51 protein-coding genes, 1 tRNA gene and 1 other RNA gene (1 of these 53 cut by a window edge) are annotated in these 57130 nt (G+C 69.6%); 32 read left to right on the forward strand and 21 right to left on the reverse strand.

Translation table 11 applies throughout. From position 1 onward, the window contains the following. The coding region (locus K338_RS19995; protein WP_022916568.1) for a transposase at nt 1-346 on the forward strand (346 nt) is incomplete at its 5' end. A gap of 128 nt (nt 347-474) precedes the next feature. Here the strand turns inward: K338_RS19995 and K338_RS0102295 are convergent. Then, a complete protein-coding gene (locus K338_RS0102295; protein WP_022916569.1) occupies nt 475-2292 on the reverse strand; it encodes an ABC-F family ATP-binding cassette domain-containing protein in 1818 nt (605 codons plus the stop codon). A gap of 195 nt (nt 2293-2487) precedes the next feature. Here K338_RS0102295 and K338_RS0102300 point away from each other — a divergent pair, with 195 nt between their 5' ends. Next, a complete protein-coding gene (locus K338_RS0102300; protein ID WP_022916570.1) occupies nt 2488-2943 on the forward strand; it encodes a hypothetical protein in 456 nt (151 codons plus the stop codon). A gap of 13 nt (nt 2944-2956) precedes the next feature. Here K338_RS0102300 and K338_RS0102305 read toward each other — a convergent pair whose 3' ends face one another. Continuing rightward, nucleotides 2957-3451 (reverse strand): MarR family winged helix-turn-helix transcriptional regulator, encoded by a 495-nt coding sequence (locus tag K338_RS0102305; RefSeq protein ID WP_022916571.1) that lies wholly within the window; start codon nt 3449-3451, stop codon nt 2957-2959. 95 nt (nt 3452-3546) lie between these two features. Continuing rightward, complete coding sequence (locus tag K338_RS0102310; RefSeq protein WP_027286345.1) at nt 3547-4164, reverse strand: TetR/AcrR family transcriptional regulator; 618 nt, start codon at nt 4162-4164, stop codon at nt 3547-3549. A gap of 209 nt (nt 4165-4373) precedes the next feature. Here K338_RS0102310 and K338_RS0102315 point away from each other — a divergent pair. The 7 genes from K338_RS0102315 (at nt 4374) to mfd (ending at nt 14273) form a co-directional block, all read left to right on the forward strand. After that, nucleotides 4374-4445, forward strand: a tRNA-Gln gene (locus K338_RS0102315). Between the two features lie 59 nt (nt 4446-4504). Continuing rightward, nucleotides 4505-6061: a bifunctional UDP-N-acetylglucosamine diphosphorylase/glucosamine-1-phosphate N-acetyltransferase GlmU gene (gene glmU, locus K338_RS20000; protein WP_051154645.1), complete on the forward strand. Its 1557-nt coding sequence runs from the start codon at nt 4505-4507 to the stop codon at nt 6059-6061. A 55-nt stretch (nt 6062-6116) separates the two neighbouring features. Further along, nucleotides 6117-7097 (forward strand): ribose-phosphate diphosphokinase, encoded by a 981-nt coding sequence (locus K338_RS0102325; RefSeq protein WP_022916575.1) that lies wholly within the window; start codon nt 6117-6119, stop codon nt 7095-7097. Between the two features lie 256 nt (nt 7098-7353). Next, complete coding sequence (locus K338_RS0102330; protein WP_027286346.1) at nt 7354-7986, forward strand: 50S ribosomal protein L25/general stress protein Ctc; 633 nt, start codon at nt 7354-7356, stop codon at nt 7984-7986. 14 nt (nt 7987-8000) lie between these two features. Continuing rightward, nucleotides 8001-8603, forward strand: a complete 603-nt coding sequence (gene pth / locus K338_RS0102335; protein ID WP_022916576.1) for an aminoacyl-tRNA hydrolase — start codon at nt 8001-8003, stop codon at nt 8601-8603. A 96-nt stretch (nt 8604-8699) separates the two neighbouring features. Next, entirely contained in the window at nt 8700-10481 is a 1782-nt protein-coding gene (locus tag K338_RS0102340) for a hypothetical protein (protein WP_157612174.1), read from the forward strand. A gap of 141 nt (nt 10482-10622) precedes the next feature. Further along, nucleotides 10623-14273, forward strand: a complete 3651-nt coding sequence (gene mfd / locus K338_RS0102345; protein WP_022916578.1) for a transcription-repair coupling factor — start codon at nt 10623-10625, stop codon at nt 14271-14273. Nucleotides 14274-14378: 105 nt separating this feature from the next. Here mfd and K338_RS0102350 read toward each other — a convergent pair whose 3' ends face one another. The 9 genes from K338_RS0102350 to K338_RS20020 all read right to left on the reverse strand — a co-directional run bounded on the left by K338_RS0102350 (nt 14379) and on the right by K338_RS20020 (nt 25238). After that, on the reverse strand, nt 14379-16031 hold the full coding sequence (locus K338_RS0102350; RefSeq protein WP_022916579.1) for an ABC transporter permease: 1653 nt from the start codon (nt 16029-16031) through the stop codon (nt 14379-14381). Then, on the reverse strand, nt 16028-17041 hold the full coding sequence (locus K338_RS20005) for an ABC transporter ATP-binding protein (RefSeq protein WP_022916580.1): 1014 nt from the start codon (nt 17039-17041) through the stop codon (nt 16028-16030). Before K338_RS20005 ends, K338_RS0102350 begins: the two co-directional genes overlap by 4 nt. After that, nucleotides 17038-17814, reverse strand: a complete 777-nt coding sequence (locus tag K338_RS20010) for a TetR family transcriptional regulator (RefSeq protein WP_022916581.1) — start codon at nt 17812-17814, stop codon at nt 17038-17040. The genes K338_RS20005 and K338_RS20010 overlap by 4 nt, the downstream gene beginning before the upstream one ends. Nucleotides 17815-17970: 156 nt before the next feature. Then, nucleotides 17971-19464, reverse strand: a complete 1494-nt coding sequence (locus K338_RS20015; RefSeq protein WP_022916582.1) for an MFS transporter — start codon at nt 19462-19464, stop codon at nt 17971-17973. A gap of 46 nt (nt 19465-19510) precedes the next feature. After that, entirely contained in the window at nt 19511-20728 is a 1218-nt protein-coding gene (locus K338_RS0102370; RefSeq protein ID WP_022916583.1) for a cysteine desulfurase family protein, read from the reverse strand. A 1-nt stretch (nt 20729) separates the two neighbouring features. Beyond that, a complete protein-coding gene (gene nadC, locus K338_RS0102375) occupies nt 20730-21581 on the reverse strand; it encodes a carboxylating nicotinate-nucleotide diphosphorylase (protein ID WP_022916584.1) in 852 nt (283 codons plus the stop codon). Next, on the reverse strand, nt 21581-23194 hold the full coding sequence (gene nadB, locus K338_RS0102380) for an L-aspartate oxidase (protein WP_022916585.1): 1614 nt from the start codon (nt 23192-23194) through the stop codon (nt 21581-21583). The genes nadC and nadB overlap by 1 nt, the downstream gene beginning before the upstream one ends. Then, complete coding sequence (nadA, locus tag K338_RS0102385) at nt 23191-24483, reverse strand: quinolinate synthase NadA (RefSeq protein WP_022916586.1); 1293 nt, start codon at nt 24481-24483, stop codon at nt 23191-23193. Before nadA ends, nadB begins: the two co-directional genes overlap by 4 nt. Beyond that, on the reverse strand, nt 24480-25238 hold the full coding sequence (locus tag K338_RS20020) for an NUDIX hydrolase (RefSeq protein WP_022916587.1): 759 nt from the start codon (nt 25236-25238) through the stop codon (nt 24480-24482). The genes nadA and K338_RS20020 overlap by 4 nt, the downstream gene beginning before the upstream one ends. Before the next feature lie 251 nt (nt 25239-25489). Here K338_RS20020 and K338_RS0102395 point away from each other — a divergent pair, with 251 nt between their 5' ends. Both K338_RS0102395 and K338_RS0102400 read left to right on the forward strand, forming a co-directional pair. After that, nucleotides 25490-26611 (forward strand): S-(hydroxymethyl)mycothiol dehydrogenase, encoded by a 1122-nt coding sequence (locus K338_RS0102395; RefSeq protein WP_022916588.1) that lies wholly within the window; start codon nt 25490-25492, stop codon nt 26609-26611. Beyond that, entirely contained in the window at nt 26608-27273 is a 666-nt protein-coding gene (locus K338_RS0102400) for an MBL fold metallo-hydrolase (RefSeq protein WP_022916589.1), read from the forward strand. The genes K338_RS0102395 and K338_RS0102400 overlap by 4 nt, the downstream gene beginning before the upstream one ends. A gap of 65 nt (nt 27274-27338) precedes the next feature. On the opposite strand, the gene K338_RS20025 is transcribed toward K338_RS0102400, so the two are convergent. Continuing rightward, a complete protein-coding gene (locus K338_RS20025; protein ID WP_022916590.1) occupies nt 27339-28427 on the reverse strand; it encodes a serine hydrolase domain-containing protein in 1089 nt (362 codons plus the stop codon). An 82-nt stretch (nt 28428-28509) separates the two neighbouring features. Here K338_RS20025 and K338_RS0102410 point away from each other — a divergent pair, with 82 nt between their 5' ends. From K338_RS0102410 to K338_RS0102445, 8 genes are all read left to right on the forward strand, one after another. Continuing rightward, complete coding sequence (locus tag K338_RS0102410) at nt 28510-29031, forward strand: PadR family transcriptional regulator (RefSeq protein ID WP_022916591.1); 522 nt, start codon at nt 28510-28512, stop codon at nt 29029-29031. Between the two features lie 90 nt (nt 29032-29121). Continuing rightward, the gene (locus tag K338_RS20030) at nt 29122-29832 is read left to right on the forward strand and encodes an HAD family hydrolase (protein ID WP_157612176.1); all 711 of its coding nucleotides are present in this window, start codon (nt 29122-29124) and stop codon (nt 29830-29832) included. 1 nt (nt 29833) lies between these two features. Further along, complete coding sequence (gene phnD / locus K338_RS0102420; protein ID WP_022916593.1) at nt 29834-30835, forward strand: phosphate/phosphite/phosphonate ABC transporter substrate-binding protein; 1002 nt, start codon at nt 29834-29836, stop codon at nt 30833-30835. A 15-nt stretch (nt 30836-30850) separates the two neighbouring features. Then, a complete protein-coding gene (gene phnC, locus K338_RS0102425) occupies nt 30851-31672 on the forward strand; it encodes a phosphonate ABC transporter ATP-binding protein (RefSeq protein ID WP_022916594.1) in 822 nt (273 codons plus the stop codon). Then, nucleotides 31669-32478 (forward strand): phosphonate ABC transporter, permease protein PhnE, encoded by an 810-nt coding sequence (phnE, locus tag K338_RS0102430; protein WP_022916595.1) that lies wholly within the window; start codon nt 31669-31671, stop codon nt 32476-32478. The genes phnC and phnE (K338_RS0102430) overlap by 4 nt, the downstream gene beginning before the upstream one ends. Next, nucleotides 32475-33302, forward strand: a complete 828-nt coding sequence (gene phnE, locus K338_RS0102435; protein WP_022916596.1) for a phosphonate ABC transporter, permease protein PhnE — start codon at nt 32475-32477, stop codon at nt 33300-33302. The genes phnE (K338_RS0102430) and phnE (K338_RS0102435) overlap by 4 nt, the downstream gene beginning before the upstream one ends. Beyond that, a complete protein-coding gene (locus tag K338_RS0102440) occupies nt 33286-34143 on the forward strand; it encodes a MurR/RpiR family transcriptional regulator (protein WP_022916597.1) in 858 nt (285 codons plus the stop codon). The genes phnE (K338_RS0102435) and K338_RS0102440 overlap by 17 nt, the downstream gene beginning before the upstream one ends. 587 nt (nt 34144-34730) lie before the next feature. Then, on the forward strand, nt 34731-36788 hold the full coding sequence (locus K338_RS0102445) for a heavy metal translocating P-type ATPase (protein ID WP_022916598.1): 2058 nt from the start codon (nt 34731-34733) through the stop codon (nt 36786-36788). A 125-nt stretch (nt 36789-36913) separates the two neighbouring features. On the opposite strand, the gene ehuA is transcribed toward K338_RS0102445, so the two are convergent. The 4 genes from ehuA to K338_RS0102465 all read right to left on the reverse strand — a co-directional run bounded on the left by ehuA (nt 36914) and on the right by K338_RS0102465 (nt 40041). Next, nucleotides 36914-37651 carry an ectoine/hydroxyectoine ABC transporter ATP-binding protein EhuA gene (ehuA, locus tag K338_RS0102450; RefSeq protein ID WP_084480578.1) on the reverse strand — a complete coding sequence of 246 codons (738 nt, stop codon included), beginning with the start codon at nt 37649-37651 and terminating at the stop codon, nt 36914-36916. Nucleotides 37652-37715: 64 nt separating this feature from the next. After that, on the reverse strand, nt 37716-38378 hold the full coding sequence (locus K338_RS0102455) for an amino acid ABC transporter permease (protein ID WP_022916600.1): 663 nt from the start codon (nt 38376-38378) through the stop codon (nt 37716-37718). Nucleotide 38379: 1 nt separating this feature from the next. Beyond that, nucleotides 38380-39093 carry an amino acid ABC transporter permease gene (locus K338_RS0102460; RefSeq protein WP_022916601.1) on the reverse strand — a complete coding sequence of 238 codons (714 nt, stop codon included), beginning with the start codon at nt 39091-39093 and terminating at the stop codon, nt 38380-38382. A 15-nt stretch (nt 39094-39108) separates the two neighbouring features. Next, nucleotides 39109-40041: a transporter substrate-binding domain-containing protein gene (locus tag K338_RS0102465; protein WP_084480580.1), complete on the reverse strand. Its 933-nt coding sequence runs from the start codon at nt 40039-40041 to the stop codon at nt 39109-39111. Nucleotides 40042-40464: 423 nt separating this feature from the next. On the opposite strand from K338_RS0102465, the gene K338_RS0102470 reads away from it, so the two are divergent. The 3 genes from K338_RS0102470 to K338_RS20035 all read left to right on the forward strand — a co-directional run bounded on the left by K338_RS0102470 (nt 40465) and on the right by K338_RS20035 (nt 44242). Further along, entirely contained in the window at nt 40465-41049 is a 585-nt protein-coding gene (locus K338_RS0102470) for an HhH-GPD-type base excision DNA repair protein (protein ID WP_022916603.1), read from the forward strand. Nucleotides 41050-41376: 327 nt separating this feature from the next. Continuing rightward, nucleotides 41377-42705, forward strand: a complete 1329-nt coding sequence (locus tag K338_RS0102475) for a multidrug effflux MFS transporter (protein ID WP_022916604.1) — start codon at nt 41377-41379, stop codon at nt 42703-42705. Between the two features lie 46 nt (nt 42706-42751). Next, on the forward strand, nt 42752-44242 hold the full coding sequence (locus tag K338_RS20035) for an aldehyde dehydrogenase family protein (RefSeq protein WP_022916605.1): 1491 nt from the start codon (nt 42752-42754) through the stop codon (nt 44240-44242). 75 nt (nt 44243-44317) lie between these two features. Here K338_RS20035 and K338_RS0102485 read toward each other — a convergent pair whose 3' ends face one another. The 4 genes from K338_RS0102485 to K338_RS0102500 are packed head-to-tail and all read right to left on the reverse strand — an operon-like array spanning nt 44318 to nt 48108. Beyond that, nucleotides 44318-44953 carry a class II aldolase/adducin family protein gene (locus K338_RS0102485; protein ID WP_022916606.1) on the reverse strand — a complete coding sequence of 212 codons (636 nt, stop codon included), beginning with the start codon at nt 44951-44953 and terminating at the stop codon, nt 44318-44320. Further along, nucleotides 44953-45771, reverse strand: a complete 819-nt coding sequence (locus tag K338_RS0102490) for a purine-nucleoside phosphorylase (RefSeq protein WP_022916607.1) — start codon at nt 45769-45771, stop codon at nt 44953-44955. The genes K338_RS0102485 and K338_RS0102490 overlap by 1 nt, the downstream gene beginning before the upstream one ends. 49 nt (nt 45772-45820) lie before the next feature. Next, nucleotides 45821-47047: a NupC/NupG family nucleoside CNT transporter gene (locus tag K338_RS0102495; RefSeq protein ID WP_022916608.1), complete on the reverse strand. Its 1227-nt coding sequence runs from the start codon at nt 47045-47047 to the stop codon at nt 45821-45823. After that, nucleotides 47038-48108: a s-methyl-5-thioribose-1-phosphate isomerase gene (locus tag K338_RS0102500; RefSeq protein ID WP_022916609.1), complete on the reverse strand. Its 1071-nt coding sequence runs from the start codon at nt 48106-48108 to the stop codon at nt 47038-47040. Before K338_RS0102500 ends, K338_RS0102495 begins: the two co-directional genes overlap by 10 nt. A 125-nt stretch (nt 48109-48233) precedes the next feature. Here K338_RS0102500 and K338_RS24905 point away from each other — a divergent pair, with 125 nt between their 5' ends. The 10 genes from K338_RS24905 to K338_RS0102545 all read left to right on the forward strand — a co-directional run. Next, on the forward strand, nt 48234-48968 hold the full coding sequence (locus K338_RS24905; RefSeq protein WP_169579513.1) for a GntR family transcriptional regulator: 735 nt from the start codon (nt 48234-48236) through the stop codon (nt 48966-48968). A 57-nt stretch (nt 48969-49025) separates the two neighbouring features. Then, nucleotides 49026-50138 carry a peptide chain release factor 2 gene (gene prfB / locus K338_RS0102510; RefSeq protein WP_022916611.1) on the forward strand — a complete coding sequence of 371 codons (1113 nt, stop codon included), beginning with the start codon at nt 49026-49028 and terminating at the stop codon, nt 50136-50138. Between the two features lie 208 nt (nt 50139-50346). Next, nucleotides 50347-51036, forward strand: coding sequence for a cell division ATP-binding protein FtsE (gene ftsE / locus K338_RS0102515; protein ID WP_022916612.1), 690 nt, complete (start codon nt 50347-50349; stop codon nt 51034-51036). Nucleotides 51037-51044: 8 nt separating this feature from the next. Continuing rightward, the gene (ftsX, locus tag K338_RS0102520) at nt 51045-51959 is read left to right on the forward strand and encodes a permease-like cell division protein FtsX (RefSeq protein ID WP_022916613.1); all 915 of its coding nucleotides are present in this window, start codon (nt 51045-51047) and stop codon (nt 51957-51959) included. A 5-nt stretch (nt 51960-51964) separates the two neighbouring features. Then, entirely contained in the window at nt 51965-53395 is a 1431-nt protein-coding gene (locus tag K338_RS0102525) for a murein hydrolase activator EnvC family protein (RefSeq protein ID WP_022916614.1), read from the forward strand. A gap of 200 nt (nt 53396-53595) precedes the next feature. Beyond that, complete coding sequence (gene smpB / locus K338_RS0102530) at nt 53596-54117, forward strand: SsrA-binding protein SmpB (protein WP_022916615.1); 522 nt, start codon at nt 53596-53598, stop codon at nt 54115-54117. 95 nt (nt 54118-54212) lie between these two features. Next, nucleotides 54213-56057 (forward strand): DUF2207 domain-containing protein, encoded by a 1845-nt coding sequence (locus K338_RS20040; protein ID WP_022916616.1) that lies wholly within the window; start codon nt 54213-54215, stop codon nt 56055-56057. A gap of 85 nt (nt 56058-56142) precedes the next feature. After that, nucleotides 56143-56553, forward strand: a complete 411-nt coding sequence (locus K338_RS0102540; RefSeq protein WP_022916617.1) for a DoxX family protein — start codon at nt 56143-56145, stop codon at nt 56551-56553. 114 nt (nt 56554-56667) lie between these two features. Next, nucleotides 56668-57037, forward strand: a transfer-messenger RNA (tmRNA) gene (gene ssrA, locus K338_RS24910). An 85-nt stretch (nt 57038-57122) separates the two neighbouring features. Then, nucleotides 57123-57130 carry the 5' end (the start) of an ankyrin repeat domain-containing protein gene (locus K338_RS0102545; RefSeq protein ID WP_022916618.1) on the forward strand. 370 nt of this gene lie beyond the right edge of the window, so only the first 8 of its 378 coding nucleotides appear in the window; its start codon is at nt 57123-57125; its stop codon lies beyond the right edge, outside the window.

A 57130-nucleotide genomic window follows, 5' to 3' on the forward strand; every position in this document is an offset into this window, starting at 1 on the left:
GGCCACCTGGAGTGTGTATCAGAAGGTCGTCGCCGCCTACCGGTGCGGCTCCAAGCCCGCCGGCAAGCAGATGCTGACAGAGGTGATCGACTCGCTGCGGCGCGGGGTCCCGGCCAAGCTGGTCGAGCTGAAGAAGCTGGGCCGGACGCTGAATCGCCGGGCGGTCGACATCCTGGCCTACTTCGACCGCCCCGGCACCTCCAATGGGCCCACTGAGGCGATCAACGGCCGGCTCGAGCATCTGCGCGGCACCGCTCTGGGGTTCCGGAACCTGACCAACTACATCACCCGCGCCCTGCTGGACACTGGAGGATTCAGGCCCTTGCTACACCCTCATCTGCGATGAGCCCGTTTACCGTTGGCCCACCGGCGCACGGTAGTCGAGAACAACCCCTGCTGGGAGCACAGTCGCCAGATGCGCCGGTCATCGTCGGTGGCAGGCGCGACACCATGTCCGGGTCGAGGTCTCGCCCATCAGCTGATCGACTCAGACGCTTCCAGCCACTGCTCCTCCAGGTCGGCCACCTCGGCTTCCAGTGCGCGCAGCGTCTCGGTGTGTGCCTGCAGCCCGGTGTAGTCGCTCTGGTCGTGCGCGGCGAGCAGCTCGTGCTGGGCGGCGATCTGCCCGGCGAGCTTGTCGAGCCGGCGCTCGATCGAGGCGAGCTGTTTCTGCGCCGCGCGCAGCTCGGCTCCGGTGAGCCCGCCCGCGCCCGCCGACCCAGCGCCTGAGGCGGGCTGGGCAGGCGGCCCCTGACCAGGGTGGGAGTCGGCACCGCCCGGGGCTGCGCCGTCGTCGGCCCGGAGCCGGAGGTACTCCGCCACCCCGCCGGGCACGTGCCGCAGCTCGCCGTCGAGGATGGCGTATTGCTGGTCGGTGACCCGCTCGAGCAGGTAGCGGTCGTGGGAGACGACGACCAGCGTGCCCGGCCAGGAGTCCAGCAGGTCCTCCATCGCGGTGAGCATGTCGGTGTCCACATCGTTGGTGGGCTCGTCCAGGATGAGCACGTTCGGCTCAGAGAGCAGCACCAGCAGCAGCTGCAGCCGGCGCCGCTGCCCACCGGAGAGGTCGGCCACCCGGGCGGACAGGTGCGCGCGGGAGAAGCCGAGCCGCTCCAGCAGCTGGGCGGGGGTGAGGTCCTTGCCGTCGACGGCGAAGGTCGCCTTGGTCCGAGCCAGCACCTCCCGCACCCGGTCGGCGGCGATCTCCGCCAGCTCGCGGAACTGCTGGTCCAGGATCGCCACCCGCACGGTCTTGCCGTGCTTCACCCGGCCGCTGCTGGGCGCCAGCGTGCCGGCGACCAGGCCGAGCAGCGTGGACTTGCCGACCCCGTTCGCCCCGAGGATGCCGGTGCGCTCACCGGGGCCGATCCGCCAGGTGACCTCTCGCAGCACCTCCTGCGCCCCGTAGCAGACCCAGACGTCCTCCAGGTCCACCACGTCCTTGCCGAGCCGGGCGGTGGCCAGCCGGGTCAGCTCCAGCCGGTTGCGCACCTCGGGCACATCGGCGATCAGCGCGTTCGCCGCGTCGATGCGGAACTTCGGCTTGGACGTGCGGGCCGGGGCGCCGCGGCGCAGCCAGGCCAGCTCCTTGCGCATCAGGTTCTGCCGTTTGGCCTCGATGGTGGCGGCCTGCCGGTCCCGCTCTACCCGCTGCAGCACGTAGGCGGCGTACCCGCCGTCGAAAGGCTCCACGACCCGGTCGTGCACCTCCCACATCGTGGTGCACACCTCGTCCAGGAACCACCGGTCGTGGGTGATCACCAGCAGCGCACCGGTGCCTCGGGGCCAACGCCTCTTCAGGTGCTCGGCGAGCCAGGCGATGCCCTCCACGTCCAGGTGGTTGGTCGGCTCGTCCAGGGCGATCACGTCCCAGTCGGCCACCAGCAGCGCGGCCAGCGCCACCCGGCGCCGCTGTCCGCCGCTGAGGTCGGCGATGCGGGCGTGCCACGGGATGTCCGTGACCAGGCCGGCGATCACGTCCCGGATGCGGGGGTCCCCAGCCCACTCGTGCTCGGCAGCATCCCCGACGATCGCGTGGCCGACCGTGGCCTGCTCGTCGAGGTCGTCGCTCTGGCTGAGCAGCCCGGTCCGCAACCCGCCGCGATGGGTGACCCGACCGCCGTCCGGCTCGAGCCGGCCGGCGAGCAGGTTCAGCAGCGTGGACTTTCCGTCCCCGTTGCGGCCGACGATGCCGATCCGCATCCCGTCCTCCACCCCGAGGGTGACCGAGTCCAGCACCACACGGGTAGGGAACTCGAGGTGCAGGTTTTCAGCGCCGAGGAGATGAGCCACGCTCCTAGCCTAGGTTCGCTGCAGCGGTGGCCCGGTACAACGCCATTGACCGCGGCAGCTGCGCGCGGCACACTGATCGGTGCTCATCGAAGGGGAAGACGGCCGGCTCAGGGGTGCGGGCCGCAGGGGACCCCCGGGGCCGGGGGCCAGGGTAGGCGCGCTGCGGAGCCGGTCGCACGATCGAAGGACTTAGCCATGACCGAAGCACCTCTGTACCAGCACGTCTCCGCGCCGCCGTCGGGGTACCGTCAGCTCTACGGAGCGGTCGCCGTGGTGGGTTTCGTGCTGAGCTTCACCCAGTTCTACGCGCGCGAGGTGGTGGACGGCTATCCGGAGCGGCTGACGCTGTGGACCCTGCTGGCGGACCCCAACTGGGAGGGTGTCGCCATGGCCGCGCTGCTGCTGGTGTTCAGCCTGGTGGCGGTCGCGATCTGCGGGGCGGTGCGGTCGGTGCGCACCGTCGCGGTGCCCGTGGCGGTGGTGGTGCTGTCCCTGGTCGGGGCGGTGATGCTGATGGCCAAGATCGGCTACTCGGATCCGGCGCCGCCGTTCGACGATGGCGGCGCCATGATGGTTGCGTTGGCGTGGGGCGCAGTGCTGCTCGGTGTGGTGCACACTATCCATCTGATCGTCTGGCGCCGGCGCGGCTGAGCGGCCGCAGCGGTCAGTGTTCGAACTGCGTGAGCAGCTGGCGCAGGATGGCCGAGAGCTCCTCGCTCTGCTCGTCATCGATGGCCGCGAGCAGCTTGGACTCCCGGCGCAGCAGGTCCTCCAGGGCTGCATCGACCGCAGCCAGCCCCTCCTCGGTGAGCCGTACCAGCACCACCCGGCGATCCTCGGGTGCGGGGGCACGGACCACCAGGCCATGGGCCACGAGCCGGTCGATCCGGTTGGTCATCGTGCCGGAGGAGACCAGCGTCTGGGTGAGCAGCCGACCCGGGGTGAGCTCGTACGGTTCACCGGCGCGGCGCAGCGCGGAGAGCACGTCGAACTCCCACACCTCCAGCCCGCGAGAGGTGAATGCCGCCCGGCGGGCCAGGTCGAGGTGCCGGGCGAGCCGGCCGATCCGGGAGAACACACCCAGCGGGGTTACGTCCAGGTCGGCACGCTCGCGCTGCCACGCCTCGACGATCCGGTCGACCTCGTCCTCAACGGTCATGACAACGAGATTACTCGACATCGAGAGACCTGCGGGTGAGGAGCCGTCGCCTGCTGGTGCGTGCGGACCGTGGCAGCCTGCGGTGAGCGCACCCATCAGCGGTGGCGTGCCCGGGTGGCGGCGGGTGTCAGCCGGGGCTCGGTCTGCAGCGCCGCGAGCCCGTTCCAGGACAGGTTGACCAGGTGTGCGGCCACCTCGTCCTTCGGTGGGGTGCGGGTCTCCAGCCACCACTGCCCGGTCAGGGCGATCATCCCGACCAGCATCTGCGCGTACATCGGGGCGGTGCCCGGGTCGAAGCCCTGCCGCTCGAACGCGCCGGCGAGCACCTGCTCCACCTGGGTGGCCACGTCGCCGATCAGGGAGGAGAACGTGCCGGTGGCCTGTGCCACCGGGGAGTCCCGCACCAGGATGCGGAAACCGTCCGTGTTCGTCTCGATGTAGTCCAGCAGCGCCAGTGCGGTGCGCTCCACGGTCACCCGCGGGTGACCGCCCTGACGCAGCGACCCGGTCAGTGCCGCCAGCAGCGTGGCCACCTCGCGGTCCACGATCACCGCGTAGATGCCTTCCTTGCCGCCGAAGTGCTCGTAGACCACCGGCTTGGAGACCTGCGCGCGGGCAGCGATCTCCTCCACGCTGGTGCCCTCGAACCCCTTCTCCGCGAACAGCGAGCGGGCCACCTGCAACAGCTGCTCGCGTCGCTGGTGCCCGGTCATCCGCGGGCGCGGGGTGCGTTTGGCTGGCTCGGTCACGCCCTCCATCATGCCCTGTCCGCCAGGCACCACCGGGCAACGTCACCCAAAGTCGGTCGCCCGGTGCCCGATCTCTAGCGACATCGTTGCTCGTCGCCTGCCCTGGCGGACCGCCGGTATGCTCGATGGCGCGCCTGCGCGCGTCGCCCGGCTCCGCTGGGCCGCGTCGGCGGTCCGCCCTGGTGTAATGGCAGCACGCCGGCCTTTGGTGCCGTGCAGTCCGGGTTCGAATCCTGGGGGCGGAGCACCACCGTGAGCCAGACCACGTCCGGCACCGCTGGTCGTGGCGGCTACAGTGGACGGCGTGAGCCTGACGCCTCCAGCAGCAGTGATCGTTCTTGCCGCCGGCCAGGGGACGCGGATGAGGTCCGCGACCCCGAAGGTGCTGCACCGTATCGGGGGCCGCAGCCTCCTCGGGCACGTCCTGGCCACGGCGAGAGACCTGGACCCCGGACGCATCGCCGTCGTGGTCCGGCACGAACGAGACCAGGTGGCTGCGCACGCCCAGGCGCTGGAACCCGCAGCGCTGATCGCCGACCAGGACGAGGTACCCGGCACCGGTCGGGCGGTGGAGTGCGGTCTGTCCGTGCTGGATGCTGCCGCGCAGTCCGACCAGGCGGCGGCTGGCAGCGAGGCGGGCACGCTCACCGGGGTGGACGGACCGGTGGTGATCCTGGCCGGTGACGTGCCGCTGCTGGATGCCGGCACCCTGACCGCGCTGCTGGATGCCCACCACACCGACGGCAACGCCGTCACGGTGCTCACCACGAACCTCCAGGACCCGACCGGGTACGGCCGCGTGGTGCGCGACACCGATGGTCAGGTCGCCAAGATCGTGGAGCAGAAGGACGCCACCGCGGAGGAGCTCGCCCTCACCGAGATCAACTCCTCGGTGTACGTGATGGACGCCGGCGTGCTGCGCGGAGCACTGGGCCGGCTGGACCGCGACAACGCCCAGGGCGAGGTGTACCTCACCGACGTGGTCGCCCTGGCCCGTGCCGACGGCGGTGCGGTGCGGGCGCTGGCCACCGACGAGCCGGTGCTGGTCGAAGGGGTCAACGACCGGGTGCAGCTCTCGGCGCTCGGGGCCGAGCTGAACCGCCGCCTGGTCACCGCATGGATGGAAGCCGGCGTGACCGTGGTGGACCCGGCGACCACCTGGATCGACGTAGACGTGCAGCTCGAGCAGGACGTCACCCTGCTGCCCGGCACCCAGCTGCAGGGGTGCACCCGGGTGGCCACCGGCGCGGTGGTGGGCCCGGACAGCACCCTGACCGACGTGGTGATCGGCCCGGGCGCCACCGTCACCCGCACGCACGGGTCCGGGGCGCACATCGACGGCGGAGCCACCGTGGGCCCGTTCACGTTCCTGCGCCCGGGTACGCACCTGGGCCAGCAGGGCAAGCTGGGCGCGTTCGTGGAGGTGAAGAACTCCGAGATCGGGTCGGGGTCGAAGGTGCCGCACCTGTCCTACATCGGGGACGCCACCATCGGCGAGGAGACCAACATCGGTGCCGCCTCCGTGACCGTGAACTACGACGGGGTGCACAAGCACCGCACCGTGATCGGATCCTACGCCCGCACCGGTGCGGACAACATGTTCGTCGCTCCGGTGCAGGTCGGGGACGGCGCCTACACCGGGGCCGGCACCGTGGTCCGCCGGGACGTGCCGGCCGGGGCCCTGGGGGTCAGTGGGGGACCACAGCGCAACATCGACGGGTGGACCGTCAGCCGCCGTCCGGGCACGCCCGCCGCCGAGGCCGCACAGCAGGCCAGCGGCGAACAGCTCTCCGCGCAGGCCCGCGGGGAGTCCTCGCGGCGGGACGCCACCGACTCCGACGCCCAGCAGGGCAAGGCCTGACTGGCCGGCCGTGACCATGCCCCACCGTCCCCGACCCGCGTAGGAGAAGTTTGTGATGACCGGCATCACCAGCCACGGCGAGAAGCGCCTCGTTCTCGTCACCGGCCGGGCGCACCCTGAGCTGGCCCAGACAGTGGCCGACGAGCTGAACATCGAGGTGGTGCCCACCACCTTGTACGACTTCGCCTCCGGTGAGATCTACGTGCGGTTCGCGGAGAGCGTGCGCGGCACCGACGCGTTCGTGCTGCAGTCGCACACGGCGCCGATCAACAAGTGGATCATGGAGCAGCTGCTCATGGTCGACGCACTGAAGCGGGCCTCGGTGAAGTCGATCACCGCGGTGATGCCGTTCTACGGCTACGCCCGGCAGGACAAGAAGCACCGTGGCCGTGAGCCGATCTCCGCCCGGCTGATGGCGGACATGTTCTTCACCGCTGGTGCGGACCGGCTGATGAGCGTGGACCTGCACGCGGCCCAGACGCAGGGCTTCTTCAACGGCCCGGTGGACCACCTGTGGGCGATGCCGATCCTCACCGACTACGTGCGCACCCGGGTGGACCTGGGTAACGCCGCCGTAGTGTCCCCGGACGCCGGCCGGATCCGGGTGGCCGAGCAGTGGGCAGCTCGCCTGGGCGGGGTGCCGTTGGCGTTCGTGCACAAGACCCGGGACATCACCCGACCGAACCAGGCCGTGGCCAACCGGGTGGTCGGTGAGGTCGCCGGCCGGGACTGCATCCTGGTGGACGACCTGATCGACACCGGCGGCACCATCACCGAGGCAGTCAAGGTGGTGATGGCCGAAGGTGCGCGCAGCGTGATCGTGGCTGCCACCCACGGGGTGCTCTCCGACCCGGCCACGCAGCGGCTGGCCGACTGCGGCGCCACCGAGGTGGTGATCACCGACACGCTGCCGATCCCGGAGGAGAAGCGGGTCGAGCCGCTCACGGTGCTGTCCATCGCACCACTGATCGCCCGCGCCATCCGGGAAGTGTTCGACGACGGCTCGGTCACCAGCCTCTTCGACGGCAACGCCTGACCCTCCAGACCCGGTCCGACGGTCGCGAACGCTCCCCTCCGCGGCACCTGAACCGATCCAAGCCGCGGAGGGGAGCGTTCGCGGGGGTGGGTCGGTTTCCGGCTACACTGGGGTGTTGCCTCGGCGAGGGAAGTCCGGCTGAGCCCGGCTCCGTGATCGACGCGGTGGAGAGTGCCTGTGCTGTGCGATCCTCTGCGTGATCGCCCGCCCTCCGCCGCAGGACCGCCCATCGCCTCGACAGTGGAGAGAGAACACCATGGCTGACACCGACACCGTCCTCGCGGCCGCCCGCCGCACCGAGTTCGGCAAGGGCGCCGCCCGCCGCACCCGCCGTGACGGAAAGATCCCTGCCGTGCTCTACGGGCACGGGAACCAGCCGGTGCACCTGAGCCTGCCCGGGCACGACACCTTCCTCGCGCTGAAGGACAACCCGAACGCGCTGCTGACCATCCAGTTCGACGGTCAGAACGAGCTCGCACTGGCCAAGGACGTGCAGCGCGACCCGGTCCGTCGCACCATCGACCACATCGACTTCATCCTGGTCCGCCGCGGTGAGAAGGTCGTGGTCGACGTCGCGGTGATCGTCGAGGGTGAGTCCGCCCCGGACACCATCCACATGCTCGAGCTGCAGAGCCTGAGCGTCCTGAGCGACGTCACGAAGATCCCCGAGTCTCTCGAGGTCTCCATCGAGGGCCTGGAGGAGGGTGCGGTCGTCCGCGCCGGCGAGGTTCCGCTGCCTGAGGGCGTGGAGCTGGAGACCGACCCGGAGTACGAGGTCGTGATCATCTCTGTGCCGCGCGCTGAAGCCGAGGAAGAGGACGAGGAAGAAGAGGCCGAGGAGACCGCGGCCGAGACCGAGGCTGAGGCTGCACCGGCGGACGAGGACTGAGAGCGCTCCACCCGATGAGCACTGCGCCATGGCTGGTGGTGGGGCTGGGCAACCCCGGCCCCACCTACGCCGGCAACCGGCACAACGTCGGCCAGATGGTGCTCGACGTGCTCGCCCGCGAGGTGCCCGGGGCATTCACTGCGCACAAGGCGCGGGCGGCCGTGCTGGAGGGACGGCTCGGTGTCGGCCCCGGCGGCGCGCCCGGGCCGCGGGTGGTGCTCGCCAAGCCGGCCAGCTACATGAACGTCTCCGGTCCTCCGGTGGGCGCGCTGGTGAGGTTCTACCAGGTGCCCCTGGAACGGCTGCTCGTGGTGCACGACGAGCTGGACCTGCCTGCCGAGACGTTGCGGCTCAAGCGCGGCGGCGGCGAGGGTGGGCACAACGGGCTGAAGTCCATCTCGCAGACGCTGGGCAGCCGTGACTACCTGCGACTTCGGGTCGGCATCGGACGGCCGCCGGGGCGGATGGATGCCGCTGACTACGTGCTCCGGGACTTCTCCGCCAGCGAGCGACCGGGGCTGGCGGTCACCCTGGAGGAGGCGGCCGAGGCGATCGAAGACCTGATCGCCGACGGGTTGGAGAAGACGCAGACCCGGTTGCACGCCGCGCGCAGCTGACCCGACCGGAGCGCTGCCCGCCGACCGCAGCCACCGACGGACGCTTCGCGGGCCAGGCTTGCCTGACCGCCCCTGTTGGCTGCTACGTTCCCTGCCATGGGTGAGTCGCACGTGTCGCCTCCGGGTGGCGCCGCACCCGTGCGGGGCAGCACGGTCAGCACCGGCGGTGCGCGTGCCGTGGGGCTCCTCTTCCTGCTGCCGGCTGTGCTGGTCTGGATCGGCTACCAGGTCATCCCGGTCGTGCGGACCGTGGTGCACCTGCTGTGGCAGACCGGCGACGAGGGCGGCGAGCTCGTCGGCCAGACGAACTTCCAGCAGATCCCCGGCGAGTGGTTCTCCTCCCTGCTGCTCGCCCTGCTGCTCGGCCTGCTGCTCGCAGCGATCGGTGTGGGTGCGGGGATCGGCATCGGCGCACTGGTGCGGCGCGCCCAGCGCGGGCCGGCGCGGATCGCCTTGGCGCTGCTGGGCGTGGGGTTGGTCACCTATGCGCCGACCAGCCTCACCATCGCCCTGATGTGGCAACCGACGGAGGAACCGCCTGGTGTCTGGCGGCTGCTGTTCGTGCTCCTCCCGCTGACTGTGCTGATCGGCGCCGCCGCCGGAGCCCTGACGCGGTCGGCGCGGGTGCTGCTGGTGATCGGCTCGGTCGTGGCTCTCGGTGGCGCGGGCTGGGCAGCGCAGGGGGAAGCGCGGACGTTCACCACCGACCTTGGTGCCCAGTTCATCTATCGCGCGGCCTTCGCGATGTTTGAGCCCGGTCCGGCCGCTGCGGCGAGCATCGTGCTTGGCGTGCTGGTGGCTGTGCTCGGCCTCGGTGCCGGTCTGATGCTGTTGGCGATCCGACCGCGGTTCGACCTCACCAGGGGCCCGGACGAGCAGGTGGATCTGGGCCAGCCTGGTCACTACGGCGCCGGAGCCCGGGCAGGGTATCCAACGCAGGTGCCAGGGAGTGGCTACGCCCTACGGGGTGCGCCGGGTGCCGGTTCCGCTCGCAGCATCGTCGCCGTCGGTGCCGCCGGGATCGCTCTCCTGGTGCTGGTGCTGCTGGCTGTGCCCTGGCTCCAGCACCTGGGCGACGGGGTAGCCGAAGCGGACCCGCAGGAGGTCGCCCGAGTCACCTGGTCCACAGTGGCCCGGCGGGTCGTAGAGGTGGGCGTGACCGGGACGATCACCGCTGCGGCCGGCTTCGGGCTCGGCTATCTCCGCCCGTTCGGCCGCCACAGCCTGCGTGCTCTGCTGATCTTCAGCCCGTGGCTGTTCGTCGGTCTGGTCCCCCTGATGACGGGGCTGTTCTTCACCCTGGACGGGCCACGGGCGGACGCGCCGTTCCTCGGCCTCACCGGCCAGCCGTTGTCCGTACCGCTGATGTTCGTGCTTGCCTACCTCGCCGACGGGCTGCGCACCGCCAGGGACGGTGGGCAGCGGACGAGCCCAGGACCGGTCCTCGGGGTGGTGCTGCTAGGCGTCGGTGCGCTGGCGATCTCCCGGACGCAGGGCGTGGTCTGGGACGTCGTCTTCCGCTACCAAGACACGACCAGCGCAATGATGTACCTGAACCAGATCATCAGCGCACAGTTCGGGGCGACGATCCCGCTACAGCTGCTCACCCCGGTGCCGCTGCTGGTGCTGGGTGCTGCGGTGCTCGGCCTCGCTGCGGCCCTCCTGCCAGGAGCGCGGCTCCTGCCGGCGGCTGAGCTCGCCCGGAGGTTGCCGGTCTATGGTGTGCCGGCCCGTGCACCCGGTGCGCCCCCGCATGCCCAGTACCCGCAGCAGCCCGGCCAGGGGCAGTACCCGCCGCCCACACCTCAGGCGCAGTGGCCCGGCCAGCATCCCCACCCGGACCCGACCCAGCAGCACTGGCACGGCCCGCAGGGCTGACCCAGGCGGGCTCGGAACCCAGCTGGGACGTGCAGGAACGGCTGGGTCCGCCGTCAGGCGTAGACTAGACCGCCTCATCCCACCTCCCCTCCGGCGGCGGAGGTGGGCCATTCGTGCTGCCCTGAAGGGACCCACCCGCCGATGAACCTCACTGGTGTGCTGCCCGCGCTCCGCGCCGACCAGGGTCTGACCGAGCTCGTCGAGCGCGTCCCGGCGCGTGGCGCGCTCACCATCACCGCGTCGGTCGGCGTGCGTGCCCCGATGCTCGCCGACCTGGCCACCCGCGCCGACCGCCCGCTGGTGGTCGTGGTCGCCACCGGCCGAGAGGCCGACGAGCTCGCCGAGGCACTCGCTGCCTACCTGCCCGCCGAAGGGATCGCCGTCTTCCCCTCCTGGGAGACCCTCCCGCACGAGCGGCTCTCGCCTCGTAGCGACACGGTGGCTCGCAGGATCGCCGTGCTGCGCCGGCTCACCCACCCGGACGCCGCCGACGCCGGCCCGGCGGGATCCAGCGCACCTGTCCGGGTACTCATCCTGCCCGTGCGCGCCCTGCTGCAACCGGTGGTCGCCGGACTCGGGGACCTGGAACCGGTAGCGCTGCGCGCCGGCGACACGATCCCGATGGAGGACGTGGTCGCCCACCTGGTCGATGCCGCCTACACCCGGGTGGACATGGTCGAGCGGCGCGGGGAGTTCGCGGTCCGCGGCGGCCTGCTGGACGTGTTCGCTCCCACGGAGAAGCACCCGCAGCGGATCGAGTTCTGGGGCGACGAGGTGGAGGAGATCCGCTGGTTCTCCGCCGCCGACCAGCGGTCCCTGGAGATCAGCGAGGACGGTATGTGGGCGCCGCCCACCCGGGAGATCCTGCTCACCGAACCGGTGCGGGAGCGGGCCCGGGAGCTGATGGCCACGCTGCCCGGCGCCACCGAGATGCTGGAGAAGCTCAGCGAGGGTATCGCCGTCGACGGGATGGAGTCCCTCGCGCCGGCGCTGGTCGATGACATGGTGCCCGTCCTGGACCTGGTGCCCGGCGATGCGCTGCTGCTGGTCGACGATCCGGAGCGGATCCGGCGTCGTGCGCACGACCTGGTCGCCACCACCGAGGAGTTCCTCGCCGCCGCCTGGACCTCCGCCGCAGCCGGGGCGAACACCCCGATCGACCTGTCCCGGGCCTCCTTTGCCACGCTGGAGGACACCCGGGACATCGCCCGCCGCCGCGGCCTGGGCTGGTGGGAGGTCTCCGCGTTCGCGGCCGATGCTGAGCTGGCCGAGCTCTCGTTGGCCGATGACGGCGCCGCTCACCACGTGCAGGTGGCCTCTCGGGACGTGGAGGGGTACCGGGGCGAGACCGAGCGTGCGGTCACCGATCTGCGCGACCTCACCCGGCAGGGGTGGCGGCTGGTGCTGGTGACCGAGGGGCCTGGCCCGGCCCGTCGGATGGTGGAGCAGCTGCTGGACGCGGACGTGCCGGCCCGGCTGGTGGCGGGCGTGGAGCCGGCCGGGGCGGAGGCGCGCGAGGGGGAGGACCCCGACCTGCCGGTGGCGGGCATGGTGCTGGTCACCACGGCCAGCGTGGGTCGCGGGTTCGTCTGCGAACCGTTGCGGCTGGCGGTGTTCACCGAGGAGGACCTGACCGGACGAGCGGGCCCTTCCACCAAGGACATGCGGACGCTGCCGGCGCGGCGGCGCAACGTGGTGGACCCGTTGGCGCTGCGTCCGGGGGACTACGTGGTGCACGAGCAGCACGGGGTGGGTCAGTTCGTGGAGCTGTTGCAGCGCACTGTGGGCGCCGGGAAGACCGCCGCCACCCGCGAGTACCTGGTGATCGAGTACGCCGCGTCCAAGCGGGGGCAGCCCGGTGACCGGTTGTACGTGCCCACCGACTCCCTGGACCAGGTGACCAAGTACACCGGCGGTGAGGCACCGAGCGTGAACAAGCTCGGCGGGGCGGACTGGGCGAAGACCAAGAGCCGCGCCCGCAAGGCGATCAAGGAGATCGCCAACGAGCTCATCCGGTTGTACGCCGCCCGGGCCGCCACCAAGGGGCACCAGTTCGCACCCGACACCCCGTGGCAGCGGGAGCTGGAGGACGCCTTCGCCTACGTGGAGACTCCGGACCAGCTGTCCTCGATCGAGGAGGTGAAGGCGGACATGGAGAAGTCGATGCCGATGGACCGCCTCATCTCCGGCGACGTGGGTTACGGCAAGACCGAGATCGCCGTGCGGGCCGCGTTCAAGGCGGTGCAGGACGGTAAGCAGGTCGCGGTGCTGGTGCCCACCACGCTGCTCGTGCAGCAGCACCTGGACACGTTCACCGAGCGCTACTCCGGCTTCCCGATCGTGGTCAAGGCGCTGTCCCGGTTCCAGACCGCCGCCGAAGCGCAGGAGGTGCGTGAGGGGGTGCGCAGCGGTGCGGTGGACGTGGTGATCGGCACGCACCGGCTGATCACCGGCGATGTGCGGTTCAAGGACCTCGGCCTGGTGATCATCGACGAGGAGCAACGCTTCGGCGTGGAGCACAAGGAGACCCTCAAGCAGCTACGCACCAACGTGGACGTGCTGGCGATGTCCGCCACCCCGATCCCGCGCACCCTGGAGATGGCGGTCACCGGGATCCGGGAGATGTCCACCCTGGCCACCCCGCCGGAGGAGCGCCACCCGGTGCTCACCTTCGTCGGCCCGTACCAGCAGAAGCAGATCGCCGCGGCGATCCGCCGTGAGCTGCTCCGCGAGGGGCAGGTGTTCTACGTGCACAACCGGGTGGAGTCGATCGACCGCACCGCCGCCAGGCTCGCCGAGCTGGTGCCCGATGCCCGGATCGGGGTGGCGCACGGGAAGATGAACGAGCACCAGCTGGAGCGGGTGATCGTGGACTTCTGGGAGAAGAGGTTCGACGTGCTGGTCTGCACCACGATCGTGGAGACCGGGCTGGACATCTCGAATGCGAACACCCTGATCGTGGAACGCGCCGACACCTTCGGCCTGGCCCAGCTGCACCAGCTGCGCGGCCGGGTGGGTCGTGGTCGGGAGCGGGCCTACGCCTACTTCCTCTACCCGCCGGAGAAGCCGCTCACCGAGACCGCGCACGAACGGCTGCAGACGATTGCCGCCCACACCGACCTGGGTGCCGGGATGCAGGTGGCGATGAAGGACCTGGAGATCCGCGGGGCGGGGAACCTGCTCGGTGGGGAGCAGTCCGGGCACATCGCCGGTGTGGGCTTCGACCTGTACGTGCGGATGGTCTCCGAGGCGGTCGCCAAGGCCCGTGGCGAGGAGCCGGAGGAGCTGGCCGAGCTCAAGCTGGAGCTGCCGATCGACGCGCACATCACCCGCGACTACATCTCTCACGAGCGGCTCCGCCTGGAGGCCTACACCAAGCTGTCGCACGTGGCCTCCGAGGAGTCGCTGGAGCAGGTGCGCGAGGAGCTGGTGGACCGGTACGGTCCGGTGCCGGAGCAGGTGGAGCGGCTGTTCGCAGTGGCCGGGCTGCGGATCAAGGCTCGGGCCGCCGGTCTGGTGGACATCACCGCACAGGGCAAGTACATCCGGTTCGCCCCGGTGGAGCTGGCCGAGTCCGCCCAGCTGCGGCTGAAGCGGCTCTACCCGGGCACCGTGCTCAAACCGGCGATCCGCACCGTGCTGGTGCCCGGCCCGACCACGGCCCGGGTCGGCGGCTCACCGCTGCGGGACGAGGCGCTGATCGACTGGGTCACCCAGCTCATCGATGCCGTGCTCGCCCGGGAGACCTCGGTCGCGGCAGCGGCGAGCGTGGCGGCCGGGACGAGCAGCTGAACCCGCCGCGTCCGACCCCCCCCTGAACCGAAATTGCTCGTCGATCTGGCTACGCTCCGTAGCCAGATCGACGAGCAAAGTCGGGGGCAGGGTGGGGTGCGTGGGTCAGGCCGAGCGCAGGTCCCGCCGGCCGAACGCCCAGATGCCTAGTGCCGCGAGCACGAGGGCCACCAGGCCCTGCACCAGCAGCGGAGCGGCGGTCACCGACTCCAGCGGGTAGCTGGCGGTGTGCTGCCAGGGGGAGATCGCCAGCGCCCAGTCCGGCAGCTGCAGCATCTCGCCGAAGACCGCCGCGAACCCGCCGAACGCCAGCAGCACCGAGGCGAGCGTCAGCAGCCGTGGGTGCAGACCGTACCCGGCGGCGGCCACGCCGAGGATCACCAGCAACGCAGGGGAGTAGGCCAGCGAGGCGATGAGAGACTGGCTCAGCATCGACCAGTCGCCGGTGCCCACGGCCGCGGCCAGCCCGATACCGGCACCGGACAGCAGGAGGAGCACCACGGCTGCGACGGCGATGGTCAGCACGTGCCCGGCCAGCCAGGCAGGCCGGCTCACCGCCGTGGCCAGCACCGGCGCGGCACGCCCGTCGCTCTCCTCGGCGCGGACCTTGCCAGCGGCCAGCACCACGAACACCCCGGTGGTGATCACCATGAGCACCACCATCATGTTCAGGTACCCGGCGATGATGTCCTCGGCTCCACCGGCCCACAGCTCGACCACGGCGTTGTCCTCCCCGGAGAAAGAGTCGGCCACCGGTTGGGTGGTGGCCCCGTAGACGAGCCCGCCGGCGACCAGTCCGATCGCCCAGCCGCGCACCGAGCCGCGGTGCAGCCGCCAGGCCAGCGCCAGCGGGGAGGACAGCCAGGCCGGCGCACCGCTGCGGCCCCGGCGGGTGGCGCGCAGGCCGGCCCCCACGTCCCGCCGGGTGGACAGCACGAACCCGGTGACGATCAGCACCACCGAGACCAGCACGGAGATGCCCAGCGGCCACCAGCGCTCGTCGACGAACGCCCGCGTCTGCTGCGACCAGGCGAACGGGGTGATCCAGGACAGCGCACTGCCGTGCTCGCCGATCATGTCCCCTGCGGCGCGGAGCACGAAGGCGCCGCCGAGGATGCCGCCGGCGATCGCGCTCGAGGTCCGGGAGTACTCGCTGATCTGCACTGCGGCGATGCTCACCCCGGCGAACACCAGGCCGAACGCGCCGGTGCCGGCCGCCACCGCCACCGCTCCGGCCATCGGGGCGTCGTAGGCGCGCAGCCCAGCGAGGACGAGCACGGCCAGCACCAGGTTCGCAGCCACGGCAACGATCGTGGTGGCGGCCAGCGGTGCGTGCGCGCCGACCACGTTCGCCCGCACCAGCTCGGCTCGGCCGGTCTGCTCCTCCACCCGGGTGTGCCGGGAGACGAGCAGGATGTTCATCAGCGCCGCGGCGAGCAGGATGTACAGCAGGTACAGCCCGGTGAAGAAGGTGAAGAAGTTCAGTTGCTCCGGGTCCAGCCCGTACCCCGGCCCGCCGAGCAGGCCGAGCATCGGTCCGGTGGTGAAGCTCGCCATCTGCGCCAGGTCGGCCTGGGTGGGGAAGAGCTGTTCGAAGGCGCTGAAGAAGTAGGGCACGAAGATGCTGATCGCGATCAGCCACACCGGCAGCCGGATCCGGTCCCGGCGGAGCATGAAGCGCAGCAAGGTTCCGGTACCGGTGAGCGCCCCGCCGGAGCGGGCCCGGGTCGGTGCCGCGGTAGCGGTCATGGCGGTCATCGCTGCTCCTCCGCGGTGTGCGTGCCGGTCCCGGCAGGCTCCTTGCCCCGCCGGTGGCGCGTGCTCCCGGCGTGGGTGCTAGCGGCACGTTCGGCCGACTTCTCCGCCGCGACCGCCTGCTCAGGGCCCTCGGTGCCGTAGTGGCGCAGCAGCAGCTGCTCCAGCGTGGGCGGGTGGGCCACCAGCGAGGTGACGTGCAGGTCGGCGAGCGCGGAGACCACCTGGGGCAGGTGCTCCCCATCCACCTCCAACCGTGCCTGGCCGTCCTCCCGGGTGAAGCCGTGCACTCCGGGCAGCTGGGCGAGCTCGGTGGTCTCGCCGTGCACCGTAGCTGTGACCGAGGTGCGGGTCAGGTGCCGCAGCTCGGCCAGCGTGCCGGACTCGATCACCTGCCCGGCGCGCACGATCGACACCCGGTCGGCCAGTGCTTCCACCTGGGCGAGGATGTGGCTGGAGAGCAGCACCGAGGTGCCTTGGGCCTTCGCCTCCCGGATGCACTCCTGGAAGATCGCCTCCATCAGTGGGTCCAGCCCGGCGGTCGGTTCGTCCAGGATCAGCAGCTCCACCTGGCTGGCCAGGGCCGCGACCAGCGCGACCTTCTGTCGGTTGCCCTTGGAGTAGGTGCGGCCCTTCTTCGTCAGGTCCAGGTCGAACCGCTCGGCCAGGGACTCCACCAGGCCGCGGTCGGCGTTGCCGCGCAGCCGGGAGAAGATGTCGATCGCCTCACCGCCGGTGAGGTTCGGCCACAGCTCCACGTCGCCGGGGACGTAGGCCAGGCGCCGGTGCAGGTCGACGGCGTGGTTCACCGGGTCCTGTCCGAATACCTCGGCGTGGCCGGAGGTGGGGCGCAGCAGCCCGAGCAGGATGCGGATCGTGGTGGTCTTTCCGGCGCCGTTCGGGCCGAGCAGACCGTGCACCTCGCCGGCGGTGACGGTCAGGTCCAGCCCGTCCAGTGCGCGGACCTTGCCGTAGTCCTTGATGAGGTTCTCGATGTGGATGACGGCGGTCATCGGGGGGCTCCCTCGGGTGTGGGTGGGACGTCGGGGCCGGTCGGGGCCGCAGCGGACTGCTGGTCCCGGGCGGGCTGGTTGTCCGGTGGTGTATGGGTGCCGGGTGGGGTGTTGGCCCCCGCCGGAGGCTGGTGGTCCGGTGCGGCCTCGCCGTTCCCCGGGCTGCCGTAGCCAGCGGTGTGCATGGCCTCCTCGACGCGGGTGTCGGTGAAGACGCCGTGCGTGTAGATCTCCACGGAGGGCATCAGCTGACGGTCGAGCACGTCTTGGAACAGCGTGGACAGGTCGTCGCCGTCGGTGTACTCATTCCGGATCTGGACCAGTACGGCACCGAGGGCGGAGTAGGTGATGTATCGAGCCCGGCCCTCAGGGTCTGCGCTGGGCCGGATCAGCCCGGAGCGTTCCCCTTCGGCGAGGTAGTCGATCGCATCGGCGATCATCTGCTCCACGAACTGGTGCGCCAGCTCACCGCCGGTCATCAGGCTCCGCACGGTATAGGTGAGGATGTCGGCGTAGGTGTCGATCTGGGCCAGCTGGGTGAGCACGTACCGCATGTCCGGCGAGGTCGCCGACTGCTGCTTGACGTGGCGGATGATGCCGGCCACGTGCTGGTCGCAGGCGCGGCGCAGGTCGTCCTTGGAACCGAAGTGCCGGACCACCAAGGCGGCGCTGAAACCCGCCTCCGCGCCGATCTCCCGCAGCCCCACGTCGAAGCCCGCCCGTCCGAAACACGTGACGGCGGCGGAGAGGATACGGTCCTTCGTGGTGCTCACACGCCCACAGTAAACCGATGTTTACAAGGTGTCAACAGCTGTTTACTGGTCGGCGTGCGCAGGACGTCGTACTGGGCGCGCGGGTCGTCGTGCCGGGCGTGCGCGAGCCGTCACAGTGCACGACAGCCGCACACCTGACAGGTGGGGGTGGGGGGGTCATTCCTCCTGGCCCGGTTCGGTCTCGGTGATCCCGCTCTCCTGCGGGCCTGGGTCTTCTACGGTGCCGGCCTTGGCGACATACCGCGCTTCCTTCTTCGTGCGCACAGTGGGTGTGGTGCCTGGCAATCGCCGCTTCGCCGTCTCCGGGGTGAAGAACACCGCGACCGCCCCGATCACGCCGGCGACGATGAGGATGTAGGCGGGCACCATCACGTTCCCGGTGCCGGAGACCAGGGCCTCGGCGATCAGGGGGGTGGTGCCACCGAAGGCAGACACGGAGATGTTGTAGGCCACGGCGACTGCCCCGTACCGCACGTTGGTGGGGAAGAGGGCGGGCAGGGTCGATGGTTCGGTACCCAGGAAGCAGAGCAGCATGATGCCCACCAGCAGCGCACCGGCGAACACCACGGGATAGCCGCTGCCGGAGTGCATCAGCGAGAACGCCGGGAAGGAGACGAGCACGAGCAGCGCGCACCCGGCCCACATGATCGGTTTGCGTCCGATGTGGTCGGACAGCCGGGAGACGAACACCACGGAGACCGCCAGCACCAGCAGCACCAGGGTGATGATCACCAGCGCCGGGGTGGGGCTGATCTGCACCACGCTCTTCAGGTACGTGGGCAGGTAGCCGTTCATCATGTAGGAGGTGACGTTGAACGCGAGCACCAGCCCGGCGCAGACCAGCAGCCGGGGCCACTGCTCCACGATGGTGTGCCGGAACTGCTGGCCCTCCGCCTTCTCCTCGGCCCCCAGGTTCTCGAACGCCGGCGTCTCCTCCAGCCGGCGGCGCATGTACACGGCGATCAGCGAGAGCGGCGCACCGAGCAGGAACGGCACCCGCCACCCCCAGGACAGCATCGCCTCCTCCGACAGACCGGCGGTCAGCCCGGTGACCAGGGCCGCACCGACCACGTACCCGGTGAACGTGCCGACGGGCAGGAAGCCGGCCATCATCCCGCGGCCACGGTCTGGGGCGTGCTCGCCGACGTAGGTCATCGCGCCCACGTACTCCCCGCCGGTGGAGAAGCCCTGCACCATCCGGCAGACCAGCAGCAGGACCGCCGCCCAGATGCTCAGACCGGCGCCCCACGGGCTGTTCCCGCTGTAACCGGGCAGCAGACCGGTGACCGTGGTGGCCACACCCATCGTCATGATGGTGAAGGTGAGCACCCGTTTGCGGCCGATCCGGTCGCCGAGGGGGCCGAGCACGAAGCCGCCGAGCGGTCGGACCGCGAACGAGACGGCCAGGATGCCGAACGTGCCGAGGAGCGCAGCGCTGGACCCGCTGGGGAAGAACACCTGGGCGATGGTGGTGGCCAGGTAGGAGTAGATGCCGAAGTCGTACCACTCCATGAAGTTCCCGACCGCGGTGCCGCCGATGGAACGGCGCATCTCGCCGGTGTCGGTGACCTGGATGTCCTCCAGCTGCCACCGTCGGCGCCTGGGTTCGTCGGCGGCCGGCTCAGCAGATGGCGCCTCCCGGTGGGCCATGGACCTCACCGTACGCCCGCAGCGCCGGACCGGCAGGCCGGGACGGTCAGCTGAGCTGTGCGACCGCTGCCACCGCCGCGCCCACCGAGTCGGCAGCAGCGAGCAGACCGTCGGCGCCGACGTCCCCACCGAAGGTGAACCGTACCGAGGTCTGCGCGACCTCCGGGGCCATCCCGCAGGCGATGAGCACGTGCGAGGGCTCGTCCGCGCCGGCCGCGCACGCCGACCCGGAGGAGGTGATCACCCCGCGCTGCTCCAGCTCCAGCAGCACCGCCTCACCGGAGGTGCCGGGGAAGCAGAACGAGGCATGGTTCGGCAGCCGGACGGGCAGCCCTGACCCGGTGCCGGACGAGGACGTCCCTGGTCCCGCCCCGGCCGGAGCAGCCCCGGTCCCGGGGGAGAGCGGGTCTGCCCCGGTGAGCACCGCCGTCGGCACGAGCTCGCGCACCCGGGCGATGAAGGCGTCCCGCGCGGCGGTCACCCGCTCGGCGCGCTCGGCCCGCTCGGTCTCGGCCAGGGTCAGGGCGGCGCCGAGGGCTACCGCACCGGCCACGTTCTCGGTACCGGACCGCCGCTCGCGCTCCTGCCCACCGCCGTGCAGCACCGGTTCCACCGGCAGCCGTCCGCGCAGGAACACCGCTCCGGTCCCCTTGCCGGCGCCGACCTTGTGCCCGGAGACGGTGAGCGCGTCCACCCCGAGCGCGCGCACGTCCAGGTCTAGCCACCCGGCGGCCTGCACCGCATCGGTGTGCAGCAGCGCGCCGTGCTCGTGGGTCACCTGCGCCAGCGCCGCGATGTCCTGCACGGTGCCGATCTCGTTGTTCGCCAACGAGAGCGAGACCAGCGTGGTGTCCTCGCGCAGCACCGCCGCCAGCGCCGCCGGGGTCACGACCCCTGCCGAGGTGACCTCCACGAAGGACACCTCGAAGTTGTGCCACCGCCGCAGGTAGTCCATCGACGCCAGCACGGCCTCGTGCTCGGTGGCGGCGGTGACCAGGTGCCGTCCGCGCGGGCTGGCCAGCGCCAGCCCCTTGATCGCCAGGTTGTCGCCCTCGGTCCCACCGGAGGTGAAGGCCACCTCTCCGGTGCGGCAGCCCAGTGCGCGGGCCACCCGGCGGCGGGCGCCGGTGAGACCGGCCGCTGCCCGCTCGCCGAGGCTGTGGTGGCTCGAGGGGTTCCCGAACTCACCGGTCAGATAGGGCCAGGCGGCCTCCAGGGCCTCGCGGCGCATCGGGGTGGTGGCAGCAGCATCCAGGTAGAGCACGTCAGGCCACCACCACGTCCAGGCCGAGGTCCAGCGCTGGTGCGGAGTGCGTGAGCGCGCCCACGGAGATCACGTCCACACCGGTCTCGGCCACGGCACGGACAGTCTCCAGCCGGATGGTGCCGGAGGCCTCCACGATCGCCCGCCCGGCGACCAGCTCCACCCCGGTGCGCAGGTCCGGCAGGGAGAAGTTGTCCAGCATGATCGTGTCCACCCCGGCGGCCAGCACCGGTTCGATCTGGTCCAGGGAGTCCACCTCTACCTCCAGGTGCGTGGTGTGCCCCAGCCGTACCCGGGCGGCCTGCAGCGCGTCGGTGACGGAGAGCCCCTGGGCGGCGGCGACCGCCAGGTGGTTGTCCTTGACCATCACCGCATCGGAGAGGGAGAACCGGTGGTTGTGCCCGCCACCGCAGCGGACCGCGTGCCGCTCCAGCGCCCGCAGCCCTGGGGTGGTCTTGCGGGTGTCCACGATCCGCGCCTTCGTACCGGCCACCTCGGCCACGTAGCGGGACGTCAGGGTGGCGATCCCGGACATCCGCTGGACGAAGTTCAGCCCGATCCGCTCGGCCTGCAGCACCGCCCGGGCCGGCCCGCTGACCTCGGCGAGCACGTCCCCGCCGGCGAAGTGGATGCCGTCTCCCGCGGCGAAGGTCACCGACGTGTGCGGGTCGGTGAGGGTGAACGCGGCGGTGAACACCTCGGCGCCGGCGAGCACCCCGTCGCTGCGCGCGCGCAGCTGGGCGGTCGCCGTCGCCGACGGCGGCAGGAACGTCTCGCAGGTCACGTCGCCCCAGGGGGCGTCCTCGGCCAGCGCCGCAGCGACGGCGGAGGTCACGGTGGCAGCGGTCAGCATCAGTGGGTCTCCAGGACGAGCTCGGGGGAGGGGGTGGTGCTCTCCGGGGCATCGCTGCGGAAGTGCGCGCCCAGGGAGGTGGTCCGGGCGCGGGCGGCGCGGGTGAGCAGCCGGGCCAGGAGCAGCAGGTTCGCGTCCTCGTGGCTGGTCAGGGTGGCCCGGTCGGCCCCCGGCTGGGCGGCTCCCGGCTGGCCGGTCCGGTACGCGGGCGCTGGGCTCGCAGTACCGGCTTCGCGGGCCCACCTGGTGAGGACGGCCTCGGCGTGGGCGAGCCCGGGCTCGTCGCGGATCAGCCCGGCGTGGGCCCACATCAGCTCCTGCAGCGCGGCGCGGCTGAAGGCTGGCGCTCCCGCGGGAGCATCCGGGACCGCTGCCGCCGGCACATCCGGCAGTGCCGCGACCTGCACCAGGTCGGCCCGCTGGGGACCCGCGGGCCCGCCGGCCGCAGGGTCGCCGAGCAACGCCCGCGCGGCGCGGTGCCCGAACACCGCACCCTCGAGCAACGAGTTCGACGCCAGCCGGTTCGCGCCGTGCACCCCCGTGCAGGCCACCTCACCGACAGCCAGCAGCCCCGGCACCGTGGTGCGCCCCCACAGGTCGGTGGCCACACCGCCCATCCAGTAGTGCGCCGCCGGGGTGACTGGCACCGGCTCGCGCGACCAGTCCAGCCCGGCGGCGCGCACCGCGGCGTCGATGCTCGGGAACCGGCGGCGCAGGAACTCCTCGCCCAGAGCGGTCGCGTCCAGCGTGACCGGCGCCCCGGTGGTCAGCATCTGCCCCGCGACCGCCCGGGCGACCACGTCCCGCGGGGCGAGCTCGGCGTCCGGGTGCACACCGAGCATGAACCGCTCGCCGGTGACGTCCCGCAGCACGGCACCCTCACCGCGGACCGCCTCGGAGACCAGGAAGCTCCCCGGCAGCGCCAGCGTGGTCGGGTGGAACTGGTACAGCTCCAGGTCCGCCAGCCCCACGCCGGCGCGGGCTGCCAGGGCCACGCCGTCGCCCGTGGCCACCGACGGGTTCGAGGTGTGCGGGTAGAGCTGTCCGGCACCGCCGGTGGCCAGCACGACGGCGTCCCACCGGTGGCTCTCCCGCCGCCCCGTGGTCAGGTCCACCAGCTCGGCGCCGACCACCCGGCCGCTCTCGAGCAGCAGCTCGGTGACCACCACGTGCTCGCGCACCTCGATCCCGGCCCGGGTCGCTGCCGCGAGCAGCCCGGCGGCGATCGCGGCACCGGTGGCGTCGCCACCGGCGTGCAGCACCCGAGCACGGGAGTGGGCTGCTTCCAGACCACGGGCGGGAGCGCCGTCGTCACCGCGGTCGAACAGCACACCGGCCTCGATCAGGTCCGCGATCCGGGCGGGTCCCTCGGCGCAGAGCGCTTCCACGGCCGCACGGTCGGCCCACCCCGCACCGGCGGTGAGGGTGTCTGCCACATGGTGGGCGACGTCGTCCTCGGGGGAGGTGACGGCGGCGATCCCACCTTGGGCGCGGTGGGTGTTCGAGGTCGTGGCCGCCGCCTTGGTCACCACGGTGACCTGTGCCGAACCGGCCAGGGTGAGCGCGGTGGTCAGCCCGGCGATCCCGGTGCCGACCACCAGCACGCGGGTCACCGGTCGGCCTTCGGCTTGGCGGCGAGCATCCGCTCCAGGGCGAGGCGGGCCGGGTCGGCCACGTCCGGGGTGACCTGCACCTGGTTGACCACCTCGCCGTCGATGAGCGACTCCAGCACCCAGGCGAGGTAGCCGGGGTGGATCCGGTACATCGTGGAGCAGGGGCAGATCACCGGGTCGAGGCAGAAGATGGTGTGCTGCGGGTGCTGGGCGGCGAGCCGCTGCACGAGGTTGATCTCGGTGCCGATCGCGAACGTGGTCGGCTCGGTGGCGCCCTCGATCGCCTTGCGGATGTAGTCGGTGGAGCCGGACTCGTCAGCGGCGTCGACCACTGGCATCGGGCACTCCGGGTGCACGATCACGCGCACGTCGGGGTGCTCGGCCCGGGCCTGGCTGATCTGATCGACGGTGAACCGGCGGTGCACCGAGCAGAACCCGTGCCAGAGGATGACCTTGGCTGCGTCCAGGGTGGCCGCGTCGTTACCACCGAGCGGCCGGTTCGGGTTCCACATCGGCATCGCCGCCAGATCGATGCCCATCGCCTTGGCGGTGTTGCGGCCCAGGTGCTGGTCGGGGAAGAACAGCACCCGCTGCCCCCGGGCGAACGCCCACTCCAGCACGGTGACCGCGTTGGAGGAGGTGCACACGATGCCGCCGTTGCGACCGCAGAACCCCTTCAGCGCGGCCGAGGAGTTCATGTAGGTCACCGGGATCACCGGGGCCCGGCCGTCGGCGTCCGGCTCCTCGCCGTAGACCTCCATCAGCTGCTCCCAGCACTCCTCCACCTGGTCGATGTCGGCCATGTCCGCCATCGAGCAGCCGGCGGCCAGGTTCGGCAGGATCACCGCCTGGTCCGGGTCGGAGAGCAGGTCGGCGGTCTCGGCCATGAAGTGCACGCCGCAGAAGATGATCGCCTCTGCCTCCGGGCGGGTCAGCGAGGCGTTCGCCAGCTGGAAGGAGTCGCCCACGAAGTCTGCATGCTGGACCACCTCGTCGCGCTGGTAGAAGTGCCCGAGCACCACGGCGCGCTTGCCCAGGTTGGCCTTCGCGGACCGGATGCGTTCGTGCAGCTCGGCGACGTCGGCCTCGCGGTAGGCGGCAGGGAGCTCGCCCTGGCGTGGGGCGCTGGCGGGCAGCGGGTCGTTCATCGAGGCGCCCGGACCGTAGCCGGCCGGTCCGGAGTCGAAGTCCCAGGGCCCGGAGGCCAGGTCGCCTGAGCAGGTGCTGCCGGGTGCCTTGCCGGTGGAGATGAGCTGGATGCGGGAATCGACAGAGGCCGTGGAGGTCATGGCCTGCTCCTTTGCTTCGAGGTGCGGTGCTGTGCAGCTCCGCCGGGTGCGGCGTCAGTGTGGGTGGGCGCAGCGGGCCGCGGGGTGAGCGGTCCGAGGTCCACCGGTTCGATCGCAGTGTTGTAGCGGTACAACCGTGCCGGGCGGTGTCGCCCGCCGGTACGGAACTCGTCGGTGGGCACGACGGCGGCGTCCGCTTCCACCTGGCGGCGGAAGTTCGCCGGGTCCAGGTCGCGCTGCAGCACGATCTCGTGCACCTCGCGCAGCTCGCGGAGGGTGAAGGTCTCGCCGAGGAAGGCGTGCGCGATCCGGGCGTAGGTCATCTTCGTACGCAGCCGCCAGAGGGCGTAGTCCACGATCAGGTTGTGGTCGAAGGCGAGGCGGGGGAGGCGCTCGGCCGCCAGCCAGCGCACGTTCTGTCCCACCCGAGCGCGGGCGGCTTCCTCGCTGCCGACCAGCGCCCAGTACACGATGGAGACCACCCGCTCGGCGGCGCCGCCACGCTCGGGCGCACCGAAGGCGTAGAGCTGCTCCAGGTAGGCCGGTCGCAGCCCGGTGGTCTCCGCCAGCGTGCGTGCCGCCGCGTCCGCCAGACCCTCGTCCTCGCGCAGGGGGCCGCCAGGTAGCGCCCAGTGTCCGTCGTACGGGTCGCGCACCCGCACCACCAGGGGGAGCCACAGCTCCGGACCCCGCCGCCGCGCGGACTGCTCGTCCTCGCGCAGCGCGAAGATCACCGTGGAGACCGCGAGCTGCATACGTGCTGCTCCTTCGCGATGGGTTCTTGCTGCCGACCAGTAAAGGTGATTGAGACACATACTACGCAGTCCTGTAAGAGTCATATCAACCTTTACTGGCGGCGGGTGTGTGTTCGCGGCGTAGTGCTGCGGCGTTGGTGGTCGAGGCGCGACCAACCCGGCCCTGCTCTGCCCGGCCGGTGGCACCGCCGATGCGTATGGTGTCGGTAAGCAGTCCGTCCGCCACTGTTGTCGCGCGAGAGGAGCGCCCCGTGCACGAGGTCAGAGCCGTCGTCGTGAAGGGCAAGAACGAACCCGCCACCCTGGAGACCATCCTGGTGCCCGACCCCGGACCGGGGGAGGCGCTGGTGGACGTGATCACCTGCGGGGTGTGCCAGACCGACCTGCACTACAAGGTCGGCGGGGTCGGGGACGAGTTCCCCTACCTGCTCGGCCACGAAGCGTCCGGGGTGGTGGCCGCCGTGGGCGCCGGAGTCACCGAGGTGGCAGCTGGCGACCGCGTGATCTTGAACTGGCGGGCGGTGTGCGGCCAGTGCCGAGCCTGCCGCAAGGGGCAGCCCTGGTACTGCTTCGCCACGCACAACGCTGCGCAGAAGATGACCCTGACCGATGGCACGCCACTCTCCCCGGCCCTGGGCATCGGCGCATTCACCGAGAAGACGTTGGTGGCTGCGGGCCAGTGCACCAAGATCGACGGTGAGATCGCGCCGGAGCAGTTCGCTGCCCTCGGGCTGCTCGGTTGCGGCGTGATGGCCGGCATCGGCGCCGCGATCAACACCGGCGCAGTGCAGCGCGGGGAGTCGGTGGCCGTGCTCGGTTGCGGCGGGGTGGGCACGGCAGCGGTAGCCGGGGCTGCGCTCGCCGGGGCGACCACGATCGTCGGTGTGGACCTGGACGACGAGAAGCTCGCCACCGCCCGCCGCTTCGGCGCCACGCACACGGTGAACGCCCGCGAGCAGGACCCGGTCGAGGCGATCCGTAGCCGCACCGGCGGCTTCGGAGCAGATGTGGTGATCGACGCGGTCGGGATCGCGGCCACGTTCAAGCAGGCGTTCGAGGCCCGCGACCTGGCCGGCCGGGTGGTGCTGGTCGGCGTGCCCGACCCGGGGACCAGCTGGCAGATCCCACTCGATGAGGTGTTCGGGCGCGGCGGGTCGATCAAGTCCGCCTGGTACGGAGACTGCCTGCCCTCCCGAGACTTCCCGATGCTGGTCGAGCAGTACCGGCTCGGACGGCTGGACCTGGACGGCTTCGTCACCGAGCGCATCGGCATCGAGGACGTGGAGCCGGCCTTCGACAAGATGACCGCCGGGAAGGTGCTCCGCTCTGTGGTGGAGATCAACCCGGCCCCGACCAGAGATGAGGTTCGATGACAACCGAACGTACCGATGCCAGCGGCCGGGTGCGGGTGCAGAACCTGGTCACCAGTGGCACCTTCTCCCTCGACGGCGGCACCTGGGAGGTGGACAACAACGTCTGGATCGTCGGCGACGACACCGAGTGCCTGATCATCGACCCGGCCCACGACGCACAGGCCGTGGTGGATGCCGTCGACGGGCGCAGGGTCGGCGCCATCCTGCTCACCCACGGCCACGACGACCACATCCGTGCGGTGCGCGGAGTCGCCGGGGCCACCGGTGCACCGGTCTACCTGCACCCGGACGACACGATGCTCTGGCAGCAGGTCTACCCGGAGACGACGGCAGACCTTGAGCTGGCCGACGGTGACCTCTTCCGGATCGGTCTGGTCGAGCTCACCGCTCTGCACACCCCCGGGCACTCACCGGGCTCGACCTGCTTCTACGCCCCCGACCTGGGCGAGGCCGGTGTGCTGTTCTCCGGTGACACCCTCTTCCAGGGTGGTCCGGGAGCGACCGGGCGGTCGTACTCGGACTTCGACGTGATCATCGCCTCCATCCGCGAGCGGATCCTCACGCTGCCGGAGGGCACCGAGGTGCTCACTGGCCATGGGGAGGCGACCACCGTCGGGGCGGAGAAGCCGCACCTGCAGGAGTGGATCGACCGGGGGTACTGAGCAGGTCCCCTGGTCGTGGTGTTCGAGGGTTCGGTGCGCCGCCGACCACGACGCCGGTGCCGGCCCTACCCGTGCCGCCGGATGAGTCCTGCGATGCGGATGTGCATCAGGAAGCTCGCCTGCATGCGGCGGTGTGCGTGATAGTTGAGGATCACGTGCGTCTGCTGCTCAGGGTAGTAGTACATGTGCGTGGCGGTGTAGCCGAGCCCGCCCACCGGGCGGGGGTAGCCGCGCAGGGTCGGGAAGAATCCGCCGAACAGGAGTGTGTTCATCCCGGCGCCGTAGTGGATGCCGGGGCGGAACCGGTTGCGCGGGTGGGCGAAGAAGTCGATCCACGCGGGATCGAGGAGCTCGCCGCCGTGCAGTGCACGCTGGAACCGCACGAGGTCGTGCGCCGTCGAGGGGCCGCCTAGCCCGCTGGTCCAGGTGAGGTTCGCGGCGAAGGCCCGGCGCGCGCCGCCAGTGCGCAGCTCGCTGCCGCGGGTGTCCAACCAGAAGGGTGCGAGGGTCGCGGCGAGCCTGTCGAGCCTGTCGGCATCCGCGCCGACCCACGCGGCGCTGTCGGTCATGCCGGCCGGCTCGAAGATGCGGGCGCGCAGCTGCTCGGCGAAGCCGACCCCGGACGCCTCCTCGATGATGCGGATCAGCAGGAAGTAGCCGGTGTCGCTGTAGCAGAACCGCGCGCCCGGCCGGGCCAAGGGAGGTAGGTGCGCGGACTGCTGCAGGAACTCCTGGATCGCCCAGACCCGGGACGGGTCGGCCAACAGCCTCGGGATCGCGCACTCGGTCTCATGCCCGCGCGGCGGCAGCATGACATCGGGCAGCCCCGAGGTGTGCGTCAGCAGGTGCTCCACCGTCACGTGGTGGGCATTGTCGATGCCCGGGGCCGCTGGCAGTGGTGCGAGGTCCTCGTCCGGCAGCAGCTCGCCGAGCGGACTGTCCAGGCGCAGCAGGCCGTCAGCCGCTAGCTGCGCGATGAGCGTCGCGATGAACACCTTGTCGATGCTCGCGACGAAGAACGGTTGGTCCGGGTCGCCGACGGAGAGCTCGAGGTTCCTGCCGGTCACGAGTGCGACCGGAGCCACCGGGAACTGGTCGCTCGTGGTGCGGCGGAGCGTGGCAGCGGTCCGGCGAACCGCGATGTCGACGTCCATGACTCTCCTGGCAGAGTAGATGTATCTCATAGACGTATCTAGTAGATATGGCCGAGGGTTGTCAAGACCTACACTCCACCTCATGGCCCATGTGATCCTCGGACTGCTCCTGCTCTGGCCGCAGAGCCTCTACGACCTGCGGAAGCACTTCGAGGCAGGGATCTCGCTCTTCTACAGCGCCAGCACGGGCAGCATCAAGCGGGCGCTGGACAGGTTGCTCGCCGACGGCCACATCCGGGTCGAGTCAGAGTCCGGTCCCCGAGGGAGGAAGACCTATGTGGTCACCGATTCCGGCAGGCAGGAGTTCCGCCGGTGGATGCTCTCCGAGCTGTCGGGCACTGATGTCGAGGGTGCCATGCTGGCGCGCGTGCACTTCCTAGGGCTCTTGGACCCCCATGAGCGTCCGGCGGTCGCGGCGCGCATCGACGAGCGCCTCCGTCAGGATCTCGGTCGCCTCGAACGCCTGGCCGCCCAGGTCTCCGTGGCCGAGGTCCCGGCAGGGTTCGAGGACGTCTCGCGCTACCAGGTCGCGACGCTGCAGTACGGCCTGACCTCGCATCGGGCGGCGCTGGCCTGGGTCGAGGAGTACCTTCCGGGGCGCTGAGCCTCTTCGCGCAGATCGTCACCGAACCGTTGTGCGCTGTTCATCCCGTTGTGGCCAAACCGTCCACTTGGCGCCTGTAGTCTGGACGCAATGTCCACACGGATCGGAGCGACAATGCGACCGACAGTCGTCTTCGACTTCGACGGCACCGTGGCCCTCGGCCGTGGCCCGCTCGAGGCCTACGCGACCTGCCTAGGTGAGCTCACCGACGGTGAGATGCTGACTAGCTGCCGCACCGCCGTCGAACGCTTCGACGCCGGCCAGACCAGTTACCGGGACGGCTACGACGCCATCCAGACCACCGCCCGCGGACGCGGCGCCACCGACGAGCAGCTCTCCACCGCCTACCTGCGCAGCCGCCAGCTGCTCGCTACCGACGCCGCACCCATCCACCCGCCGGCCGGCTTGGCCGAGTTCGTCAACGAGCTGACCACCCGGGCCACCTGCGTGCTCGCCACCAACGCCCCCGACCTGGGCATCGACCGTGCACTCAGCGCGCTCGGGCTGGCCGGGGCGCTGACCGCCGTGCACTGCTCCGTCGGCAAGCCCGACGGCCTGGAGCCGATCATCGCCGCCACCCTGGCCGACGGCCCCACGCTGGCCGTCGGTGACATCTGGGAGAACGACCTGGCTCCCGCCCAGCGCCTCGGCGCCGACACCGCCCTGGTAGGAGTCGGGCAGCCCGCCGGCACCCCGACGCTGCGCGGGGCCACCCTCACCGACCTCTACGACGACATCCACGCCTGGGCCTCCCGGCCGGTCACCGTGCCCGCCGGCGCCCGCCCCGCAGAAAGGCTCTGACATGCGCCGCACCATCAAGACCCTGCCCATCGTCCTGGCCGTCGGGGCACTCGCCCTGGCCGGCTGCAGCTCCGGCGACGCCACCGGCTCCACCGACGGCGAGTGGCCCGAAGAGATCACCGTCTCCCTGGTGCCCTCGATCGAGGGCGAGGACCTCGCCGAGGCTCTCGACCCGCTGACCACCTACCTCTCCGACGGGCTGGACATCGATGTGCACGGCGTCGTCGCCACCGACTACAACGCCACGGTCGAGGCTCTCGGGGCGGACCAGGCGCAGGTGATCATCACCGATGCCGGCTCGCTGTTCAACGCGATGGAGCGCCACGACGCCGAGCTGGTGCTGCGGGACGTGCGCTTCGGAGCGACCTCCTACGCCTCGATCGCGATGACCAACGACCCGGACAAGTACTGCTCCGACGAGCCGGTCGCCGCTACCTACGAGGCCACCGGCGAGGAGCTGCTCTACTGCAACGGCACCGAGCCCGAGGACGTGGCCGCGGGCCAGGGACCGGCGGGCGTAGAAGCCCTGGCGAACGTCACCGCCGGCACCCGGGTCGCGCTGCAGGCTGCCACCTCACCGGCCGGCTACCAGTACCCGATCGTGACCATGCAGGACCAGGGTGTGGACACCGAGAGCATCGAGCAGATCCCGGTCAGCGGCAACAACAACGCTGTGCTCGCGGTCAACAACGGCGACGCCGAGGTCGGCTTCGCCTACTGGGACGCCCGCTCCACGGTGACCGAGGAGGCCCCCGAGGTCGCGGAGAACGTGGTGGTGTTCGCCTACACCGAGATGATCCCCAACGGCGGCGTGGCAGTCTCCTCTGAGCTGCCTGACGACCTGGTCAGCGAGCTCACCGAGCTGATGGACGGCTACGCCGACTCCTCCGAGGAGGCCGCATCGGTGATGTACGACCTGGTGGGCCTGTCCGACTGGACTTCCGAGACCGAGGAGGACCAGATCACCCGGTACGGCGAGGTGCTCGCCCAGTTCTCCGAGTAAGCACCGGGACCCGCCATGACAGAAGCTGCCAGCACCACCCAGCCCGACGGCGTAGCCACGCCCTGGTCGATCACGCTCGAGGACGTCTCGGTCACCTACCCGAACGGCACCCGCGCGCTGCGCGGGGTCTCCGCGCACATCGAGGCGGGAGAGATGGTCTCCATCGTCGGCCTGTCCGGGTCCGGGAAGTCCACCCTGATCCGCACCATCAACGGCCTGGTCCCGGCCACCTCGGGTCGGGTCGTGGTCGGTGGCCATGAGGTGACCGGACTGCGCGGCCGGGCGCTGCGCCAGCTGCGCGGGCACATCGGGATGATCTTCCAGAGCTTCAACCTGGCCGACCGCACCAGCGTGCTGAACAACGTGCTGGTCGGGCGGTTCGCCCACACGCCCAGCTACCGCACCCTGCTCGGGCTGACCAGTGCCGCGGACAAGGAGCTGGCGCTGCGCTGCCTGGACTCGGTGGGCATGCTGGAGAAGGTGTGGGCCCGCGCCGGTGCGCTCTCCGGTGGGCAGAAGCAGCGGGTGGCGATCGCCCGCGCCCTGTGCCAGCAACCCTCGGTGATGCTCGCCGACGAACCGGTGGCCAGCCTGGACCCGCCGACGGCGCACGCGGTGATGGGCGACCTGGCCCGGATCAACGCCGAACGTGACCTGACCGTGCTGATCAACATCCACATGATGGACCTGGCCCGGCAGTACAGCCGGCGGATGATCGGCCTACGCGACGGCGAGATCGTCTACGACGGCCCAGCCGCCAGCGCCACCGACGCCGACTTCGAGCAGATCTACGACCGGCCGATCCAGAGCAGGGACCGGATGGGAAGCGCCCTGTGACCACCCAGACCACCGAGCTGCGGATGCCGCCCAAGCCACGGAACCGGTGGCGGACGGCCGCGATCGTGGCTGCGCTGTGCACGTTCACCGTGCTCACCTGCCTGCCGGCTATCGGTGGGGTGGAGCTCGACTTCGCCGGGATGGTGCGCAACTGGGCCAACGGTGCGGACAAGATGGGTGAGCTGCTCCGCCCGGACTTCTCCTTCCTGCCGCGCACCATCACCCCGATGCTGGAGACGCTCGCGATGGCGGTGGCTGGCGCCGCGCTGGCCGCAGCCGCCTCGATCCCGCTCACCCTGTGGGCAGCCCGGCCGAGCAACCCGAACCGGGTGACCCGGCAGGTCGTGCGGTTCATCATCAACGTCAACCGCGCAGTGCCGGACCTGGTGTTCGCCATGGTACTGGTCGCGATGGTCGGGGTCGGGGTGCTGCCCGGTCTGATCACCCTGTTCCTGTTCGACGTCGGCGTGGTCGTCAAGCTGGTCTCGGAGGCGATCGAGGGCGCCGACCACCACTACATCGAGGCCGGGCAGGCCGCCGGCGGCACCCAGTCCCAGATCAACAAGGCCACCCTGCTGCCACAGTCCTGGACCCTGTACGCGAACCAGTGGCTCTACTCGCTGGAGCTGAACGTGCGCATCTCAGCGATCCTGGGCATCGTCGGCGCCGGCGGCATCGGACGACTGCTGGACGAGCGCCGCGGCTTCTACGCCTATGACGACGTCTCGGTGATCATCCTGGAGATCCTCGTCGTGGTGATGATCATCGAGCTCTGCTCCAACCTGCTCCGCTCGAGGCTGCGATGACCACCACGACGCTGCCGGACCTCACCCTGCCGACCCGCCCCTCCCGGCTCCGGGAGACGATCGCCGCGGTGCTGGTCGGGGCTGTGGTGCTGGTCTCGATCATCGGCCTGGACATCCCCTGGACCGAGCTGTCCGACATCCCCGGACGGGTCGCAGAGTACCTGCGGCTGATGTTCGCCGAGCCGAGCTGGGAGAAGCTCCCGCGCGCCCTGTTCGAGACCTGGCGCTCGGTCTCGATGGCCTGGCTCGGTGCGATCGGATGCGTCGTGGTCTCCATCCCGCTGGGCATGCTCGCCGCACGTGGCGTGGGGCCGGCCTGGCTGCGGTTCGTCCTGCGCCGGTCGTTCGCAGTCATCCGTGCCGTGCCTGAGGTGATCATCGCCCTGGTGCTGCTCACGGTGACCGGCCTGACCCCGTTCACCGGTGCGTTGGCACTGGGCATCGCTGGGATCGGCACCCAGGGCAAGTGGGTGTACGAGACGATCGAGTCCGCCCAGGAGGGGGCCTCCGAAGCCGTGCGCGCCGCCGGTGGGAACACGGCCGAGGTGACCCGGTGGGCGCTCTGGCCGGCCGCGGCGCCGGCACTGATGTCCTTCGCGCTCTATCGGTTCGAGATCAACATCCGCACCTCGGCCGTGCTCGGCCTGGTCGGTGCCGGTGGCATCGGCACGATGCTGTCGAACTACACCAACTATCGGGAGTGGGACACGGTCGGCATGCTGCTCATCGTGGTCGTGGCGGTCACGATGGTCTTCGACCTGGTCTCCGGGTCGATCCGCCGTCGGATCATGGAAGGAGGTCGCGCCCGTGCCGTGGACCGGTGACCCGGACGCGCCGGTCACTGCCCGGATCGCCGCACTGGAGCCCTCTCTGCAGCGTAGCGAGCGCCGCGTGGTGGCCACAGTGGCCGAGGACCTGGCCGCCGCTGTGGAGTGCACCGCGCAGGAGCTCGCCGACCGTGCCGGTGTGGGTCGTGCGTCGGTGATCCGCACCGCGCAGACCCTCGGCTACGACGGCTACCCGCAGATGCGGGTGGCGCTGGCGCGCGAGCTGGCCCTGGCGCCTTCTCGGGAAGAGGCCTCGGACACGGTGATCGGACGGCTGCGCGGCGCCGTCGAGCAGTTCGGCCGCAGCCTGCCCCGCCTCACTTCCGCCCTCACCGAAGAGCTGGTGGAGGAGTTCGTGGCCGCTGTGGACGCCGCGCCCCGGGTGGTGGTGGTGGCTACCGGGCTGTCTGCTCCGCTGGGCCTGGACCTGGCGATGCGACTCAGCTCGGCCGGCCGTCCGGCCGAGTACCTGCCCGATGCGCTCGCCCAGCAGATCGCCGCCGGCAGCCTGGAACCGGGATCGGTGTGCCTGGTGATCTCCGGTTCCGGGGCGACCGCCACCAGCCTGGACGCTGCGGCTGCCGCTCGGCAGGCTGGCGCCACAGTGCTGGTGATGACTTCGTTCGCACGGGCGCCGTTGGTGTCCCGCGCCGACGTGGCCCTGGTGATCCCGCCGGTGACCGAGTCGTTCCCGGACGAGCTGCTGCACACCTCGCGTGCGGCGCTCGCGCTGGTGATCGAGACGCTGGTGGAGGTGCTGGTGGCTCGGCGGGGGAGCAGGGGGTGGCAAGCTCGCGCTGCGGCCATCGCCCAGGTGGAGAAGCGGCTCAGCGAGTAGCCAGACGGTTGAGGGGACCGGGTGGCGGACGGTCTAGGCGTCCGGGTCGGCTCGTCGCCGGATCGCCTCCTGCAGCCGGCTCCCGTACCGCTGATGGCGACCGTGCGTGGGCGAACAGGCAGGGTCCACGCGGTGGCGAGACCCTGGGAGAAGGCGTCACGATCGAGTCCCTTGAGATAGTCCGCCTGAGCGAGCGCGGTGAGCACCCGGCCGGCCTCCGCAGTGATGAACTCGGGGCGGCAGTGGGCGATGCCCGTACCGCCGGGGCCGGTGTCGGTGTCCCGGAGCTGACCGCCCCACTCGTAGGAGCCGGCAACGAGGTGAGCGTGGATCGCCTGCAGGTGGTGGAGATCGAAGTCGCCGGGCAGAGGATGGCGGGAGAGCTCGGCCATGCAGACCGCGACGAAGCGTCGCTCAGCTGCTTTCCAGAGGGCGACGTCCGTCCTCGTGCTCGCACCGTCAGCTTCAGGCTACCTGCGGGGTCTGATAGCCCTTCGGCAGACCGCCGCGCCTGTGGGCAGAACCTTCCCGGAATACCCTCTAGGGGTATGCCGTTGGGCGGGATGAAGCGATGAAGAGGAGAGTCGATGAAGAGCGCCGAGCACCAGGGCCGCTCCGGGCACGCCGGCCACGGGGCCGGGCACGCCGGCCACGATGCGCACCACGGCCACGCCGGGCACGGGGACCACGTTGCGCAGTTCCGGCGGCTGTTCTGGATCATGCTCGCCCTCGCTGCCCCCACCGTGGCGCTGAGCCCGATGTTCGCCGACCTGCTCGGCTACACCCCACCAGAGGGCACCGCCTGGATCCCCGCGGTCCTCGGCACGATCATCTACGCCTGGGGCGGGCGCCCGTTCCTCACCGGCGCGGTCAGCGAGCTGCGCGGCAAGGCGCCCGGGATGATGCTGCTGATCGGTACCGCGATCACCGTCGCCTTCGGTTCCTCCCTGGCCGCCACGTTCGGCCTGCTCGCCCACGACCTGGAGTTCTGGTGGGAGCTGGCGCTGCTGGTGGTGATCATGCTCCTCGGCCACTGGATCGAGATGGGTTCGCTGGCGCGCACCTCCTCGGCGCTGGACTCGTTGGCCGAGCTGCTCCCCGACGAGGCGGAACGGCTGGAGACCGACGGACGCACCGCCGTCGTACCGGTCGCCGAGCTGACCACCGACGACCTGGTGATCGTGCGCCCGGGCGGGCGCATCCCCGCCGACGGCCAGGTCACCGAGGGCCGGGCGCACGTGGACGAGTCGATGATCACCGGTGAGTCCACCCCGGTGGCCCGAGAACCCGGGGACGTAGTGGTCGCCGGCACCGTGGCCACCGACTCCGCGCTGCGCGTGCAGATCACCGCAGTGGGGGAGAGCACCGCCCTGGCCGGCATCCAGCGGATGGTCACCGAGGCGCAGTCCTCCGCCACGAAGGTGCAGCGGCTGGCCGACCGGGCCGCTGGCTGGCTGTTCTACTTCGCGTTCGGTGCCGCCATCCTCACCGCGATCGTCTGGCTCGTCGTGGGTACTCCCGCCGATGCGCTCACCCGGGTGATCACCGTGCTGGTGATTGCCTGTCCGCACGCTCTGGGCCTGGCCATCCCGCTGGTGGTCTCCATCTCCACCGAGCGGGCTGCCAAGGCCGGTGTACTGATCAAGGACCGGCTCGCGCTGGAGCGCTCCCGGACCGTCAGCGCAGTGCTGTTCGACAAGACGGGCACGCTCACCACCGGTGCGCCCGTCCTGACCGACAGCACGACGGCGGAGCACGCCGCTGGTCTGGTCAGCTCCGCCGACGAGATGCTCGCCTGGGCGGCCGCGGCCGAGTCGGACAGCGAGCACCCGCTGGCGCGGGCCATCGTGGCGGCTGCGGCCGAGCGTGGGCTGCAGCTGCCCGAGGTGAGCGACTTCCAGGCGTTGACCGCTAGCGGTGTGACCGCCCAGATCGAGGGGCACGAGGTCAAGGTCGGCGGGCCGCACATGGTCGGCGAGCTGGGGCTGGAGCCGCTGGCCGAGACCGCGCCCTGGGGTGAGCGCGGGCGAACGGTGCTGCACGTGCTCGTCGACGGTGAGATCGTGGGCGCCCTCGGCCTGGCCGACGAGGTCCGCACGGAGTCGCGGCAGGCGGTCGAGGAGCTGCATGACCGGAACCTCCAGGTGGTGATGATCACCGGCGACGCCGAGCCGGTCGCCCGCGCAGTGGCTCAGGACCTGGGCATCGATGCGGTGTTCGCCCAGGTGCGCCCGGAGAACAAGAGCGCGAAGGTGGCCGAGCTGCAGCAGCAGGGGCACGTGGTGGCGATGGTCGGCGACGGTGTGAACGACGCTCCCGCGCTCGCGCAGGCAGACGTGGGCATCGCGATCGGCGCCGGCACCGACGTGGCCGCCGCGTCTGCCGGAGTGATCCTGGCTGGCAACGACCCGCGTAGCGTGCTGTCCGTGCTGCACCTGTCCACTGCCGCCTACCGGACGATGCAGCAGAACCTGTGGTGGGCCTCGGGCTACAACCTGGTGGCCGTGCCGCTGGCCGCCGGTGTGCTCGCACCGGTCGGGTTCGTGATGCCGATGGCCGTCGGCGCGCTGCTGATGAGCGCCTCCACGGTGGTGGTGGCGCTGAACGCGCTGCGGCTGCGCCGCCTGGACCTGCACCCGGCCTGACCCGGCCCAGAAAGCGAAGTTGCTCGTCGATCTGGTCACGAATCGTGACCAGATCGACGAGCAACTTCGTCCGGATGGGCGGCAGGGCGCTCTGGGTGGCCGTAGGGCGCGCGGAGCGCTGGCCCTCAGAGGACTGCCCGGAGGAACTCCTTGGTGCGCTCGTTCGACGGGTTGGAGAACATCACGTCCGGCTTGGCGTCCTCGATGATCTTCCCGCCGTCGAACATCAGCACCCGGTCGGAGACGTCCTGGGCGAACTGCATCTCGTGGGTGACGATCAGCATGGTGATGTCCGTGGTCGCGGCCAGGTCCCGGAGCACGTTCAGCACGTCACCGACCAGCTCGGGGTCCAGCGCGGAGGTCACCTCGTCGAGCAGGATGATCTCCGGGTCCATCGCCAGGGCGCGGGCGATAGCCACCCGCTGCTGCTGACCACCGGAGAGCTGGGTGGGGTGCGCATCGCCGCGATCCCCCAGGCCCACCTGGTCGAGCAGCTGCTGGGCGCGGCCGCGGGCCTCCTCCTTGGACTTGCCGAGCACGTGGATCGGTGCCTCGATGATGTTCTCCATCACCGACATGTTCGGGAACAGGTTGAACTGCTGGAACACCATCCCGATCCGCTTGCGGGTCTGGGCGACCTGCTTGGCCCGGAGCTCGACCCGCTTGCCGTTCTCCTTCTTGTGCGTGAGCGGCTCACCGTCCACGTAGATGTAGCCGCCGGTGAGGTGCTCGAGGGTCATCAGCAGCCGCAGGATGGTGGTCTTGCCGGAGCCGGACGGGCCGATCAGCGTGACCCGCTCACCCTTGCCCACGTGGAAGTTGAGCTCGTTCAGCACCGTGTGGTCGCCGAACCGCTTCACCACGCCCTCGAAGATGATGCCCGGCGACGCCTCGGACTGCTGCGCCGCTGATGCCTGGGTGGTCTCGTCAGTACTCAAGTTTCTTCTCCAACTTTCGCATCAGGACAGCAGTCGGGTAGCTGGCGGCCAGGAAGATCAGGCCGGCGATCGTGAACGATTCGATGTAGCTGAACTTCATCCCGCCGAACTCCCGCGCACGGGTGACCATCTCCGCGACGTGGATGAAGATCAGGTACGGGGTGTCCTTGAACATCGCGATCGTCCAGTTGCCCAGCGAGGGCAACGTGTTGCGGATCGCCTGCGGCAGGATCACCGCACGCCAGGTGCGCGTGGCCGGAAGGCTCAGCGCTGTGGCCGCCTCCCACTGCCCAGAACGGATGGACTCGATCCCGGCCCGGTAGGACTCCGCCATGTAGGTGGAGTAGTGCACCCCGAAGACGATCACCCCGATGATCAGTGCGTCCACGCGTGGGCGGAACACGACCACGCCGTAGAACACGAAAAGGAGCTGCACCGGGATCGGCGTCATCCGGACGAAGTCCAGGAAGAGGCGCAGCGGCCAGCCCAACCACGCGGGGAGCTGGCGCAGCCCGATCGCCCAGACGAGGCCGAGGATGATCGAGAGGAGCGAGGCCACGACGGTCACGAGCAGGGTGACCTTGAGGAAGGCCACCAGCAGCTGCGGGAATGCCTCGACGGCCAGGTTCCAGTCGAAGATCGCTGCCAACATGTCAGGCCACCGCCTCTGCTGTTGCCTTGGTGGTGCTCGCTGCCTTGACCCACAGCCCGAGGCGGTGCTGGGCGCGGCGCTCCATCCACCGGAAGAGTGTGGAGACGATCAGGGCGATCACGAGGTAGATGAGCAGCGCGGCGCCGAAGGCTGCCCAGACGCCGTTGGTGATCCGCGCCTGGTTCGCCTCGAACGTGATGTCGTTCAGCAGCACCAGACCAACTGCTGCGGTGCCCTTGACCAGCATCACAGCGAGGTTGTTGAACCCGGGCAGCATCAGCGCCCAGGCCTGCGGCCAGATGATCCGCCGCATCTTGGTCAGCCAGGGCATGGAGAGCGCTGTCGTGGTCTCCCACTGCCCCTTGGGCACGGCGTTCAACGAGCCCCGCACGACCTCGGCACCGTAGGCGCCGTAGTTGAGGCCCAGGGCCACGATCGCGGACCAGAGGCTGCCGAGGTCCACGGCGAACAGCTGGGGGAACACGTAGAAGATCCAGAACAGCTGCACGATCAGCGAGGTGCCGCGGAAGATCTCCACGACGATCCGCGCCAGGGTTGCCAACCACTTCGGCCCCTGGTGCATGGCCACGCCCAGGAGCACAGCGACGATGAGCATCAGCACGGCACCGCCGAGGAAGGAGTACACCGTGGCCGACAGGCCCTCGGAGATCAACCTCGGCAGTACCGTGCTGAAGTCAGAGAAGAACTCCGTCACGAGACTGAGCCCTCGTTACTTGGATTCTTGGATCTCGGCGGCTTCCTGCAGGTCCTCGTCGGTGCCCTCGCAGAACATCTCCGTGGTCAGGCCCTCAGCAGGACGCTCGGCCTCGGTGAAGCCGAACTCACCGACAACCTCCTCGAAGCGCTCCGGGTCGCTGACGATCGCATCGAGCTGCTCGTTGTAGGCCTCGAGCAGATCGGTGTTCTCGTCGCGGAAGACAGTGGCGCCCGCACTGACCTGCGGCACACCGTCGATCTCGGCGACGAAGGCTTCAGTGACCTCCACACCAGAGTCGGGGTTGTCCTCGGCCATGGACCGCAGCGAGATCGCGGTGAGCGCGAACGCGTCCACACGGCCGCTGGAGACGGCGGCCATACCGTCCTGCGAGCTCTGCACGACCTCCGGGTTGTCGATCCCGAGGTCGTCGGCGTAGCCCTGCTCGATCGTGCCGGACTGCACGGCCAGCTGGGCGTCGGAGTCGATCACGCTCTGCAGGTCAGACAGGCCCATCGGGTTGCCCTCCGGCACCATCAGCCCGGTGGTGTACATCAGGGCGGGGTCCGAGAACGAGGCCTGCGCGCACCGGTCCGGCAGGATCGACATCCCTGCGGAGACCGAGTCGTACTCGCCCTTGTTCAGGCCGGGGATGAGAGCGTCCCAGTCCACGTACTGGCCCTCGACGTTGTCGATGCCCATGGCGGCGTAGATCTCCCGGTCCAGCGCGATCGTCGCACCGGTGAGCTCACCGTCCTCCGTCTCCCAGCTGTAGGGGATCTCACCAGCGAAGGCGACGGTGATGCTGCCCTGCTCCTGGAGCTGCTCCAGGAGGTTGCCGTCGCCATCGCCTCCGGCTTCCTGTGCGGCGCCACAGGCAGCGAGACCGAGCGCGACCGCTGCCGCCGTGGCCGTTACCCCGGCGGTCCGCCGAATCGAATTTGCCATCATGGTCCCTTCAGTTGGTAGAGGCATCGACCGGCGCGCTCCGCCCAGGAGGAGCAAGTCCACCAGCTCTGGCGACAGTGCCGCGCAGATGGGCAGGACGTACCGGACGGGCTACCCCGACAGGTCGTTGATGCGTGATCACGCTAGGCAACCTCACCTAACCGCTCAAGCGCTAAGAATCGGTATTTTACCCGCGATCGAGTGCCGGTGGGCCAGAATGAAAAGCCGCATATTCCTGCGGCTGGTGGTGGAAGTCTTCGCGGCGGTCAGGTGCCGCTCGCGGTCCGGAATCGACGTTCGTATCGTTATTGTGATGAAACAATCTCCACAATTCCGTATGGAGTAGATGGGAAGCGCTTTGCCAACGGTTGACCAACAGGGGGTGATCCGGCGCTGCGCGGTCGAGGATGGCACCATGGAGTCATGGCATCTACGCTCTGGCTCACCGGTGACGCCGCCGCTGACCGACTTCTCGATCGGGACCCGCTGGCGCTGCTGATCGGCATGCTGCTGGATCAACAGGTGTTGATGGAGGCCGCGTTCGCCGGACCGGCCAAGCTGACCGAACGGCTGGAGGAGTTCAGCGCGGGCGCGATCGCGGCCATGGATCCGGATGAGTTCGCCCAGGTCTGCGCCACACCGCCGGCGGTGCACCGGTTCCCGGGCTCGATGGCCGGCCGGATCCAGGCGCTGTGCCAGGTCCTGGTGGACGACTATGACGGCGATGCCGCAGCGCTCTGGACGCGCGGAGAGCCGGATGGCAGGGAGATACTGCGCCGGTTGAAGGCGCTGCCGGGGTTCGGCGACCAGAAGGCGAAGATCTTCCTTGCCCTGCTCGGCAAGCAGCGCGGCCTGCAGGCGCCGGGTTGGCAGGAGGCCGCCGGCGTCTACGGCCAGCCGGACGTGCGGCGCTCGATCGCCGACGTGCGTGACGCTGACTCGCTGCACGAGGTCCGAGAGACCAAGAAGGCGATGAAGGCTGCCGCCAAGGCCGCCAAGGCTCGCTGATCCGCGCCCCTGCGCCGCGGTGCCGCAGAGCGCTGCTGCCAGGGCGCCTACCCGGGCGCGCTCGCGGCCGCGTCGGTCTACCGGCCGCGGGCTGGGCAGGAGCACCGGGGGTCCGGGGCAGGGTCGGCTGTCGGCGGAATCACACCAGATCCTTGCGAAACGATTCGACCCCGGCCCCGTCGGCAGAGCACAATAGAGCCTGGGCCGTGCTGCGCTCTCGAAGCGTTCACGCCCCACGCCTGTGGTGCGGCCAGCACCACCTCCCTGCACTGACCACCTGGCCCACCGTCGTCGGGCCGGACCGCTTGCTGCCCCGGAAGCTTACTGTTGACCTCGCCTGCGCCCACTGAGACCGCCGACTGCCCGACCGTTCCTACCGCCGACGGCGGAGCTGCCCCGGGCAGGTCCGCTCACCTGGACCAGGGGCGGCGGTCGCACACCGGGTCCACCGCTGCGCCGCGTCGCCGGTCCTCCACGGTCAAGCTGGTGCTGATGCTCGGCGCGATGGCCGCGCTCGGGGCGCTGACCACCGACATGTACCTGCCGTCGCTGCCGGAAGTGGTCGTGGACCTGGCCGCCGGCGAGGCGTCGGTGCAGTTCACCATCACCGCCACGCTGCTCGGTGGTGCGGTCGGGCAGCTGCTCATCGGCCCGCTCTCCGACCGGTTCGGCCGCCGTGCCCCGGTGCTGGTCGGGGTGAGTGTGCACGTGGTCGCCTCGCTGCTGTGCCTGTGGGCTCCCTCGGTGGCTCCGTTGATCGCCCTGCGCATCATCCAGGGCATCGGCAACGCCTCGGCCGCAGTGGTGGCCGTTGCGGTGATCCGGGACCGATTGATCGGTGCCGAGGCCTCGGCGATGCTCTCCCGGCTGATGCTGGTGATCGGGGTGGCGCCGCTGCTCGCACCGACCATCGGGGGAATGATCGCCTCGGTGTGGCACTGGCGGGCGGTGTTCGCCGCGCTGGCGCTGTACGGCGCGGTGTTGATCGTGATCGTGTGGAAGTTCCTGCCCGAGTCGCTGCCGGCGGACAAGCGGATCCGGTCCAACCGTGCCGTGGTCGGCTCCTACCGGGTGCTGCTCAAGGATCCGCAGTTCATCGCCCTCGCGCTGCTGCCCGGACTGGCGATGGCCGCTCTGTTCGCCTACGTCTCCGGCTCGCCGTTCGTGATCCGGGACGGCTTCGGGCTGTCCGAGCAGGAGTTCGCCATCCTGTTCGCCCTCAACGGGCTCGGCCTGGTGCTCGGCGCCCAGGTCAACGCTGCGCTGGTGCGCAGGTTCGCCCCGGTGCGCATCATCCGGCTGGCACTGCCCGTCTCCGTGGCCACCGCGGTGGTGCTGCTGGTGATGGCTGCCACCGGCGTCGGTGGACTGGTCGGGCTGTGCGTGCCACTGTGGCTGATGCTGGCGATCAATTCCCTCATCCCGCCGAACGCCTCGGCGCTCGCGCTCACCCGGCACGGTGAACGCGCCGGAGCGGCAGCGGCGCTGATCGGCTGCTGCCAGTCCGGTGTGGCCGGGCTCGTCGCCCCGGTGGTCGGCCTGCTCGGGGCAGACGCCACCGGGATGGCCGTGGTGATCGTCGGCGCGATGCTCACCGCGCTGGCCGTGCTCGCGCTGGGGACCCCCGCCTACCGCCGCGGCGGGTGGGTGATCTGAACTGCGCATGTTGGCGTGAGCGGCGGGGAAGGGGCACAGTGGAGGAATGAGTGCCACGACCACCTCCACCCCGATGTCGGAGGTGCTGCAGCTGCAACGATCGGCCTTCCACCGCGACGGACCGCCCTCCGCGGACGTGCGACGGGACCGGATCGACAGGTTCGCCAGCGCAGTCATCTCGCACACCGACGAGCTGGTGGAGGCCATCTCCACCGATTTCGGCCACCGCTCGCCGGTGACCACCCTGATCACCGACCTGGGCACGTTCGCGATCGAGGCAGAGCACGCCCGCGCCCGCGTGGACGCATGGATGCGGCCCCGCAGACCATGGGGGCGTCTCGGCTCCTTGGTCGGCCGTGCCGCTGGTCTGAGCGCAGCCGTGCACCCTTCTCCGCTGGGCGTGGTCGGAGTGATGGGGATCTGGAACTTCCCGCTGAACCTCACCGCCATCCCGGCCGTGTCCGCACTGGCTGCCGGCAACCGGGTGATGATCAAGATGCCCGAGCACCTACCGCTCACCTCGGAAGTGTTCGCGAACGCGGTGCACGACGCGTTCGACGTCGAGGAGATGGCGGTGCTCACCGGCGACGTCTCCGTCTCCCGCGAGTTCGCCTCCCTGGACCTGGACCACCTGTTCTTCACCGGGTCGGCCAAGACCGGCTCAGCGGTGATGGCAGCGGCCGCCAAGAACCTCACCCCGGTCACCCTCGAGCTCGGCGGGAAGAACCCGGTGGTCGTCTCCCCGGTCGCCGCGCAGAAGCGTTCCCTGCTGCGCCGGGCCGCCCAGCGGGTGGCGCACGCCCGGGTAGTGAACGCCGGTCAGGTGTGCATCTCCCCAGAGGTGGTGCACGTGCCCGCCGCCGCCACCAAGGCCTTCGTGCAGGACGTGTTCGCGACCTGGGGTGAGGTGATGCCGGAGATGTTCGCTGCCGACGACGTCACCACCCTGATCGACGACGACGCCTACGATCGGATCACCGGTCTGCTCGAGGACGCCGAGTCCAAGGGCGCCCAGGTGCTCACCTCGGTGCGCTCGGACGAGGACGGCCAGGAGGCGCTGCGGGCCGCCCGGATCCTGCCACCGACGGTGGTGCTCGGGGTCACCAAGGAGATGGCGATCGCCCAAGAGGAGGTGTTCGGCCCGGTGCTGAGCGTGCACTCCTACACAGACGTGGACGAGGTGATCGACGGGCTGGCAGAGCAGCGCGCACCGTTGGTGGCCACCTGGTACGGCCCGGACGACGCGGACTACCGCAGGTTCGTCGCCCGCACCCGCTCCGGCGGGGTGGCCCGCAACGACTGGGCGCTGTCCCAGTCCCTGCCCGGTCTGCCGTTCGGGGGAGTGGGCAGCTCCGGGATGGGCCAGTACCACGGCCGGTACGGCTTCGACACCTTCTCCCACCAACGCAGCGTGGTGGGCTCGCGCCTGCCGATCTCGCTGGCCACGCTGGCCAATCCTGGCGACGAGCGCATCCCCGCCGCCATGCGCACCCTGCTCGGCGGCTACGACCGGCTGCTCTCCCGCCGGCTGCGATGATGACCGATTGGCGAAGCGCAGAACACCTGCCGAAAGTGTGTGTTTCGCCCGCTGGTCGAACGGGTGATAGCACACCTACTGGTGGCTTAGCACCTGTTCATCCTGTGGGAACGTGGTCGTCGTGTCCCCCAGGAGCAATGCGCGGTAGGTTGCCAACGCTGCTTCCTCCAAGTTCAGCGCCCGGCGGTAGGCTGCCTGGACTGATTCGCCAAACACGCAGCATCCGTGGTGCCGCAGCACGATGCACTCGTGCTCCGCGGCCTCCTCGGACGCAGAATCCGCTAGTTCATCCGAGCCGTTGGGGAAGAATGGCACGATGCCCACCGAGCGCACGTAGACTCTGTGGTCCAGGGTGAACATCCGAATCGGATAGCCGAGAGCGTCTACCAGCACCGCATGTTGCGGATGAAAGTGCAGCACGGCAACGCTCTCCGGACGTGCCGCATAGATCCGCTGATGCAGCTTCCACTCGCTGGACGGCGCTCTGTTGCCAGCCAGGACCTCCCCTTCGAGCGACATCACCGTGAAGAGTGTCTCGTCCAGTCGGTCGAGCAAGGCGCCGCTGGAGGTCACCGTGAAAGTGCCGTCAGTGCTGCGGACTGAGAGGTTTCCACCGCTGGCGGTGACCAGACCACGCCTCACGGCATCGGCACCAGTATCGACGAGCTCTGCGACCTCAGCCCTCCGAACGCTCTCTGAGGATGCGCCCATCAGAGACTCGCTGCCACGTCTCGTACCACCGCTGCGACGCTCTGGCTCGCACCAGCGACTACGCGCGCAACCCCTTCAGCGGTGATGGGGTCCTTGCCGACGCCGGAAGCCATGTTGCCGATGCAGCTCAACCCCAGCACGCGCATGCCCAGATAGCCGGCGGTGAGCGCCTCGGGCACGGTGGACATGCCTACTACGTCGGCACCGAAGCCACGTAGCATGCGGATCTCTGCCGGTGTCTCGAGTGAGGGACCTGGCCACCATGCGTAGACCCCTTCTTGGAGGGCCGTGCCTGACCGAGCGGCTGCCGTGCGGGCCAACTGCCGCAGACTGTGATCATAGAGGCCCGTAGTCTCGGGGAACCTTGGCCCCCAGCGCTCATCATTCGGCCCACGCAGTGGGTCTACGCCAGTGGTATTCAGATGGTCGCTGATCATCATGATCTCACCTGGGCGGTAGTCGGTGTTGATGGCGCCACACGCGTTGGTCACGACCAGGGCCTGCACACCCAGCGCCCGCAGGGCAAAGATCGGGAACGTCACCTGGGTCAGGTCTAGTCCCTCGTAGTAGTGCAACCGGCCCCGCATGATCACTGTGGCCGTGCCCTCAAGGGTGCCGACCACGAGTTCTCCCGCATGCCTCTCCACGGATGGCGACGCAAATCCAGGTATAGCCGCGTAGGGGATCGATGCGACATCGGTTAAGAGATTGGTAACTGGGTCGAGCCCGCTGCCCAGGATCACCCCCAGCGTGGGGCGCATGTTGGTTCTCGCCGCGACGGCTTGTCGTGCGGCCTCGACGGTGTACTGTGTGGTCATCCTTCTTCCTCCTCGATAGTGGGACTCAGTTGACGTGCTCCCGACGCGCTCAAACGAACATGCCGACGACCGCTGCACTCAGCATGGAAGCGAGCGTCCCTGCGAAGACGCTGCGAAGCGCGAGCCTCGCGAACTCCTTGCCGCGCTCAGGCAAGAGTTTCGACAGCACACCCATGAGCGAGCCCATGGAACCGAGATTGGCGAAGCCACACAGAGCGATGCTGACGATGGCGACGGTCTTGGCGGAGAGCTGCTCCTTGACCTCGATGAAGCTCGTGTACGCGATGAACTCCGTCAGGATGAACTTCTCGCCAAAGAACGAACCGGCTATCGTCGCTTCTGACCAGGGCACACCGAGCGCAAAGGCGAGCGGAGCAAGCGCGTAGCCCAGGATCTGCTGCAACGTTAGGTTTTCAAGGCCGAACCAACCGCCTACCGCCCCGACGGCGCCGTTGAGGACGGCGATCAGGGCGACGAAGGTGAGCAGGATCGCACCGACCGTGAGGGCCAGCTGAAGACCACGGTTCGCCCCGGAGGCCGCAGCGTCGACCACGTTGGCGTCCCGTTCCTCTTTCGCTGCCGTGAGCTCGTCCGTCCCCTGTATCTCCTCGGTCTCAGGGTGGAACACCTTGGCGAGGACGATGCCTGCCGCGGGGGCCATGAACATGGCGCCCAGCACGAAGTTCGGCGAGACTCCGAGAGCGATGTAGGAAGCCAGCATGGTTCCCGCCGACGACGCCAGACCGCAGGTCATGACGGTAAAGATCTCCGAGGTCGTGAGCCTGCTCAGATAGGGCCTGATGATCAGAGGAGCTTCTGTGTGCCCGACGAAGATGTTGCCGGCCGCCGCGAGAGACTCTGCACGGCTCGTACCCAGGATCCAAGCGATCGCCCCGCCGAGGTGCTTGGTCAAGAACTGCATGACGCGCAGGTGGTAGAGCACGGCGATGAGTCCAGCGAAGAAGATGATGTGGGGAAGGACGTTGAAGGCGACAACGAATGTGATGCCCGACTCTTCGGTGTAGAGACCGCCGAACAGGAAGTCGATGCCCTCGGCCGCGTGGTCCATCAACGCGGTGACGCCGTCGACAACAATCCCGAAGAAGCGCTGGCCGATCTTCGTGCCCAGGATGAGGAACGCGAACAGCAGCAGCAGCCCGAGCCCTCCCAGCACCGGTCGCACCCTGATCTCGCGCTTCTTCTTCGAGAACAGGAACGCGATGGCAAGGACGGCGACAACACCGCCAATGCCGCGCAGCACACCGATCAGATCCATGAGTGGTCGTCCCTGCTCTCGCGTGATTCTGGCTGCTGGTAGTACGACCCCAGGTCGTTCGGGGCGAACCTGCCGCGATCGGTGGCGATGGTGCGCACGAATCGTGGCGGCGTGACGTCGAAAGCTGGATAGATTGCCTCGACCCCTTCGGCCGCCATCCGTTCGCCGTTCAGGTAGAGGACCTCGGTAGGATCACGAAACTCCATCGAGACATCGGCCGGGGTCGGTGCTTGCTCGTCAGGGGCTTGGACCAGGGCAACATAGGGCACGTCGAACACGTGCGCTGCGACCGCGATCTGCAAGGTACCGACCTTGTTGATCACGTGACCGTCCATGGTCACCCGGTCGGCTGCGGTGACGAACGAGCTGATGCGCCCTTCGCGCATGAGTTCAGCCGGCATCCCATCGGTGACGACAGTCACGTTCACCCCCAGCTCCTTGAGGCTCTCCGCAGTCAACCTCGCGCCCTGGAGGTAGGGACGCGTCTCCGTGCAGAAGAACTCCAGCTCCTTGCCGGACAGGATTGCAGCCCTGACCGTCTCGATCAGGTAGGACTCTGCCCAGCAGTGCGTGAGTACTGTCTCGCCTGAGCTCAGCAGCTCCGCGGCGATGCGGCCGAGCGTCCGGCTGCGTGCGAGGTAGTGGTCGCCAACGACCCTGGCGGCCTGCGTCACCTCGCCGGTCAACGACAAGCCCTCGTCGAGTGCCCGGCTGGCGGCGCCTGCGGTGGACTCTAGAGCCTCACGTATGCCGTTGTTCGTGGGACGTGTGTGCAGCAACCGCTTCGCTGCTGCTGTCATCGCATTCCGGCGGGCCCGCGTCGAGTCGTGCTTCTCGGCCGCTCGCGCAGCGAGGATCATTCCGCCTGCAGCGGCAAAAAGAGGACCGCTGCTCTGGGTGACCATCTCTTCGATCGCGTTGGCGACATCCTCGTACGTCCGACAGGTCACCCACTCCCGACGGAAGGGGAACAGCCGACGGTCGAGAATCCTGATCGCATCGTCTTCGACGAGCACGCTGTCTCGCATCAGTGTCGGCACCGGCGGTTGGGACGCCACCATCTCCAGGCTCCTTTGCTTGGCATACTTGTTGGACAACTGCTGTCAGTCGACGGACAACTGCCTTCAATGGCCATGTAGTCTGTCAGTAGATCAGGTACACGTCAAGACCGTTCATTGGAGGCCCGGTGACCACCAGTAGCCCCCTCAAGCCGACTCAGGCATTGCCGAAGCGACTCGCTGCCGATCTCCACCGCCGCATCCGAACCGGCGAGTGGGGACCAGGCGAGAAGTTGCCGGCTGAGACCGCGCTCGCAGCCGAGTACGGAGTGAGCCGCTCGACCGTGCGCGGTTCCCTCCAACTGGTCGCCGAAGCTGGCGCTGTGCGCGTGCGACAGGGGGCTGGCACGTTCGTGTCGCAAGAGACGAGCGCTGTTCCAGCCGGGTTGCAACCGCTCCGCTCAACGAGTGCGTTGATCGAAGAACACGGCTACGAGTGTGAGGTGCGGTTCCGTAAGAAGGACCTCAGGGCAGCGTCTCAGCAGGAGGCTGGGCAACTGCGTCGTGATCAGATTCCTCTCGTCTTGTCCTACGAGCGCTCGTTCCACTCCGCAGACCTCACGCTCGCATTCGAGGCCGGTGTGATCGTCGCTGACATGCTGCCGGCGGGGGCCAGCTTCGACTCGCTGACAGGCTCGGTCTTTGCGTTCTTGGAGCCCCTGGGCCTCCTCCCAGAGCAGTCACTGACGCATCTCTCGGCGACCAGCGATGCCGATCTGGCCTGGGGTCCCTTCCGGCCAGACCCACCGCTGTACCTGACACTGGACCAGGTTCAGTTCCTCCGGTCCGGCGCAGCCATCAGCTGGTCGTCGACACACTTCGTGCAGAAGTACTTCAGGTTCTCCCTGATGCGCAGCATGTGATCCAGCTGGCGATTGCAGCTGTCGGGAAGGCCTGGAAGTCGCGTAACCTAGCGGACTGTGGCTATCGACTTCTCCGAGGAAATCCAGGACCTGCGGCACATCCTCGACTCGATCACCGCGGTGACCGACCCGGAGGAGCTCCGGGCGCAGGTCGCCGAGCTGTCCGAGCAGGCCGCCGCACCGGACCTGTGGGACGACCCGGAGAGTGCCCAGCAGGTCACCAGCCAGCTGTCCCACGCCCAGACCGACCTGGAGCGCCTGGAGAAGCTGGCCGCCCGGATCGAGGACCTCGAAGCGCTCGTGGAGCTCGCCCAGGAGGAGGACGACGCGGACACCCTCGCCGAGGCGGCCGAGGAGCTGCCAGCCATCCGCAAGGCGCTCTCCGACCTGGAGGTGCGCACGCTGCTCTCTGGCGAGTACGACCACCGCGAGGCCGTGATCACTATCCGCGCTGGCGCCGGTGGGGTAGATGCTGCCGACTTCGCCGAGATGCTGATGCGGATGTACCTGCGCTGGGCGGAGCGGCACGGGTACCCGACCGCGGTGCTGGACACCTCCTACGCCGAAGAGGCCGGGCTGAAGTCCGCGACCTTCGAGGTCAAGGTGCCCTACGCCTACGGCACGCTCTCGGTGGAGGCGGGTACCCACCGGCTGGTGCGCATCTCCCCGTTCGACAACCAGGGCCGCCGGCAGACCTCCTTCGCCGCCGTCGAGGTGGTGCCGCTGATCGAGCACACCGACCACATCGAGATCCCCGAGTCGGAGATCAAGGTGGACGTGTTCCGTTCCTCGGGCCCCGGCGGGCAGAGCGTGAACACCACGGACTCTGCCGTGCGGATGACGCACCTGCCCACTGGGATCGTCGTCTCCATGCAGAACGAGAAGTCCCAGATCCAGAACCGGGCCGCCGCGCTGCGGGTGCTCCAGTCCCGCCTGCTGCTCCAGCGTCAGGAGGAGGAGAACGCGGCGAAGAAGGCACTCGCCGGAGACGTGAAGGCCTCCTGGGGAGACCAGATGCGGTCTTACGTGCTGCAGCCCTACCAGATGGTCAAGGACCTGCGCACGGACCACGAGGAAGGCAACACCGCCGCAGTCTTCGACGGTGAGATCGAGGAGTTCATCGACGCCGGGATCCGGTGGCGCAAGCAGCAGGAGACCACCGGGGACTAGCACGCCCAGCCCCCAACACCTTCGCTAGAGACCGGGCACCGACACCCGTTCCTCCGTGACGTTGTGCGTGAGCCGACCTGTGCAGCAACGGGAAAGAGAGCCCTGGCACCTCTCGGCGTGTCACGCCGGGAGCCGAAGGTTCGCTGCTTATGGTGCCAGGTGGCCAGGGTTTGTCCTTCCCCCATCCCCGAGACTGGCCAGGCAGCGCGTGATTCGGTTCAAGAAGGTGTCCAAGGTGTACGCCCGCGGGGCGAGACCTGCTCTGGACCAGGTGTCCCTGGAGGTCGAACGAGGAGAGTTCGTCTTCCTCGTCGGCGCCTCCGGGTCCGGCAAGTCCACATTCCTGCGGCTCGTGCTGCGGGAGGAACGACCCACCTCCGGGTCGGTCTTCGTCGCCGGACGCGACCTCGCGCAGGTCTCCACCTGGAAGGTGCCGCACCTGCGCCGCCAGATCGGGTGCGTGTTCCAGGACTTCCGGCTGCTGCCCACCAAGACGGTCTTCGAGAACGTGGCGATCGCCATGCAGGTGATCGGCAAACCCCGGCACCAGGTGATGACCACTGTCCCGGAGACGCTGGAGATGGTCGGTCTAGCAGGCAAGGAGAAGCGGCTGCCGCACGAGCTCTCCGGTGGTGAGCAGCAGCGGGTCGCGATCGCCCGCGCATTCGTGAACCGGCCGGCGATCGTCCTCGCCGACGAGCCGACCGGCAACCTCGACCCGACCACCTCAGTAGGCATCATGCGACTGCTGGACCGGATCAACCGCACCGGCACGACGATCGTGATGGCCACCCACGACGACGAGATCGTGGACCAGATGCGCAAGCGCGTGGTGGAGCTGGTGGACGGACAGATGGTCCGCGACCAGGACCGCGGCGTCTACGGTGCGGCACGGTAGGGGCGGGCATGCGCGTACGGTTCGTTCTTTCCCAGATCGGCAACGGTCTGCGCCGCAACCTGGCGATGGCCGTGTCGGTGGTGCTGGTCACCTTCATCTCGCTGGCCTTCGTCGGTGCCGCGATCCTGCTGCAGACGCAGATCTCGAACATGAAGGACGACTGGTACGACAAGGTCGAGGTGTCCATCTTCCTCTGCCCGGCCAGCTCCAGCGTGCCCAACTGTGCCGGCGGTGAGGCTACCGAGGAGCAGGTGGAGGACCTGCAGGCGGTGCTCACCTCCGACGCCCTCAGCGACTACGTGGACGAGGTCTACGTAGAGAGCAAGGAACAGGCCTACGAGGCCTACCTGGAGCAGTTTGGCGACCAGGACTGGGCGCAGTCGATCACCGCCGAGCAGATGCAGATGTCCTTGCGCGTCTCCCTGGTAGACCCCGAGATGTACCAGGTGGTCGCGGACGAGGTCACCGGCCGCCCCGGTGTGGAGTACGTGGTGGACCAGCGCTCCATCCTCGAGCCGCTCTTCCTCATCCTGAACCGAGCCACCCTGTTGGCCGCCGGGCTGGCCGCGCTGATGACGGTCACCGCGATCATGCTGATCACCACCACGATCCGCCTGTCCGCGATGAGCCGCCGCCGGGAGACCTCGATCATGCGTCTGGTCGGTGCCTCGAACCTGTTCATCCAGCTGCCGTTCATGCTGGAAGGAGCCCTGGCCGCGCTTCTCGGTGCGTTGTTGGCCGCCGGCGGGCTGTGGCTCGGGGTGCGATATATCATCGAGGACTGGCTCGCCTCCTCGGTGCGCTGGGTGAACTTCGTGAGCACCTCCGACGTGCTGCTCATCGCGCCGATCCTCATCGGTATCGGGATCGTGCTCGCCGCGATCAGCTCTCTGGTCAGCCTGAGTCGATATACGAAGGTGTGAGGACGATGCGACTGCACCCACCCTCGACCGTTGCTGCGGCTGCTGCTGGCACAGGCCCCAGTACGGCGTCGGCCCGCGCTGCGACGGTCCGGGCCCTCGCAGCCGCGTTCCTGGCTGTGGCTGTGCTGCTCGTCGGTCTGCCCAGCGCCCAGGCCGACGACCGGGACGAGCTGGAGCAGCAGCGTGCGGAGAACGAAGCGGAGCGGGAGGAGCTCGCCGCGCAGCTCGAGGGCGTCGACTCCGAGCTGGCGGACGTCTACCTGGAGCTCGACGACATCGAACGCCGCCTGCCGATCGCCCAGACCGAGCTGGACGATGCGAACGCGGAGCTCGCTGCTGCAGAGCGCGAGGCTGAAGCGGTGCAGAACCGGCTGGACGTGGCTCGCGCGCAGCGGGCAGACCTCGAGGGCGACATCGACGCGGCCGAGGACGAGATCGACGACACCGAGACAGCCATGGGTGAGGTCGCCCGGTCCGCTTACCGCGGTGGGCAGCAGGCCTCCACGCTGGCCGTGGTGCTGCAGGCCAGCTCGGCCGAGGACTTCGTGGACCAGTACTCGGTGATGAACTCCGCCCTGCGCACCCAGAACCAGGCCCTGACGGAGATGGAGTCCCTGCAGGCGGTCAACCGCAACCGTCAGGCACGGCTGGACGCCGTGGAGGAGCGCATCGGCGAGCTCAAGGTAGAAGCCGACGCCGCGGTAGCCGCTGCTGAGGATGCGCGCCAACGCGCCGCCGACCTGCTCGCCGAGATCCAGCAGCTGCAGGACGAGAAGGAGCAGCGCGCTGACGAGCTCAAGGACCTGCAGGAGGAGTACGAGGGCCAGATCCAGGAGATCCAGGAGGACAACGAGCAGATCGCCGACGAGATCGCCGAGATCGACCGTCGGGAGCGGGAACGCGAACGGCGACGCCAGGAGGAGGCTCGCCGGCAGGCGCAGCAGCAGGCACAGAGCTCGCGCAGCAACGACCGTGACTCCTCCGGCAGCAGCGGCGGGTCCTCGGGTTCGTCGTCGGGGTCGAGCGCGGCGCTGATCCCGCCGGTGCCCGGGCCGCTGCATGTGACGTCCCCGTATGGGGTGCGCTGGTACCCGATCACCGGCGGCTACTACATGCACTCCGGTGTGGACCTGCGTTCCGCCTGCGGACAGGCGCAGCGTGCAGCAGCCTCCGGGACCGTTGCCGCGGTGCGACCGGCGCCGAACGGTACGCACGGCAACCAGGTGATGATCAACCACGGGTCCATCGGGGGCAACACCTACGTGACCGTCTACAACCACCTCTCCCGGTTCGCGGTGTCCTCCGGTCAGCGGGTCTCCCAGGGACAGACCATCGGTTACACCGGCGCTACCGGGATGGTCACCGGCTGCCACGTGCACTTCGAGGTGTGGCGCAACGGTTCCTCGATCGACCCGATGGGACTGTCCGGGTTCTGACCGCCCGGCACCGCCCCACCTCCGCCCACCCCTGCCACGCTGAACCGAATCGCCGCCGCTGTGCTGAGTCCTGGCGGTCCACCCGACCGCGGTCGCCGGCCGCTGCGCGGGCCGAGAAATCCGCTGGGTCAGCAGGCACAGTGCCCGTATCCTGGGAGCCGCCGCCGACCTGGCGGTGAGCACGAGGAGAAGACACAGCAATGAGCAAGACGGCCAAGGGCGCAAAGAAGAAGAAGCAGCAGCGCGGCGCCGTCGACCGGCGCGAGGTGAAGACGGTGGTGGCGCGCAACAAGCGGGCCCGCCACGACTACCACCTGGACACCACCTACGAGGCCGGCATCGCCCTGACCGGCACCGAGGTGAAGTCCCTGCGCGCTGGCCGTGCCTCGCTCGTGGACGGCTGGGTGAACATCGACCGCGGTGAGGCCTGGCTGGAGAACGTGCACATCCCGGAGTACACCGAAGGCACCTGGACCAACCATGCGCCGCGGCGCAAGCGCAAGCTGCTGCTGCACCGGGACCAGATCCTCAAGCTCGCCTCGCGCAGCAACGACAAGGGGTACACGGTGGTGCCGCTGGAGCTGTACTTCCGCGATGGCCGCGCCAAGGTGGAGATCGCCCTGGCCCGCGGTAAGCAGGAGTGGGACAAGCGCCAGGCGCTGCGGGAGAAGCAGGACCTGCGGGAGGCACAACGAGCGATGAGCCTGCGCCGCCACCGCTGACTCGGTCGTCGCGCGATCGGGTCGGTCGGTGACGGTCGTCAGGTTCCGCCGCACGGGGGAGGTGGCCTGCACCAGTGCTTCCCTAGCATGAGGGCATGCACCGGCTGAGGTTCCTGTCCAGAACGCTGCTCGCACTTGCTCTGCTCACTGTCGTGGCCCTGGGTGTGCAGATCGCCGCCGCCCCGTCCGCGCACGCCGACTCCGAGGACTGGGCGATCACCCGCTACGACGTGCAGGCCCAGGCGCAGCCGGACGGCACCTTGGACGTCCAGCTGGACTTCGACTTCGACTTCGGGGACGACGAGGGGCATGGTCCCTACCTGACCTTCATCACCCGGCAGGAGATCGAGGGTGACCCGGACCACTACCGGCTGCTGGAGTACTCCGACATCACCGCGACCTCACCCAGCGGGGCTCCCGCCGAGGTTCGCCAGGAGGACGAGGGCACCGCGCTGGCGATCTACATCGGCGACGAGGACGTCGAGGTCGACGGGGTGCAGCAGTACCAGGTCAGCTATACCGTGACCGGCATCCCCACCCCCGGTGCCGGGGCAGACGGCAGCGACGAGATCTACTGGAACGTGATCGGCTCCGGCTGGGAGGTACCGCTGCAGGAGGTGACCGTCTCGCTGGCCGGTCCCGCCGACGTGCTCGAGGTCGCCTGCTACACCGGCCGGGTGGGCTCGGACCGCAGCTGCGAGCAGCACGCTGCCACCGACGCGGTCGCCACCTTCGGTCAGCAGCGGCTGGACGAAGGGCAGGGGATGAGCATCGTGGTGGCCTACCCGCCGGGCACGTTCGACGGCGCAGCACCGATCCTCGTGGACCGGGTCACCTGGGGCTCCTTCATGGGCTGGACTGGACCGGCGGGTATCGTGGCCGCCCTGGTCGCACTGCTTGGCGGGGCCGGAGTGGTCTGGCGCGCCCGCACCCGCGGCCGGGACCGCGCCTACCTCGGTCTCACCCCAGGGTTGTTCCCCACCGCTGCGGGTGCAAGGCGGGTCGGTCCGGCCCGACGGCGTCCCGTGGCCGTCCAGTTCACCCCACCTGACGGGGTCCGCCCCGGGGCGGCGGGGACCCTGCTCGACGAGGTCGCCAACATCCACGACGTGCACGCCACCATCATCGACCTGGCCGTGCGTGGCTACCTGACCATCGTGGAGAAGGATGGGGCGGACAAGGACACCAAGGCGTGGGACCTGCACCGGGCCACCGATGCCGACCACGCCGACTGGACGGGCCTGGCACCGTTCGAGGAGACCGTGCTCCGCGCCCTGTTCCCCGGCAGCGCCACCGTCGTGGACATGAAGGCGGCCGGCCCGGAGCTGGCGGCCTCCATGTCGCAGGCGCAGGCCGAGCTCTATGACCGGGTGGTGGAACGGAAGTGGTTCGCCGCCTCCCCGCAGCTGGTGCGCCGTCGGTGGGCAGGCTGGGGCGCCCTCGTGCTTGTCGCAGGTGTAGCCCTGACGGTCGCGCTCGGGCTGACGATCGGCGCCGGAGCGGTGGGTCTGGGGGTGGTGCTGCTGGGCATCGTGGTGCTCTGCTCGGCGGTGGCCGCACCAGCGCGTACGGCGGCCGGGACCGCGGTGCTCGCCCAGACCCTCGGCTTCAAGAAGTACCTGGAGACTGCGGAGGCGGAGCAGCTGAGGTTCGAGGAGACCGAAGACATCTTCTCCCGCTACCTGCCGTACGCGATCGCCTTCGGGGTGGCTGAGCACTGGACGAACGTGTTCGCCGAGGCAGCCGCCGCCGGTCATCCGGTGGCGACGCCCACGTGGTACGTAGGAGCGTCGTCCTTCTGGACCGCCGGCGCGATGGAGAGCTTCACCCAGTTCACCTCCACCGGCGGGATGGCGGCGGCGCCGACCTCGTCCGGATCCGGCTTCTCCGGTGGCTCGGTGGGTGCCGGGGTCGGCGGAGGCGGCGGTGGTGGCTGGTGACCTGTGCGGCCCAGGGGGCGCGTGCGGCCGCGATTTAGGTACATTGGCACACGGACCACCGGTACCCGACCACGAGGAGAATGCGATGGCTCTCGCCCTGCACCGACTTCCGCTCCGGCTCGCTTCGGGAGCCTTCATCCTGAACTCCGGCTACAACAAGCTCAGCCTGGACGCCGACGGCGCCAAGGGGCTGCAAGAGATGGCCGTGAACGCGTTCCCGCAGCTGGGCAGCCTCGAGCCGGAGGAGTTCGGCAAGTACCTGGCGGCCGGCGAGCTCACCCTGGGCGCCGCCCTGCTCACGCCGTTCCTGCCCAGCCGACTGGTCGGACTGGCGCTGACCGTCTTCTCCGGCTCTCTGGTGTGGATGTACCTGCGCACCCCGGGGATGACCGAGTCCGACGGCATCCGCCCCAGCCAGCAGGGCACCGTGCTGGCCAAGGACATCTGGCTCGCCGCCATCGGCCTGGCTCTCCTGCTGGACCGGAAGAAGCGGTGAGCCGAGCCATTCCGGCGGGCTGCGCCGTCGCACCGGAATAATGAGGCGACCGCCGGGGTTGGACCCACTAGAATGACAAGTGCCGGGTCCGCCCGGTGGTTGACAACTCAACAGGGGGGTGATCGGTTTCGACGACGATCGTCGTTCCAGGAGAAGCGGGTCGAGGATGCAAGGTCATCTCGTCAACGCTCCTTGCACACCAATAGGTGCCGATTCCAAGCGCACCGACTTCGCCCTCGCCGCCTGAGCGAGCGCAGAAGTCCGTCAGCCCGGGACTGCTCTCGACCCGGTCACTGGCGTCATCCAGAGAGCCACTGCACGTAGCCCGGGTCACTTGGGCCGCGTGAACACCTAAGGTGACTGAGCCCGTCAGCGACTTGTCCGCGTGATCGCTGGGGCCGAGAAAATCTGCAAGCGGACTGCACCCGGAGAAGCCCTGGTTCTTCATCGTCGGACGCGGGTTCGATTCCCGCCACCTCCACTCGTGTGATGTCTGCGGACATCATGGCTGGCTGAACCCTCACCTGGTGGGGGTTCAGCCGTTTTCATCGACTGCGTAGCATGAGCAGATGAAGCC

Source organism: Ruania albidiflava DSM 18029 (assembly GCF_000421225.1).
Lineage (GTDB): Bacteria > Actinomycetota > Actinomycetes > Actinomycetales > Beutenbergiaceae > Ruania > Ruania albidiflava.

Excerpts from the sequence above, each read along its gene's own strand:
- K338_RS20020 (WP_022916587.1), bottom strand. The coding sequence starts at position 25,238 with ATGCAGCTCGCGGTCTCCACGGTGATCTTCGCGCTGCGCGAGGACGAG.
- K338_RS0102325 (WP_022916575.1), top strand. The coding sequence starts at position 6,117 with ATGACCGGCATCACCAGCCACGGCGAGAAGCGCCTCGTTCTCGTCACC.
- K338_RS0102540 (WP_022916617.1), top strand. The coding sequence starts at position 56,143 with ATGGCTCTCGCCCTGCACCGACTTCCGCTCCGGCTCGCTTCGGGAGCC.
- K338_RS0102495 (WP_022916608.1), bottom strand. The coding sequence starts at position 47,047 with ATGGATCTGATCGGTGTGCTGCGCGGCATTGGCGGTGTTGTCGCCGTC.
- nadC (WP_022916584.1), bottom strand. The coding sequence starts at position 21,581 with ATGCTGACCGCTGCCACCGTGACCTCCGCCGTCGCTGCGGCGCTGGCC.
- mfd (WP_022916578.1), top strand. The coding sequence starts at position 10,623 with ATGAACCTCACTGGTGTGCTGCCCGCGCTCCGCGCCGACCAGGGTCTG.
- phnD (WP_022916593.1), top strand. The coding sequence starts at position 29,834 with ATGCGCCGCACCATCAAGACCCTGCCCATCGTCCTGGCCGTCGGGGCA.
- K338_RS0102305 (WP_022916571.1), bottom strand. The coding sequence starts at position 3,451 with ATGACCGTTGAGGACGAGGTCGACCGGATCGTCGAGGCGTGGCAGCGC.
- K338_RS0102465 (WP_084480580.1), bottom strand. The coding sequence starts at position 40,041 with ATGGCAAATTCGATTCGGCGGACCGCCGGGGTAACGGCCACGGCGGCA.
- K338_RS0102400 (WP_022916589.1), top strand. The coding sequence starts at position 26,608 with ATGACAACCGAACGTACCGATGCCAGCGGCCGGGTGCGGGTGCAGAAC.
- K338_RS0102500 (WP_022916609.1), bottom strand. The coding sequence starts at position 48,108 with ATGGTGGCGTCCCAACCGCCGGTGCCGACACTGATGCGAGACAGCGTG.
- K338_RS0102445 (WP_022916598.1), top strand. The coding sequence starts at position 34,731 with ATGAAGAGCGCCGAGCACCAGGGCCGCTCCGGGCACGCCGGCCACGGG.
- K338_RS0102340 (WP_157612174.1), top strand. The coding sequence starts at position 8,700 with ATGGGTGAGTCGCACGTGTCGCCTCCGGGTGGCGCCGCACCCGTGCGG.
- K338_RS0102310 (WP_027286345.1), bottom strand. The coding sequence starts at position 4,164 with ATGACCGGGCACCAGCGACGCGAGCAGCTGTTGCAGGTGGCCCGCTCG.
- K338_RS20015 (WP_022916582.1), bottom strand. The coding sequence starts at position 19,464 with ATGGCCCACCGGGAGGCGCCATCTGCTGAGCCGGCCGCCGACGAACCC.
- K338_RS0102410 (WP_022916591.1), top strand. The coding sequence starts at position 28,510 with ATGGCCCATGTGATCCTCGGACTGCTCCTGCTCTGGCCGCAGAGCCTC.
- K338_RS0102330 (WP_027286346.1), top strand. The coding sequence starts at position 7,354 with ATGGCTGACACCGACACCGTCCTCGCGGCCGCCCGCCGCACCGAGTTC.
- K338_RS0102300 (WP_022916570.1), top strand. The coding sequence starts at position 2,488 with ATGACCGAAGCACCTCTGTACCAGCACGTCTCCGCGCCGCCGTCGGGG.
- smpB (WP_022916615.1), top strand. The coding sequence starts at position 53,596 with ATGAGCAAGACGGCCAAGGGCGCAAAGAAGAAGAAGCAGCAGCGCGGC.
- K338_RS0102470 (WP_022916603.1), top strand. The coding sequence starts at position 40,465 with ATGGCATCTACGCTCTGGCTCACCGGTGACGCCGCCGCTGACCGACTT.
- K338_RS0102485 (WP_022916606.1), bottom strand. The coding sequence starts at position 44,953 with ATGGGCGCATCCTCAGAGAGCGTTCGGAGGGCTGAGGTCGCAGAGCTC.
- phnE (WP_022916596.1), top strand. The coding sequence starts at position 32,475 with ATGACCACCACGACGCTGCCGGACCTCACCCTGCCGACCCGCCCCTCC.
- K338_RS0102525 (WP_022916614.1), top strand. The coding sequence starts at position 51,965 with ATGCGACTGCACCCACCCTCGACCGTTGCTGCGGCTGCTGCTGGCACA.
- K338_RS20025 (WP_022916590.1), bottom strand. The coding sequence starts at position 28,427 with ATGGACGTCGACATCGCGGTTCGCCGGACCGCTGCCACGCTCCGCCGC.
- K338_RS0102350 (WP_022916579.1), bottom strand. The coding sequence starts at position 16,031 with ATGACCGCCATGACCGCTACCGCGGCACCGACCCGGGCCCGCTCCGGC.
- K338_RS20030 (WP_157612176.1), top strand. The coding sequence starts at position 29,122 with ATGTCCACACGGATCGGAGCGACAATGCGACCGACAGTCGTCTTCGAC.
- K338_RS20035 (WP_022916605.1), top strand. The coding sequence starts at position 42,752 with ATGAGTGCCACGACCACCTCCACCCCGATGTCGGAGGTGCTGCAGCTG.
- phnC (WP_022916594.1), top strand. The coding sequence starts at position 30,851 with ATGACAGAAGCTGCCAGCACCACCCAGCCCGACGGCGTAGCCACGCCC.
- K338_RS0102455 (WP_022916600.1), bottom strand. The coding sequence starts at position 38,378 with ATGTTGGCAGCGATCTTCGACTGGAACCTGGCCGTCGAGGCATTCCCG.
- K338_RS20005 (WP_022916580.1), bottom strand. The coding sequence starts at position 17,041 with ATGACCGCCGTCATCCACATCGAGAACCTCATCAAGGACTACGGCAAG.
- pth (WP_022916576.1), top strand. The coding sequence starts at position 8,001 with ATGAGCACTGCGCCATGGCTGGTGGTGGGGCTGGGCAACCCCGGCCCC.
- nadA (WP_022916586.1), bottom strand. The coding sequence starts at position 24,483 with ATGACCTCCACGGCCTCTGTCGATTCCCGCATCCAGCTCATCTCCACC.
- K338_RS0102490 (WP_022916607.1), bottom strand. The coding sequence starts at position 45,771 with ATGACCACACAGTACACCGTCGAGGCCGCACGACAAGCCGTCGCGGCG.
- K338_RS20040 (WP_022916616.1), top strand. The coding sequence starts at position 54,213 with ATGCACCGGCTGAGGTTCCTGTCCAGAACGCTGCTCGCACTTGCTCTG.
- ftsX (WP_022916613.1), top strand. The coding sequence starts at position 51,045 with ATGCGCGTACGGTTCGTTCTTTCCCAGATCGGCAACGGTCTGCGCCGC.